This window comes from Bradyrhizobium lablabi, assembly GCF_018131005.1.
In the GTDB taxonomy this organism is placed as follows: domain Bacteria; phylum Pseudomonadota; class Alphaproteobacteria; order Rhizobiales; family Xanthobacteraceae; genus Bradyrhizobium; species Bradyrhizobium lablabi_D.
The window spans coordinates 226332-272770 of record NZ_JAFCJK010000010.1 but is presented as its reverse complement, the minus strand read 5'-3'; the positions used below and the strand labels follow the sequence as shown (position 1 = coordinate 272770).

Annotated in this window: 45 protein-coding genes (1 of these 45 only partly in view); 25 read left to right on the top strand and 20 right to left on the bottom strand. The window is 64.2% G+C overall.

Translation table 11 applies throughout. From position 1 onward, the window contains the following. Positions 1–388: 388 nt before the first annotated feature. Positions 389–796, bottom strand: a complete 408-nt coding sequence (locus tag JQ553_RS34670; protein ID WP_283817296.1) for a DUF2726 domain-containing protein — start codon at positions 794–796, stop codon at positions 389–391. Positions 797–1170: 374 nt separating this feature from the next. Here JQ553_RS34670 and JQ553_RS27750 point away from each other — a divergent pair, with 374 nt between their 5' ends. From JQ553_RS27750 to JQ553_RS27705, 10 genes are all read left to right on the top strand, one after another. Then, on the top strand, positions 1171–1404 hold the full coding sequence (locus JQ553_RS27750) for a hypothetical protein (protein WP_212503218.1): 234 nt from the start codon (positions 1171–1173) through the stop codon (positions 1402–1404). Between the two features lie 532 nt (positions 1405–1936). After that, the gene (locus JQ553_RS27745) at positions 1937–2128 is read left to right on the top strand and encodes a hypothetical protein (RefSeq protein ID WP_212503217.1); all 192 of its coding nucleotides are present in this window, start codon (positions 1937–1939) and stop codon (positions 2126–2128) included. A gap of 3 nt (positions 2129–2131) precedes the next feature. Next, a complete protein-coding gene (locus JQ553_RS27740) occupies positions 2132–2887 on the top strand; it encodes a metal ABC transporter ATP-binding protein (RefSeq protein ID WP_212503216.1) in 756 nt (251 codons plus the stop codon). Positions 2888–2892: 5 nt separating this feature from the next. Continuing rightward, positions 2893–3762, top strand: coding sequence for a metal ABC transporter permease (locus JQ553_RS27735; protein WP_212503215.1), 870 nt, complete (start codon positions 2893–2895; stop codon positions 3760–3762). A 5-nt stretch (positions 3763–3767) separates the two neighbouring features. Continuing rightward, positions 3768–4640 carry a metal ABC transporter substrate-binding protein gene (locus tag JQ553_RS27730; RefSeq protein ID WP_212503214.1) on the top strand — a complete coding sequence of 291 codons (873 nt, stop codon included), beginning with the start codon at positions 3768–3770 and terminating at the stop codon, positions 4638–4640. 149 nt (positions 4641–4789) lie between these two features. After that, a complete protein-coding gene (locus JQ553_RS27725) occupies positions 4790–5839 on the top strand; it encodes a GTP-binding protein (protein ID WP_212503213.1) in 1050 nt (349 codons plus the stop codon). After that, a complete protein-coding gene (locus tag JQ553_RS27720; protein ID WP_212503212.1) occupies positions 5839–6855 on the top strand; it encodes a WD40 repeat domain-containing protein in 1017 nt (338 codons plus the stop codon). The genes JQ553_RS27725 and JQ553_RS27720 overlap by 1 nt, the downstream gene beginning before the upstream one ends. Positions 6856–6885: 30 nt before the next feature. Next, positions 6886–7602 (top strand): MgtC/SapB family protein, encoded by a 717-nt coding sequence (locus JQ553_RS27715; protein ID WP_212503211.1) that lies wholly within the window; start codon positions 6886–6888, stop codon positions 7600–7602. Positions 7603–7694: 92 nt separating this feature from the next. After that, on the top strand, positions 7695–8030 hold the full coding sequence (locus JQ553_RS27710) for a hypothetical protein (protein WP_212503210.1): 336 nt from the start codon (positions 7695–7697) through the stop codon (positions 8028–8030). Between the two features lie 117 nt (positions 8031–8147). Beyond that, positions 8148–8888: an acetoacetate decarboxylase gene (locus JQ553_RS27705; protein ID WP_212503209.1), complete on the top strand. Its 741-nt coding sequence runs from the start codon at positions 8148–8150 to the stop codon at positions 8886–8888. Between the two features lie 74 nt (positions 8889–8962). On the opposite strand, the gene JQ553_RS27700 is transcribed toward JQ553_RS27705, so the two are convergent. From JQ553_RS27700 to JQ553_RS27675, 6 genes are all read right to left on the bottom strand, one after another. Then, a complete protein-coding gene (locus JQ553_RS27700) occupies positions 8963–10393 on the bottom strand; it encodes a homospermidine synthase (RefSeq protein WP_212503208.1) in 1431 nt (476 codons plus the stop codon). Between the two features lie 44 nt (positions 10394–10437). Continuing rightward, a complete protein-coding gene (locus JQ553_RS27695) occupies positions 10438–10827 on the bottom strand; it encodes a RidA family protein (protein ID WP_212503207.1) in 390 nt (129 codons plus the stop codon). Between the two features lie 76 nt (positions 10828–10903). Continuing rightward, entirely contained in the window at positions 10904–11071 is a 168-nt protein-coding gene (locus tag JQ553_RS27690) for a hypothetical protein (RefSeq protein WP_212503206.1), read from the bottom strand. Between the two features lie 10 nt (positions 11072–11081). Continuing rightward, positions 11082–11693 (bottom strand): GNAT family N-acetyltransferase, encoded by a 612-nt coding sequence (locus JQ553_RS27685; protein ID WP_212503205.1) that lies wholly within the window; start codon positions 11691–11693, stop codon positions 11082–11084. 129 nt (positions 11694–11822) lie between these two features. Next, on the bottom strand, positions 11823–12965 hold the full coding sequence (locus JQ553_RS27680; RefSeq protein ID WP_212503204.1) for a type III PLP-dependent enzyme: 1143 nt from the start codon (positions 12963–12965) through the stop codon (positions 11823–11825). 669 nt (positions 12966–13634) lie between these two features. Continuing rightward, positions 13635–13895: a hypothetical protein gene (locus JQ553_RS27675; RefSeq protein WP_409363095.1), complete on the bottom strand. Its 261-nt coding sequence runs from the start codon at positions 13893–13895 to the stop codon at positions 13635–13637. 130 nt (positions 13896–14025) lie between these two features. Between JQ553_RS27675 and JQ553_RS27670 the strand changes: the two genes are divergently transcribed. The 3 genes from JQ553_RS27670 to JQ553_RS27660 are packed head-to-tail and all read left to right on the top strand — an operon-like array spanning position 14026 to position 17944. Further along, the gene (locus JQ553_RS27670; RefSeq protein WP_212503203.1) at positions 14026–16101 is read left to right on the top strand and encodes a M3 family metallopeptidase; all 2076 of its coding nucleotides are present in this window, start codon (positions 14026–14028) and stop codon (positions 16099–16101) included. 2 nt (positions 16102–16103) lie between these two features. Beyond that, positions 16104–16751 carry a DUF1007 family protein gene (locus tag JQ553_RS27665; RefSeq protein ID WP_312015205.1) on the top strand — a complete coding sequence of 216 codons (648 nt, stop codon included), beginning with the start codon at positions 16104–16106 and terminating at the stop codon, positions 16749–16751. Then, positions 16742–17944: a nickel/cobalt transporter gene (locus tag JQ553_RS27660; RefSeq protein WP_212503202.1), complete on the top strand. Its 1203-nt coding sequence runs from the start codon at positions 16742–16744 to the stop codon at positions 17942–17944. Before JQ553_RS27665 ends, JQ553_RS27660 begins: the two co-directional genes overlap by 10 nt. A 36-nt stretch (positions 17945–17980) precedes the next feature. On the opposite strand, the gene JQ553_RS27655 is transcribed toward JQ553_RS27660, so the two are convergent. Further along, a complete protein-coding gene (locus tag JQ553_RS27655; protein ID WP_212503201.1) occupies positions 17981–18379 on the bottom strand; it encodes an MAPEG family protein in 399 nt (132 codons plus the stop codon). Between the two features lie 84 nt (positions 18380–18463). Here JQ553_RS27655 and hemH point away from each other — a divergent pair, with 84 nt between their 5' ends. From hemH to JQ553_RS27635, 4 genes are all read left to right on the top strand, one after another. Further along, on the top strand, positions 18464–19501 hold the full coding sequence (gene hemH, locus JQ553_RS27650) for a ferrochelatase (RefSeq protein ID WP_212503200.1): 1038 nt from the start codon (positions 18464–18466) through the stop codon (positions 19499–19501). A 209-nt stretch (positions 19502–19710) separates the two neighbouring features. Continuing rightward, positions 19711–20712: an SPFH domain-containing protein gene (locus JQ553_RS27645; RefSeq protein ID WP_212503199.1), complete on the top strand. Its 1002-nt coding sequence runs from the start codon at positions 19711–19713 to the stop codon at positions 20710–20712. Between the two features lie 90 nt (positions 20713–20802). After that, the gene (locus JQ553_RS27640) at positions 20803–21249 is read left to right on the top strand and encodes an NfeD family protein (RefSeq protein ID WP_212503198.1); all 447 of its coding nucleotides are present in this window, start codon (positions 20803–20805) and stop codon (positions 21247–21249) included. Between the two features lie 52 nt (positions 21250–21301). After that, the gene (locus JQ553_RS27635) at positions 21302–22009 is read left to right on the top strand and encodes a hypothetical protein (protein WP_212503197.1); all 708 of its coding nucleotides are present in this window, start codon (positions 21302–21304) and stop codon (positions 22007–22009) included. On the opposite strand, the gene JQ553_RS27630 is transcribed toward JQ553_RS27635, so the two are convergent. Continuing rightward, entirely contained in the window at positions 21991–22338 is a 348-nt protein-coding gene (locus JQ553_RS27630) for a helix-turn-helix domain-containing protein (RefSeq protein ID WP_212503196.1), read from the bottom strand. The genes JQ553_RS27635 and JQ553_RS27630 overlap by 19 nt on opposite strands. A gap of 77 nt (positions 22339–22415) precedes the next feature. Here JQ553_RS27630 and JQ553_RS27625 point away from each other — a divergent pair, with 77 nt between their 5' ends. Further along, entirely contained in the window at positions 22416–22955 is a 540-nt protein-coding gene (locus JQ553_RS27625) for a carboxymuconolactone decarboxylase family protein (protein WP_212503195.1), read from the top strand. 187 nt (positions 22956–23142) lie between these two features. Here the strand turns inward: JQ553_RS27625 and JQ553_RS27620 are convergent, their stop codons facing one another. Beyond that, the gene (locus tag JQ553_RS27620; protein ID WP_212503194.1) at positions 23143–23931 is read right to left on the bottom strand and encodes a class I SAM-dependent methyltransferase; all 789 of its coding nucleotides are present in this window, start codon (positions 23929–23931) and stop codon (positions 23143–23145) included. 87 nt (positions 23932–24018) lie between these two features. Next, the gene (locus tag JQ553_RS27615; protein ID WP_212503193.1) at positions 24019–25023 is read right to left on the bottom strand and encodes an SIS domain-containing protein; all 1005 of its coding nucleotides are present in this window, start codon (positions 25021–25023) and stop codon (positions 24019–24021) included. Between the two features lie 305 nt (positions 25024–25328). Here JQ553_RS27615 and JQ553_RS27610 point away from each other — a divergent pair, with 305 nt between their 5' ends. Further along, on the top strand, positions 25329–26990 hold the full coding sequence (locus tag JQ553_RS27610) for an outer membrane beta-barrel protein (RefSeq protein WP_212503192.1): 1662 nt from the start codon (positions 25329–25331) through the stop codon (positions 26988–26990). A 303-nt stretch (positions 26991–27293) separates the two neighbouring features. On the opposite strand, the gene JQ553_RS27605 is transcribed toward JQ553_RS27610, so the two are convergent. Beyond that, a complete protein-coding gene (locus JQ553_RS27605; RefSeq protein ID WP_212503191.1) occupies positions 27294–28217 on the bottom strand; it encodes a transcriptional regulator GcvA in 924 nt (307 codons plus the stop codon). A gap of 119 nt (positions 28218–28336) precedes the next feature. Between JQ553_RS27605 and JQ553_RS27600 the strand changes: the two genes are divergently transcribed. Then, complete coding sequence (locus JQ553_RS27600; protein WP_212503234.1) at positions 28337–28585, top strand: DUF1127 domain-containing protein; 249 nt, start codon at positions 28337–28339, stop codon at positions 28583–28585. Between the two features lie 21 nt (positions 28586–28606). Beyond that, positions 28607–29296 (top strand): glutathione S-transferase family protein, encoded by a 690-nt coding sequence (locus JQ553_RS27595; RefSeq protein ID WP_212503190.1) that lies wholly within the window; start codon positions 28607–28609, stop codon positions 29294–29296. A gap of 824 nt (positions 29297–30120) precedes the next feature. Here the strand turns inward: JQ553_RS27595 and JQ553_RS27590 are convergent. Continuing rightward, entirely contained in the window at positions 30121–31590 is a 1470-nt protein-coding gene (locus JQ553_RS27590) for a glutamate synthase subunit beta (protein ID WP_212503189.1), read from the bottom strand. A 185-nt stretch (positions 31591–31775) separates the two neighbouring features. Continuing rightward, positions 31776–36512, bottom strand: a complete 4737-nt coding sequence (gltB, locus tag JQ553_RS27585; RefSeq protein WP_212503188.1) for a glutamate synthase large subunit — start codon at positions 36510–36512, stop codon at positions 31776–31778. Between the two features lie 477 nt (positions 36513–36989). Between gltB and JQ553_RS27580 the strand changes: the two genes are divergently transcribed. Then, the gene (locus tag JQ553_RS27580; RefSeq protein ID WP_212503187.1) at positions 36990–37712 is read left to right on the top strand and encodes a hypothetical protein; all 723 of its coding nucleotides are present in this window, start codon (positions 36990–36992) and stop codon (positions 37710–37712) included. A gap of 95 nt (positions 37713–37807) precedes the next feature. Here JQ553_RS27580 and JQ553_RS27575 read toward each other — a convergent pair whose 3' ends face one another. Next, a complete protein-coding gene (locus JQ553_RS27575; RefSeq protein ID WP_212503186.1) occupies positions 37808–38284 on the bottom strand; it encodes an Hsp20 family protein in 477 nt (158 codons plus the stop codon). Between the two features lie 220 nt (positions 38285–38504). Between JQ553_RS27575 and JQ553_RS27570 the strand changes: the two genes are divergently transcribed. Next, the gene (locus JQ553_RS27570) at positions 38505–39452 is read left to right on the top strand and encodes an alpha/beta hydrolase (protein WP_212503185.1); all 948 of its coding nucleotides are present in this window, start codon (positions 38505–38507) and stop codon (positions 39450–39452) included. 7 nt (positions 39453–39459) lie between these two features. Here the strand turns inward: JQ553_RS27570 and JQ553_RS27565 are convergent, their stop codons facing one another. After that, complete coding sequence (locus tag JQ553_RS27565; RefSeq protein WP_212503184.1) at positions 39460–40119, bottom strand: hypothetical protein; 660 nt, start codon at positions 40117–40119, stop codon at positions 39460–39462. Positions 40120–40172: 53 nt separating this feature from the next. Further along, positions 40173–41978, bottom strand: coding sequence for an adenylate/guanylate cyclase domain-containing protein (locus tag JQ553_RS27560; RefSeq protein WP_212503183.1), 1806 nt, complete (start codon positions 41976–41978; stop codon positions 40173–40175). Positions 41979–42218: 240 nt separating this feature from the next. On the opposite strand from JQ553_RS27560, the gene JQ553_RS27555 reads away from it, so the two are divergent. Continuing rightward, the gene (locus JQ553_RS27555) at positions 42219–42854 is read left to right on the top strand and encodes a LysE family translocator (protein ID WP_212503182.1); all 636 of its coding nucleotides are present in this window, start codon (positions 42219–42221) and stop codon (positions 42852–42854) included. Between the two features lie 5 nt (positions 42855–42859). On the opposite strand, the gene JQ553_RS27550 is transcribed toward JQ553_RS27555, so the two are convergent. Further along, a complete protein-coding gene (locus JQ553_RS27550) occupies positions 42860–43612 on the bottom strand; it encodes a sulfite exporter TauE/SafE family protein (protein ID WP_212503181.1) in 753 nt (250 codons plus the stop codon). 89 nt (positions 43613–43701) lie between these two features. Here JQ553_RS27550 and JQ553_RS27545 point away from each other — a divergent pair, with 89 nt between their 5' ends. Then, positions 43702–44592: a LysR family transcriptional regulator gene (locus JQ553_RS27545; RefSeq protein ID WP_212503180.1), complete on the top strand. Its 891-nt coding sequence runs from the start codon at positions 43702–43704 to the stop codon at positions 44590–44592. A gap of 2 nt (positions 44593–44594) precedes the next feature. Here the strand turns inward: JQ553_RS27545 and hisN are convergent, their stop codons facing one another. Both hisN and JQ553_RS27535 read right to left on the bottom strand, forming a co-directional pair. Continuing rightward, positions 44595–45374, bottom strand: coding sequence for a histidinol-phosphatase (gene hisN / locus JQ553_RS27540; RefSeq protein ID WP_212503179.1), 780 nt, complete (start codon positions 45372–45374; stop codon positions 44595–44597). Positions 45375–46050: 676 nt separating this feature from the next. Further along, positions 46051–46439, bottom strand: the 3' portion of a protein-coding gene (locus JQ553_RS27535; RefSeq protein ID WP_212503178.1) for an N-formylglutamate amidohydrolase. Its footprint extends 499 nt past the window's final position; only the last 389 of its 888 coding nucleotides appear in the window; its start codon lies beyond the right edge, outside the window — the gene reads right to left on this strand; it ends in the stop codon at positions 46051–46053.

The window sequence follows — 46439 nt, the reverse complement described above, 5'->3', positions numbered from 1 at the left end:
AACAGGCCGAACACATGGCTGCTCCGACCAACGCCGCAAGTGAAGATTCTCCTTGCCAACCCGGAGCCGTCCACACACAGCGGACATTGAGTAGGACGCGCTGCTTCCCTGTAACTGCAACCACGGATTTTCTCGCAGCAGATATCCGCAATACGTGCGGTCGCGCGGTCCCCGCGTTTTCTTTTCTCTCCACAGGACCCTGACGACTATCGCGGGAGGGTCGCCATGCCGCTCACACCGCCGTCGTGAGCGCCACCACCATCGCCAGTGTCGCGCGCATCGCGGACACGTTCAGGCTTGATGTGGTGCAGGCGTGACGCCGTGATCGGTCTCATCCACCACGCAGGTCACGGACCACGATCATCGTGCTGGTGTCACGACGCGGCCTTCAGGGTACTGGCTTCAGCCTTTCCACTTGCGCTATCCGCGAAATCACCCGGACCATTTCCTCAGTGCCGCCGTCGGGTGTTACCTCGATGTACCGGACCCCAGCCTTGCGCAGCGCCTCTTTCTTTACAGCATCTCGCGCTGCGGCAGTTCCTTGGTAGTGGCCATGTCCTTGGTATTCAATCGCCGCAATCGGATCGCCACTGCGGGAGACTATGAGGAGGTCAACACGCTTGCTGTTGATCGCGCTGTAGGCCCGCGCATCGCCGCAGGCGAGAACCTCACCCAAGCTCACTTGCGCCATCACCCGCCAGTTGAGGTCCGCAGTGTTGACCGCCCTTTCGGCGGCGTACAAGACCTGAGCCTCCGACCGTGAGAGAAGGGGACGCTTTTCAAACTCTGCACCCATGACGAGGCGAAGCTGCTCTGCTGCGTCAGTGACAGGAGCTGCTTCCCTCTTGAAGGGAACCACTCCGTCAGCTCTTCTCCAACCCGCCTTGAAGGGAACTCCTTCACCTCTTCTCCAACGCGCCTTTCGCTTATGCCATGCTTGACGTGCCAGCCTTGCGCGAAGGCGTTCGCTGCAACGGCCAGCTAGAAATGCGGCCACGGCGATAATGACCACGAGCGAGCCTTGCATGGCGTGGCTTCCCGTGAGGGTCTCGAAAAGGCGCTGAAGTGCCTGTGGCAGATCGCCTTGCAAGGTGGCTTCTCGTAATGGTTTGGAAAAGGCGCAGAGCGCTCGCGTACTGTGTAAGGCCTGAAGGCTCAAAACGTCTTGTTATGATCAGCCAATGTTTTGCGATCTTCGGCCACGACCACCATGCGTGGGCAGCGTCACGACAATGGCAGGCGGTCGTCACGGACAGTGGCCACGCCAGCGTCGAGCACGCCACCATCACCACGGACAGGGACCAGGCGACAGGCAGGCGTCAGAGCCCGCAGGAAGGCCCCACAGCGCGCCAGAGCGCAGGGCTACAGGACACCGGGCAGGCCGCGCCAGCGCACACGATGTGAAACTAGGGCCTATTAGGGCCCAGCGGGTTCGGGCGGGCCTACCGTTCGTCCGGCAGAAATCAAAGAAAACCTTTATTTTCAGGCATTTCTTCCATTTTCAACAGGCCGAAAAAACGGCTAGACATCAAGTCGTGTGGTCCTGACGCCCCAATGGCTGGCGTTAAGTTTGCGGGAAACGATCTCGCAAGCGACAGTGACAAAAAGGCCCGGTCTCGCTGGGGAGAGCACGAAGTAAGTCGTAAAACCATCGCGCAGGGAAAGCCGGGTTGTTTCCGGTTACACCTGTGGTCCTACCCCCGTGCTTTTTGTTGCACGGGGCCCATGGGTGCGATCGGCACCCGGCTTTCCCTGCGCCCTCATTTCTCATGGGGGTGGAAAGTGACGCAAGCCTCGGGCGCATCGTGTCGCGAGAATGCGGGTGCATGACCCGCAGCCCCACATCTCACAGCGGTCCAGAATTCAAGGTCGGTCTGGATGGACTCGCGTTATGTTATAATATAACACTGATTGTTGTAATGTAACACTGTTCCCCATGGCGCATACCCATTCCCACGTTCACCACGACGGCCACGCCCACCACGGGCACAGCCACGGCCCGGCCGCGCCGCATCCGGCGCAGGTCGCGCACTGGTCGATCCTGCGCATGACCGTGCCGGCCCGGCTCGCGGCGGCGCTGGCGGTCAGCGCCTGTCTGTGGGGCGCGGTCTGGCTGGCGATGAGGTGAACCATGGCTGCGCTCGTCACATTCCGCGACGTTACGCTCGGCTATGACCGACACCCGGCGGTGCATCACCTCAATGGCGAGGTCGACGCCGGCACGCTGCTCGCCGTCATCGGCCCGAACGGCGCCGGCAAGTCGACCTTGCTGCGCGGCATCGCCGGCGTGCTCAAGCCGCTCTCGGGCGTGATCGATCTCGACGGGCTCGATCACAGGGACATCGCCTACCTGCCGCAGACCGCGGATATCGACCGCAGTTTCCCGATCTCGGTGTTCGACCTCGTCGGCACCGGTCTGTGGCGCGCCACCGGTTTCTTCGGCGGCATCGACAAGGCCGCACGCGAAAAAATCCTGGCTTCGATCGCCGCGGTCGGCCTCAACGGCTTCGAGAACCGCCCGATCGGCTCGCTCTCCGGCGGCCAGATGCAGCGCATGTTGTTCGCGCGCGTGCTGTTGCAGGACGCGCGGCTGATCGTGCTCGACGAGCCCTTCAACGCGATCGATGCCAAGACCACGGCCGACCTGCTTGCGCTGGTCCGCCATTGGCACGGCGAGGGGCGCACCGTGCTCGCGGCGCTGCATGATCTCGACATGGTGCGAAACAACTTCCCGCACACGCTGCTGCTGGCACGCGGGCCCGTCGAGTGGGGACCGACCGCGCAGGCGCTGACGCCCGAGAACCTCATGGTGGCGATGCGGATGTGCGAGGCGTTCGACGACAGCGCCGCCGCCTGCGCCGCCGATCCGCGATCGCGAGCCGCCTGACGCCGATGCTATCAGACGCGCTGATCACGCCGTTCATCGAATTCGAGTTCATGCGCCGCGCGCTCGCCGCCGTGATTGCTCTCTCGCTCGGTGGCGCGCCGATCGGCGTGTTCCTGATGCTGCGCCGGATGAGCCTCGTCGGCGATGCCATGGCGCATGCGATCCTGCCGGGGGCCGCAATCGGCTTCCTGGTCTCCGGGCTCAATCTGTTCGCGATGACGACCGGCGGCCTGATCGCAGGCTTCACGGTGGCGCTGCTTGCCGGCCTGGTCGCCCGCACCACGGAATTGAAGGAGGATGCCTCGCTCGCGACGTTCTATCTGGTCTCGCTCGCGCTTGGCGTCACCATCGTCTCCATCAAGGGCACCAATATCGACCTCCTGCACGTGCTGTTCGGCAACATCCTGGCGATGGACGACCAGACGCTGCTGATGATCGCCTTCAACGCCACCGTCACCATGCTGGTCCTGGCGGTGATCTATCGTCCCCTGGTGATCGAATGCGTCGATCCGGTGTTTCTGCGCACCGTCAGCAGGGCCGGGGCGCCGGCGCATCTCGCGTTTCTCGCGCTGGTCGTGATCAATCTCGTCAACGGCTTCCATGCGCTCGGCACCCTGCTCGGCGTCGGGCTGATGATCCTGCCCGCAGGCATTGCGCGGTTCTGGTCGCGCGACATCACGGCCATGATCTGCATCGCGGTGACGAGCGCCATGCTGTCCGGCTATGCGGGCCTGGTGCTGTCGTACCAGACGCGGATTCCCTCGGGGCCCGCGATCATCCTGGTCGCGGCGGGCTTCTATCTGGTGTCGCTTCTGTTCGGCAATGTCAGCGGTCTCGTGCGGCAGCTGTTCCCCGGCCGCCATCTCGAGGCGTGACGGCGATGCGGCGCTTGTTCTGGATCGTCTGTCTCGCGCTCGTCGAGGCCACCGGCGCGGCGCGGGCGGAAAGCCGGGTGAGTGTCGTTGCGAGCTTCTCGATTCTTGCCGACATGGTCCGCAATGTCGGCGGGGACCGCGTGGACGTGGTCGCCCTTGTGGGGCCCGACAGCGACGTGCATGTCTACGCGCCGACGCCGGCCGATGCGAAGAAGGTCGTCGACGCGAAACTTCTCGTGATCAACGGCCTCGGGCTCGAGGGCTGGCTGCCGCGGTTGTTGCAGGCCTCCGGCGGCAAGGCGGCGATCACGGTCGCAACCGCGGGCATCGCCCCCTTGAAGATCGGCAGCGCGGCCGATCCGCATGCTTGGCAATCCGTGGTCAATGCGAAGCTCTATGTCGCCAACATCCGCGACGCGTTGATCGCGGTCGGCCAGGCGGATGCCGACACCTTCAGCGCCAATGCTGAGGCCTATCTGGCGAAGCTGGAGGCGCTCGACCGCGAGGTGCGGGAAGCGGTGGCGAACATTCCGCAGGCGCGGCGCAAGGTGATCTCAACCCATGGCGCCTTCGGCTATTTCGCGGCCGCCTACGGCATCCAGTTCGTCGCGCCGCTCGGCGTGTCCACGGAATCGGAGGCCAGCGCACGCGATATCGCCGCCATCATCACCCAGGTCAAACAAGCGAAAATTCCGGCAGTTTTTCTCGAAAATATCAGCGATCCGCGCCTGATCGAACGGATAGCCGCCGAGACCGGCGCCCGGATCGGGGGCACCCTTTATTCGGACAGTTTGACGGGCGAAAAGGGCAAAGCACCCACTTACATTGACATGGTGAGGCACAATATAAAGACCCTGACCAGCGCGCTCGCCAACTAGGGGCAGGGGCCTCCCTGCCGGGTTGAGCGCTCCCCAAGCATGATCCGGAAAAGTGGGAACCGGTTTTCCGAAAAGATCGTGCTCAAACAAAGAGATGAGGTCATGATGCGATTTCGCATCATGGCCTCGAAATCCCTTTCGGAGTTGTTATGGCTGAAGCTTCGCAAAAGATTCCTGTGACCGTGCTGACGGGGTATCTCGGCGCCGGCAAGACCACGCTGCTCAACCGCATCCTGTCGGAGAACCACGGCAAGAAATACGCCGTTATCGTCAACGAATTCGGCGAAATCGGCATCGACAATGATCTGATCATCGGCGCCGATGAAGAAGTGTTCGAGATGAACAACGGGTGCGTCTGCTGCACGGTGCGCGGCGATCTCGTCCGCATCATGGACGGCTTGATGAAGCGCAAGGGCAAGTTCGACGCCATCATCGTCGAGACCACCGGCCTCGCCGATCCCGCGCCGGTGGCGCAGACCTTCTTCGTCGACGAGGACGTGCAGAGGAACGCGCGCCTCGACGCCGTCGTCACCGTCGCCGACGCCAAGTGGCTGAGCGATCGTCTGAAGGACGCGCCCGAGGCGAAGAACCAGATCGCCTTTGCCGATGTCATCGTGCTGAACAAGACCGACCTCGTGTCGAAGCCCGAGCTTGCCGAGGTCGAGGCCCGCATCCGCGGCATCAACCCCTACGCCAAGCTGCACCGCACCGAACGCTGCAAGGTGGCGTTGGCCGATGTGCTGGAGCGCGGCGCGTTCGATCTCGATCGCATCCTCGAGATCGAGCCGGACTTCCTGGAGACCGGCGACGACCACGATCACGATCATCACGACCACGACCATGCTCATCACCATCATGATCACGGCCATGACCATGGCGGGCTGAAGCACTATCACGACGAGGACATGCAATCGCTGTCGCTGCGCTCGGACAAGCCGCTTGATCCGACCATGTTCATGCCGTGGCTGCAGCAGCTCGTTGCGAACGAAGGTCAGAAGATCCTGCGCTCGAAGGGCATCCTCGCCTTCGCCGGCGACGACGACCGCTACGTCTTCCAGGGCGTCCACATGATGCTCGAGGGCGATCACCAGCGGAAATGGAAGGATGGCGAGCGGCGCGAGAGCCGGGTCGTCTTCATCGGTCGCGATCTGCCGGAGCAGGCGATCCGCGACGGCTTCGAGAAGTGCATCACCACGTGATGAGCGAGTTCGATCCGGGCGAAGGGCCCTCCATCGTTTCGATCACCGACCGCGTCAAGCCGCTCGCGCTCGGCGTGGCCGTGAGTTCGGTGCATTTCCTTGGCGACCGCGCCTGCTTCGTCGGTGCCGAGGAGACGATCGCGATCGCGACCGGCGAGGGCGAGGTTACGCAGACGCCCGTGCATGGCGGCGCCATCCTTTGTTCGGTGTCCGATGGGAAGCGGCTTGTCACCGGCGGTGACGACGGCAAGCTGGTCGCGCTCGACGCCAAGGGCGAGACGAGCACGATCGCGACTGATGCCAGGCGGCGCTGGATCGACAATGTCGCGCTGCATGGCGATGGCGCAGTGGCGTGGTCGGCCGGCAAGACGGCCTTCGTCCGGAGTGCGAAGGGCGAGGACAAGAGCTTCGAGGTGCCGTCCACTGTCGGCGGGCTCGCCTTTGCGCCAAAGGGGCTGCGGCTTGCGATCGCGCATTATGGCGGCGTGACGCTGTGGTTTCCCAACATGGCGGCCAATCCGGAGTTTCTGGAATGGGCCGGTTCGCACCTCGCCGTCACCTTCAGCCCCGACAACAGATTTCTGGTAACCGCGATGCACGAGCCGGCGATGCATGGCTGGCGGCTCGCCGACAACCGCCATATGCGGATGAGCGGCTATCCCGGGCGCGTGCGCTCGATGTCATGGAGCGCGGGCGGCAAGGGGCTTGCGACCTCCGGCGCCGACACCGTGATCGTCTGGCCGTTCGCCAGCAAAGACGGCCCGATGGGCAAGGAGCCGGCGATGCTGGCGCCGTTGCCGGCGCGTGTCTCGGTGGTCGCCTGTCATCCGAAAAACGACATCATGGCGGCGGGCTATGGCGACGGCACCGTGCTGATGATCCGCCTCGAGGACGGCGCGGAAATCCTGGTGCGCCGGAACGGCGGCGCCGCCGTGTCGGCACTGGCGTGGAATGCCAAGGGCACGCTGCTCGCCTTCGGCGCGGAAGATGGTGACGCGGGCCTCCTGGAAATGTAAGAGATCGGCGCGTCGAGCCGGGGCAGCGCCATGCAATTTCTTGCGACATTCCAGAGCGCCGATTTCGTCGATACGGTGGTTAGCCTGGTTTCCGCCTTCGTGCTCGGCACCTTGATCGGGGCGGAGCGGCAGTACCGGCAGCGCACCGCGGGGTTGCGCACCAATGTGCTGGTCGCGGTCGGCGCGGCCGCCTTCGTCGACCTGGCGATGCATTTGTCGGGGCCGGACGGCGGAGTGCGGGTGATCGCCTATGTCGTGTCGGGGATCGGCTTCCTCGGCGCCGGCGTCATCATGAAGCAAGGCATGGACGTGCGCGGCCTCAACACCGCGGCGACCCTGTGGGCGTCCGCCGCGGTCGGCTCCTGCGCCGGCGCCGACATGGTCGCGCAGGCGGTGGTGCTGACGGTCTTTATCATCGCCGGCAACACGCTGTTGCGCCCGCTGGTCAACGCCATCAACCGCATCCCGCTCGACGAGAAGGCTTCGGAGGCGACCTACTATTTCAAGCTCGCGGTCACCACGGAAGCCCTGCCCGCCATGCGCGACCGTTTGGTCGAGAAGCTGGAAGCCGCGAACTACCCGGTCGCCGATGTGAATGTCGTCGAGACGGGTGACGACCTCCTCGAGATCGTTGCGACGCTGGTTGCGACCGCCGTCGATCCTAACGAGTTGAATGCCGTGGTCGTTGACCTGCAGCGCCAGCCTGGCGTCCGTCACGCCACCTGGGAGGTCAGTACCACGGATTGAGGTGCCGTGGCGCACGGTTCCTGCGATCTGACACGTCGGAACCATGCGTTGGCAGGATCGTTGACCTCGCGAACCAGGCGCGGGTGAACGAGATGGCTGCGGACCAAACCGAACGAACGCTGCGGAAAGATATGCTGATCGCCGCCGGACTGGTGGTCGCGGGATTTGTGATCGTGGGGCTGTCGCTCAGCGCGATCAACGCAGCCCCGCCGGAGCAGGTGGCGCAGGCGACGCAGCCGCTGCAAGGTGCTCCGGCGGCGCCGCAGACCAATCCGCCGCCGGCCGAATCGAAGCCCGGCGGCGAGCGTCCGACGACGCCGGCACCGGAGCCCGCGCGTCCCGATGCCGAGGCGCAAAAGGCTGGAGCGGCGCCGGTGCTGCCGCCGGCGCCCGCGGAAAAGACCGCGCCGCCGATCAAGCAGAAGTAGCGCAAGGCGCGGTCAATGTGACGCGGGTTTGACGATCGATGCCGATTTTACGGTCTCGCCTCCGGCCGCGGCCCGCCCCATAATCGGTCGTCACGCAAACGACCAACGGGGCCTTCCATGAAGATCGAGGATATCAGGCGCACCGCCTATTCGATGCCGCTCACCAACCCGTCGTTTCCACCAGGGCCGTATCGTTTCTTCAACCGCGAATATTTTGTCATCACCTACCGGACCGACGCGGAAGCGCTCGCGGCCGTGGTGCCGGAGCCGCTCGAGGTCGCGGAGCCCGTAGTGAAATACGAATTCATCCGCATGCCCGACTCGACCGGTTTCGGCGACTACACCGAGACCGGGCAGGTGATCCCGGTCCGCTTGAAGGGCGAGGACGGCGTCTATGTGCACTCGATGTATCTCGACGACGAAGGCCCGATTGCCGGCGGCCGCGAGCTCTGGGGCTTTCCGAAGAAGCTCGCGAGACCGAAGATCGAGGTCGAGAGCGACGTGCTCGTCGGCACGCTCCATTACGGCTCGGTGCTCTGCGTCTCGGCGACCATGGGCTACAAGCACCGCAAGGTCGACCATGACGCCGTGCTGAAATCGATGAAAGCGCCGAACTTCATGATCAAGATCATCCCGCATGTCGACGGCAGCCCGCGAATCTGTGAGCTGGTGCGCTACTATCTCGAGGACATCACGCTGAAGGAGGCCTGGACCGGGCCCGCCGCGCTCGGCCTGTTCCCCCATGCGCTCGCCGACGTCGCGCGGCTGCCGGTGCGCGAAGTCATGTCGGCAACGCACTTCAAGGCCGATCTGACGCTCGGACTTGGGACCGTGGCATTCGACTACATGGCGAAGTGATCCGTGCCAAACTGTCATGCCCCGCAGAGGCGGCATGACAGTTCGTTGACGGCGGGTAACGACGGCTCTTGGGCTCAGCGAACAAGAACGTTCCTGAACTGCCAGGGATCAGAGGTGTCGACATCCTCGGGGAAGAACCCCGGCCGATCATGCAGCGGGGTCCAGTCGGTGTAGATTCCCTTTACCGGGCCGAGATACGGCATCTGGATTTCGAGGCAGCGGCGGAAATCCAACTCGTCGGCTTCGACGATGCCGGCTTGCGGATTTTCCAGCGCCCACACCATGCCGGCGAGCACGGCGGACGATACCTGCAGGCCGGTCGCATTCTGGTAGGGCGCGAGGCGGCGGGTCTCCTCGATCGTCAGCTGCGAGCCGTACCAATAGGCATTCTTGGCGTGGCCGTAGAGCAGCACGCCGAGCTCGTCCATGCCATCCTCGATCTCGTTCTCGCCGAGAATGTGCCATTTCGGCTGCATCTTGCCGGCCGCGCCGAACATCTCGTGCAGCGACAGCACCGCGTCGTCGGTCGGATGATAGGCATAGTGGCAGGTCGGACGGTAGATCACCTTGGAGCCGTCGCGCACGGTGAAATAGTCCGCGATCGAGATCGACTCGTTGTGGGTGACGAGGAAGCCGTATTGCGAACCGGGCGTCGGGCACCACGAACGCACGCGGGTATTGGCCCCGGCCTGCTCCAGATAGATCGCGGCCTGGCAGCCATGCGAATGCTCGCGGCCGTTCTCCGGCATCCATTTCTCATGGGTGCCCCAGCCGAGCTCGGCGGGCTGCATACCCTCGGAGACGAAGCCTTCGACCGACCAGGTGTTGACGAACACGCTCATCGGCTTCGGCCGCTTGGCGCGCTGGGTATCGCGCTCGGCCACGTGGATGCCCTTGACGCCGAGCTTGCGAGCGAGCTGGGCCCAACCCTCGCGGCTGTTGGGCTCGTTGAACTCGGTTCCGGTATCGCGTGCGATGTCGAGCAGCGCCCGCTTGACGAACCAGGACACCATGCCGGGGTTAGCCCCGCAGGTCGAGACCGCCGTCGGTCCCCCCGGGCGCTTGCGCTTGGCGGCGAGAAGTGACTCGCGCAGCACGTAGTTGGTGCGACCCTCCAGCCCGACGCTTTTGTCGAAATAGAAGCCGGTCCAGGGCTCGACGACGGTGTCGATGTAGAGCGCACCGATCTCCTGGCACAGCGTCATGATATCGACCGAAGAGGTGTCGACCGAGAGGTTGACGCAAAAGCCCTGGCCGCCGCCGGCGGTGAGCAGCGGCGTCAGAACCTCTCGGTAATTGTCGCGCGTGACGCCCTGCTTGATGAAGCGCACGCCGTGCTCCTTCGCGAGCGCGCCATCTTCATGCGGATCGATGATCACGAAGCGCGACTTGTCATAGTCGAAATGACGCTCGATCAGGGGCAGGGTGCCTTTGCCGATTGAGCCGAAGCCGATCATGACAATGGGACCGGAAATCTTGGCGTGGATCTGCGAGGAGGGGCTCATCAATTTTCTCCAGGAGAGTGCCTAGCGGCAATGATTGGAATGGATCAGGCGGTACGTCGCTTCGCGGTGACTTCGACCTCGACCTTCATCTCGGGCTTCAGGAGCCCGACGACGATGAGCAGTGTCGCGGCCGGGCGGATGTCGCCAAAAACCTCGCCGCAGACTGCGAAATGCGCGTCAGCGTCCTTGACGTCGGTGAGGTAGTAGGTCGCGCGGACGATGTCGGCCATCGCGAAGCCGCCCTCCTTGAGGGCAGCCTCGATGGTCTTGAAGCAGTTACGTGACTGGCTCGTGACATCGGCGGGCATGGTCATCGTCGTGTAGTCGTAGCCCGTGGTTCCGGCGACGAAGGCAAAGTCGCCGTCGATCACGGCGCGACTGAAGCCGGCGGTCTTTTCAAAGGGCGAACCAGTGGAAATCAGGCGACGGGACATGTTCGGACCTCGACTGAAAAGGGAGCTTGAAGCGGGTTTACGGGCTTTCCGCCCGATTGTGCAACCACCGATGATCTCAACGGGACTGTTGGGTCGTGTCCGACGGGGTCGGCGGCGCGCCGCTCCAACGCCGGACCAGGATGTCCCTGACGATCATGACCGAGATCAGGACCAGCATGACCGAGGTGACGAGGCTGCACGGTCGTGGGCGCACGGAATTGGTTGCGAAAAGCTTCTCCGACATGGCGGCCGCCTCAAGCCGCCTGCGGCAGGACGAAGGGTGCCTTCCTGGCGCGGACGCGGGGCGTCGTTGCTTTCGAGAGTGGCGCGCCGGTCGGTGTGATCATGCCCCAGGCGCCGTCGAGTGCTCCTTCAGTGAGTTCGAGACCGAGCAACCGCTCGCGCTCGAACGTGCCGGGCAGCGACAATTCGCCGGTCTTGGCCGTTGAGAAGCCGAAGCGCGCGTAATAGGGGGCGTCGCCGAGCAGGATCACCGCGTCGTGGCCGCGCGCCTTGGCGGCCGCCAGCGCACGCTTCATCAGCGCGGCGCCGACGCCGAGGCCGCGGGCGGCAGCGTCCACCGCCAGCGGCCCCAGCATCAGCGCGCTGCGGTCCCCCGCGCTGACGTGCCACAACCGCACGGTTCCAACCAGCCGGCCGTCTGGGCGCACCGCCGACAGGCAAAGGCCTTCGGCGGGCGCGCGTCCGTCGCGCAGGCGCTGGCAGCTGCGCGTATGGCGGTTGTCGCCAAAGCAGGCATCCAGCAGCGCTTCGCGCGCGACGGCGTCCGAAGCTCGTTCCGCACGGATCGCGAACGGAGCGGCATTCCGGATGAGGGCAACGGGGGTGTTCCGTCTTGCAGTCATGGCACGTCAGTCCCCGCTTGCGACGGCTGCTCGTGCGCCGCGGCAAGCGTCGTTCAGAAATTCGAAAATGGTCAGGGGAGGAGCCGGCTGGCCGGCTCCCGGTTCGTCAGGCCTCGAAAAGGAGGCGGGTCAGATGTGGTAGGTTCTCAGCGGCGGAATGCCGTTGAAAGCGACCGACGAGTAGGTCGACGTATAGGCGCCGGTACCTTCGATCAGCAGCTTGTCGCCGATCTCGAGCGTCACCGGGAGCGGATACGGCAGCTTCTCGTACAGCACATCGGCGCTGTCGCAGGTCGGACCCGCGATCACGCACGGCGTCATGTCCGCTCCGTCATGCGGAGTGCGGATGGCGTAGCGGATCGACTCGTCCATGGTCTCGGCGAGGCCACCGAACTTGCCGATGTCCAGGTACACCCAGCGCACCTCGTCCTCGTCGCTCTTCTTGGAGATCAGAACGACTTCGGTCTCGATGATGCCGGCATTGCCGACCATGCCGCGGCCCGGCTCGATGATCGTCTCCGGGATCTGGTTGCCGAAATGCTTGCGCAGCGCACGGAAGATCGAGCGGCCGTACTGTACGACCGGAGGAACGTCCTTGAGGTACTTGGTCGGGAAACCGCCACCCATGTTGACCATGGAGAGATTGATCCCGCGCTCGGCGCAGTCGCGGAACACGGTCGAAGCCATCGCCAGCGCGCGGTCCCACGCCTTCACCTTGCGCTGCTGCGAGCCGACATGGAAGGAGATGCCGACCGGCTCGAGCCCCAGGCGCTTGGCGAGATCGAGCACGTCGACCGCCATCTCGGGATCGCAGCCGAACTTGCGCGACAGCGGCCACTCGGCGCCGGCGCAGTCATAGAGGATGCGGCAGAACACCTTCGCGCCGGGCGCGGCGCGCGCGATCTTCTCGACCTCGGCCGCGCAATCGACCGCGAACAGGCGAATGCCGAGCGCGAAGGCACGCGCGATGTCGCGCTCCTTCTTGATCGTGTTGCCAAAGGAGATGCGATCCGGCGTCGCACCCGCGGCCAGCGCCATCTCGATCTCCGCCACCGTCGCCGTGTCGAAGCAGGAGCCGAGCGAGGCCAGCAGCGACAGCACTTCCGCCGCCGGGTTGGCCTTCACCGCGTAGAACACGCGGCTGTCCGGCAACGCCTTCGCGAAGGTCTGGTAGTTGTCGCGCACGACTTCGAGGTCGACGACGAGGCACGGCTCGGTGTCGCGGCCCTCGTTGCGGCGGTGGCGCAGGAATTCCTGGATACGTTCGGTCATGGCACTCTCCAACGGCCCCAGCGACGGGATCCGCTCAAACGTGACGCCGGATAAGAGCGCTCTGGCCACGCTGCGCGATGGAGGCGCAGGGAAGCCACAAGACTCAAACCAGACTGTGCTGCCGTGGATTGGTTGGGAGAGTTTCCCGCCCGCTCACCTGGCAATGAAGGACAAGCCTTTTCAGTAGCCCGGGCCGGCGTTGGACCGCCGGTAGAGACCAAAAAAGCCCGCTCCGTCGTTGCTTTAAGTCGCGTCCCCCGCTGAGAGCGGGGTGCGCCGGTTCGCCTCCGGCTGCCAGTCACGGTTGCAAGGAGTGGTGAGACCTTCAACGGCATCCCTGGAGAGAGATGCTGGCCGCCTTTGTTGTCCTGGTGGACGTGAGCGACCCTCGGTTCTTCCATCCCTTGGCGGCTGTCCGGCCTCTTGTCCGGATACCTACCGACTGACACACGACCACAGGCACGTGCGAAATTGGGCAAGCGAGGAAATAAGTCTTTTGACTCTGCTGCGCAAGATTTTTTTTGCAATCGCGACAAATTTCCCTAACGCGAGCTTGCGATGTCGCTCGCGTCGTGCGCCAGGCGACGCTGGCGATGAACGGCCGTTAAGATTGACTAACGAAGCGTGTGCGTTTGAGCCCTGTGCCGCAGCGCTTTCTTGAATCGCGCGTCAGGCGCGGCGCGTGAACGGCTCGACGCGCTGCGCCGCGCGGATGAAGGCGATCATGATCAGCACGCCGACGCCGAACAGCACGGCCTGCAGGATGTGGGCGCCGGTGTCGTTGAGCCCGAACAGAATTGCCAGCGCCCAGCCGCCGGCAAACGCCGCGCCGAACACTTCCGCGCCGATCAGGATCGCCGCGCTGATCACGGTGATGACGCTCGGCCAGACGATCTCGCTCTTGCTTGAGGCGGAAGGCTGCATGCTCATGGGACAGGTCCTGTTCAGGGGGCGCAATCTCTCCGAAAAGGGTCCATCTATCAAGCGCAAAAGGCCCAAAAATGCCGCATCGCGTGATATAGATTGGGGTTTCATTTTGAGGCGAAAAACGGGACATCTGATGTCGGAAACCAGCGCACAGGTTCAGGCAAACCCACTCCTGAAGGCATGGCAGACGCCGTTCGAGACGCCACCCTTCGCCGAGATCAAGCCGGAGCATTTCCTCCCGGCCTTCGAGCAGGCCTTTGCCGATCATTCGGCCGAAATCGCCGCCATCACCCATGACCCGACGTTGCCCGACTTCGCAAACACCATCACCGCGCTGGAGCGCTCCGGCAAGCTGCTGTCCAAGGTCGCCGCCGTGTTCTACGACCTGGTTTCGGCGCATTCGAACCCGGCGATCCTCGAGATCGACAAGGAGGTGTCGCTCAGGATGGCGCGGCACTGGAATCCGATCATGATGAACGCGGTGCTGTTTGGCCGCATCGCCATGCTGCACGAGAAGCGCTCCTCGGTTGGCCTGACCGGCGAGCAGAAGCGGCTGCTGGAGCGTACCTACACCCGCTTCCACCGCGCCGGTGCGGGGCTCGACGATGCCGCCAAAGCCCGTATGGCCGAGATCAACGAGCGTCTCGCCAATCTCGGCACCTCGTTCAGCCACCATCTGCTCGGCGACGAGCAGGAGTGGTTCATGGAGCTTGGCGAGGATGACCGCGCCGGTCTCTCCGACACATATGTGGCGGCGGCGAAGGCTGCGGCGGAAGAGCGCGGCATGGCCGGCAAGGCGATCGTGACGCTGTCGCGCTCCTCGGTCGAGCCGTTCCTGCAGAGCTCGGACCGCCGCGAGCTGCGCGAGAAGGTCTACAAGGCCTTCACCGCACGCGGCGACAATGGCAATGCCAACGACAACAACGCGGCCATCGTGGAGATCCTTCAGCTCCGCGAGGAGAGCGCCAGGATCCTGGGCTACCCGACCTACGCCGCCTACCGTCTGGAAGACTCCATGGCCAAGACGCCCGAGGCGGTGCGTGGTCTTTTGGAGCGGGTCTGGAAGCCGGCACGGGAGCGGGCTCTGGCCGACCGCGACGCGCTGCAGGCGCTGATCGCCGAGGAGGGTGGCAACTTCGCGCTGGCGCCCTGGGACTGGCGCTACTACGCCGAAAAGCTGCGGCAGGCCAAAGCCAATTTCGACGACGCCGCGATCAAGCCCTATCTGGTGCTCGACCACATGATCGAGGCTGCCTTCGACTGTGCCACCCGCCTGTTCGGCATCACCTTCGAGGAGCGCAAGGATATCCCGGTCTGGCACCCGGACGTGCGGGTCTGGGAGGTCAGGGACCGTGACGGCAAGCACAAGGCGCTGTTCTACGGCGACTACTTCGCCAGGCCCTCCAAGCGCTCCGGCGCCTGGATGACTTCGCTGCGCGACCAGCAAAAGCTCGACGGCGCCGTAGCGCCGCTCGTCATCAATGTCTGCAACTTCGCCAAGGGGGCCGATGGCGCGCCATCGCTGCTGTCGCCCGACGACGCGCGAACCCTGTTCCACGAGTTCGGCCACGGCCTGCACGGCATGCTGTCCGATGTGACCTATCCGTCGCTGGCGGGGACCTCCGTCTTCACCGACTTCGTCGAACTGCCCTCGCAGCTCTACGAACACTGGCAGGAGCAGCCGCAAGTGCTGCAGCGCTTCGCCCGGCACTACCGGAGCGGCGAGCCGCTGCCGGACGATCTGCTCAAGCGCTTCCTCGCCGCGCGCAAGTTCAACCAGAGCTTTGCGACGGTCGAATTCGTCTCCTCGGCGCTGGTCGACCTCGAATTCCACACCCAGCCGGCGTCAGCCAGCCGCGACGTCCGGGCGTTCGAACAGAAGGAATTGGAGAAGATCGGGATGCCGGCGGAAATCTCCCTGCGGCACCGGCCAACCCAGTTCGGGCACATCTTCTCAGGCGACCACTATGCCTCGGGCTATTACAGCTACATGTGGTCCGAGGTGATGGACGCCGACGCCTTCGGCGCCTTCGAGGAAGCCGGCGACATCTTCGACCCCGCGACCGCCAGGCGGCTGCATGACGACATCTACTCATCGGGCGGCTCGCGCGATCCGGAGGAGGCCTATGTCGCCTTCCGCGGCCGCGAGCCGGAGCCGGATGCGCTGTTGCGCCGCCGCGGCCTGCTCACGGCGCCAGAGGCGGCCTGAAGGTGAGGCGCGCGCTGCGCAAGCTGATCGGGATCTTGTGCCTTGCCGATGCCGTCGCGCTCGGCGCGGGCGCAGCGGACGCCCATCCCCATGTCTGGATCACCGCCAGGAGCGAGCTGATCTACGCGCCCGACGGCACCGTCACCGGCGTTCGCCATGCCTGGACCTTCGACGACATGTTCTCGACCTATGCGCTGCAGGGCATCGAGGCCAAGACCAAGGGGGCCTACAGCCGCGAGGAGCTCGGGCCGCTTGCGCAGACCAATGTCGAGTCGCTCAAGGAGTTCGCCTACTTCTCCTTCGCCAAGGCCGACGGCAAGAAGCAGAAATTCCTGGAGCCGGTCGACTACTACCTCGAATACAAGGATACGGCGCTGACGCTGCATTTCACCCTGCCGATGAAGGCGCCGTTCAAGGCGAAGCAGCTCTCCCTCGAGGTGTTCGATCCCTCCTTCTTCATCGACTTCAAATATGCCGACAAGGATCCGGTCAAGCTGGTCGGCGCGCCGGCCGACTGCAAGATGCAGTTCATGCGGCCGAACGACGGCACCGCCAGCGCGCAGAAGCTCGGCGAGCAGAACTTCATGAATGGCGACGGCGGCGGATTCGGCGCCATGTTCGCCAACAAGATCGTGGTGGAATGCCCATGACGGTAACGTCATCCCGCCTGCTGCATGGCGTTGCCGCCGCCATCGCCGTGCTGACGGCGGCGGTTGCGTTCGATGCGGCGACCCATGCCCTGTTGGCGCAGAGCCCGTTCGGGGCGCCGCGCGCGGCGGCCGAGCCGCAGGCCGGCGGCGTTGTCGGATGGCTGTTGGCAAAACAGTCGGAATTCTATCGAGAGATGTCGGCGACGATCCGTGCCGCCAAATCCGACGGCTCGGCGGTGTGGACGCTGCTTGCGATTTCCTTTGCATACGGGATTTTCCACGCCGCCGGCCCCGGCCACGGCAAGGCGGTGATCTCGTCCTATCTGGTCGCCAACCGTGAGACCGCGCGCCGCGGCATCGTGCTGTCGTTTGCATCGGCGCTGCTCCAGTCGCTGGTCGCGGTCGTGGTCGTCGGGATCTTCGCCTGGCTGCTCAATGCGACCGCCAAGACCATGTGCGGGGCCGAGAAGGCGATCGAGATCGCGAGCTACGGGCTGATTGCCGCGTTCGGCGTGCGCCTGGTCTGGGTCAAGGGCGGCGGTTTTGTTCGCGCGCTGCAGGCGCCACGGCCGGCGCTGGCAGTGGCGGGGGCACATCACCACCACGATCATGGCCACGGCGTCCAGGACCACCACCATCACGCGCATGAACATCATGACCCCGGTCACCACCGTGATCCCGGTCACCACCGTGATCCCGGTCATCACCATGACCCCGGTCATCACCATGACCCCGGTCATCACCATGACCACGGTCATCACCATGACCACGCGCACGGCCACGACCCCCTCCACGTCCACGACGAGCATTGCGGCCATTCGCACGGGCCGACGCCTGCCGAGCTCGCCGGCCCAGGCGGCTGGCAACGCGGCCTGAGCGCGATTGTCGCGGTCGGCATCCGGCCCTGCTCAGGTGCGATCCTGGTCCTGGTGTTCGCGCTGGCGCAGGGTCTGTTCTGGGCCGGAATTGCCGCGACCTTCGTGATGGGGCTCGGCACCGCCATTACCGTCGCGGCGATCGCCATCGTCGCGGTGTCGGCGCGCGGGATGGCCGAACGCCTGAGCGCGGCGCGCGACGGCGGCGGTGTGCTGATCATGCGCGGCCTGGAATTCGCCGCCGCCGGGCTCGTGCTGCTGTTCGGGCTTGGGCTATTGTTCGGCTATGTCGCGGCCGAGCGGGTCACGTGCTTCTGAGCTCTCGATCCCAGATATGGCTCTCAGGATGACGGATCACGCCGGCAAATACCCCTTGATCGCCGGCAGGAAGAAGATCGCGATATTGATCGCAAAACCGATGCTCCAGAGGATCGAGCGCAGTGTCGGACGGTTGCCGACATAGGTGAAGACGTAGGCGATGCGCACGATCAGGAACAGCACGGCGAGTTCATCGATCAGCCGCAGCGGGCCGAGGCGGAATTCGGCGAGCAGCACGGCGACGGCGAAGAACGGGAAGGCCTCGATGCCGTTCTGGTGGGCGCCGAGGGCGCGTGAGCGGATCGGATCGTCGTAGAAGACGGGGTCGCGTGGCCGGGAATTGTCGAACCGGCGGAAGCCAATCCATTTGACCGATGCGATCGTCAGGAGCGAGAGCATCAGCGTCCCGAAGACGCACAATTCGGCGACCGTCATGGTTCCTCTCATGTTGGGACGGAAGGTAGCGAACCGGCACTCGGCTTGACAAGGATCGGGCGACGCGCGAAGCCCAACGCCGTCATGAGCACGGTCATGCCCTTCGAGAACGCAAAGCCGGCCGCGGAAGCGGCGCCTGAGCGCGTCGGCGTTCTGCTGGTCAATCTCGGCACGCCCGATACCGCCGACGCCGCGGGTGTGCGGGTTTATTTGAGGGAGTTCCTGTCCGATCCGCGCGTGATCGAGGATCAGGGCCTGCTGTGGAAGCTGATCCTCAACGGCATCATCCTGCGCGTCCGCCCGCGTGCCAAGGCGCGCGACTACCAGAAGATCTGGAACGCGGCGCGGAACGAGTCCCCGCTCAAGACGATCACGCGCTCGCAGGCCGAAAAGCTCGCCGCCGATATCGCCGATCACGATCACGTCGTGGTCGACTGGGCGATGCGCTATGGCAATCCTTCGATACAGTCGCGCATCGCGGCGCTCGCGGCGCAAGGCTGCAGCCGCCTGCTCGTTGTGCCTCTCTATCCGCAATATTCGGCCGCGACGTCGGCAACCGTCTGCGACGAGGTGTTTCGCGTGCTGGCCGGCATGCGCGCGCAGCCGGTCCTGCGGGTGACGCCGCCCTATTACGACAATCCCGACTACATCGAGGCGCTGGCAGCCTCGATCAATATGCATCTTGCCGCGCTACCGTTCCGCCCCGAGATCGTCGTCGCGTCGTTTCACGGCATGCCGAAGGCATACGTCGAGAAGGGTGATCCCTATTTGGCGCACTGCATGGCGACGACGGACGCATTGCGCAAGCGGCTTGGCCTTGACGCATCGAAGCTGATCCTGACCTTCCAGTCCCGCTTCGGCAACGACGAGTGGCTGCAGCCCTACACCGACAAGACGGTTGAAAGGTTGGCGAAGGATGGTGTGCGGCGCATCGCGGTGGTCACGCCGGGCTTCGCGGCCGATTGCCTGGAGACGCTGGAAGAGATCGCGCAGGAAAATGCCGAGATTTTCAAGCACGCCGGTGGCGAGCAGTTCGCGGCGATCCCCTGCCTCAACGACAGCGTCGGCGGCATGGATGTGATCCGCCGCCTCGTCCTGCGGGAGCTGCAAGGCTGGATTTGAAAGCCTGGATTTGAGAAGGCTGGATCCGGTTGTTAACGTTCCGTGAAGCACGCCCGGACAGCGTCCATTCACCTTTCAAGCATCTGGCGGCCGGCAAAAGCCTCCCTACGTAATAGTCATAACGACAGCCGGGCTGAACCGGCGTAACGGTGGTGCAGACCAATGCACGGCCGTGCCCGGCAACGGTTTTGCCGGCTTTGGAGGACTTCATGACTGGTTTCGATATTTTCGCGATCGCGCTGGTACTTCTCGTCATTGTCACGCTGTTCGCCGGGATCAAGACCGTTCCACAAGGCTATGACTGGACCATCGAGCGATTCGGCAAATACACCCGCACGCTGGCGCCGGGGCTCAACCTGATCGTGCCCTATTTCGATCGCGTCGGGCGCAAGATCAACATGATGGAGCAGGTGATCAACATTCCCGAACAGGAAGTGATCACCAAGGACAACGCCACCGTGACAGTGGACGGCGTTGCGTTCTTCCAGGTGTTCGATGCGGCAAAGGCGAGCTATGAGGTCGCCAACCTCGAGCAGGCGATCATCGTGTTGACCATGACCAACATCCGTTCGGTGATGGGCTCGATGGACCTCGATCAGGTGCTGTCGCATCGTGACGAGATCAACGAACGGCTGCTGCGCGTTGTCGATGCCGCGGTCTCGCCCTGGGGCCTGAAGGTCAACCGCATAGAGATCAAGGACATCGTGCCGCCCGCAGACCTCGTCGAGGCGATGGGCCGGCAGATGAAGGCCGAGCGAGTCAAGCGCGCCGACATTTTGCAAGCGGAAGGGCAGCGGCAGTCGGAGATCCTGCGCGCGGAGGGCGCCAAGCAGGGCCAGATCCTGCAGGCCGAAGGCCGCCGCGAAGCCGCCTTCCGCGACGCGGAGGCGCGCGAGCGTCTCGCCGAAGCCGAGGCCAGGGCGACGCAGATGGTTTCCGATGCGATCGCCAAGGGCGATGTCGCCGCGCTGAACTATTTCATCGCCGACAAATACATCAAGGCGTTCGGACAGCTTGCGGAGTCGCCGAACCAGAAGGTGCTGATGCTGCCGATCGAGACGTCGAGCGTGCTCGGCTCGCTTGCCGGCATCGGCGAGATCGCCCGTGCGACGTTCGGCGAGAGCGCGGTGTCCGCGGCCGCGGCCGCGCGGCGCGGCTCCGTGCCGCCGTCGGGCCCGACGCCGCCTCCGGCGCCGACGCAGCAGCGATAGGGTGGTTTCGCGGCTCTCTGGTAAGCGGAGAAGGGGGCATGCGGAGCAGGGGTGCATCACCGCTGTGGGGGCATTTGTAGAGGTCGCATCATGGCCGAGATGTTTACAACATTAGGTACCTGGAACTGGCTGATCTTCGGCTTTGTGCTGATGGCGCTGGAGGTCGCTGCGCCCGGCGTATTTCTGTTCTGGCTCGGGCTCGCGGCGCTGCTGGTCGGGTTGCTGTCGTTTGCGATCAATCCGTCCTGGCAGGCGCAGCTCCTGATGTTCGCGGTTTTCGCTGCCGCCGCCGTGCCGGTCTGGCGGCATTTCGCCCGGAGCGCAAGGGAGGCCAGCAAGAGCAACCCGTTCCTCAATCGTCGCACCCAGGCCTTGATCGGCCGCGAATTCACGCTGGAGAAACCGATCGTGGACGGATCAGGCACCGTGCGGATCGACGACACGATCTGGCGCGTCGCCGGCCCTGATGCACCGGCCGGCAGCCGGGTGAAGATCATCAGCGCCGACGGCGCGAGCCTGACGGTGGCTGCGGCTTAGTTTGACTGGAAGCTGTAACCAACTCATCAGATTTGGGCGCTAACGTCAGGGAATGAAACCCTGGCTTGCACTCTTTATCCTGTTCATAACGGTCGGCACCGCTACTTCCGAACCGTTTTCCATCCAATGCGAGGCCGGTAATCCGCCGAAGGTCTACTATTCGACTTTCGATCCCGATTCGAAGCGAGTGGTGTTCGAGAGCGCTTCGCCGGCCAATCTGTACTCGGGAGAAATCGTCGAGGTCGGCGATCACGGTCTCGAGGTCGCGCTGAGAGTTCACCCGGGCCGTCTTCATTTCATCTGGGATTCTGCTGCGAAGCGAGTGGTCTGGCCCGGGATTTCAGATGACCCCTTCAGACCATGGCTTAGCCATCCGTGTCGGGCCGTAGAGGCAAGGAGCATCCTCAGCTTCCGGGAGGCGACGGAAATCCTGAACCCTGCCTCCATTCGCTGCGATACGCCTCCGGCTGAGTCGCGCTACACGTTCGATACCGCTTCAGCAAAGGTCCTCCTTCAGCGACAGCACGGGCCGTCTTATGATGGAAAGATCGACAAGGTCGAGGGCGATCGCGTTCGATTCCGCCTATCGGATAGTCGTCTATCCGAGGAGCAGCAGAAGCGCGAAATGGTTTGGGACAGGAGCGGTCGAACGCTCTCGATTGAAGGCGTTCCCGGCGATCCATCGCGGCCTGCGGGAGTGTGGCAGTGCGAGCAGATCAAGTCTCAAACGATGTTGGAGTACTACGACACCCGGTGGTAGCTCGCTTTGCCCCAACGCTCCGCAAAGCGATGGAGCGGCGCGAAGGTCTGGAACAGCTCCCGGCCGAATGCAGTGAGGCGATAGCCATCGCCGGTCAGCTCGACAAACCCGGCTTCGCGCAGTTCGGTCAGCCGTGTCTGCACGATCGCCGGCGAGGCCTCGTCGCAGGCGGTGCGCAGCGCGCGCGAAGTCAGCGTCGCCTCGCGCAATTCCCAGATGATCCTCAGGGTCCAGCGCCGGCCGAGCAGGTCCAACAGCACCATGATCGGCCGGCCGGTCCGTGAGCCGCGCACCGACCGTTGTTTCGACCCCCGTGCTTGCGTCGCCATTCGGGCAAATCTCCCTTGCGTTGCGCTACGGATATTGTAGCGTGTTGCTACAGTAAATGTAGCGAGGACATCGGGCCATGTCACGCATCGCGCCGCTCGAGCCGCCTTACGCGGTCGACATTCAGCAGCAATTCGATCGCATCATGCGCGGCGCGCCGCCGCTCCTGCTGTTCCGCGTCATCGCTGCACATCCGCGCGCCTGGGAGAAGTTTCGCGGCGGCAGCCTGCTCGATCGCGGCCCGCTGTCGCTCAGGGAGCGCGAGATCGTGATCGACCGCACCTGCGCGCTCAACGGATGCGAATATGAATGGGGCGCGCATGTCACGGCATTTGCCGAGGCCGCGCGGCTGACTGGTGAGCAAATCAATGCCACGGTGCGCGGCGCGGCCGGCGCCGCCTGCTGGTCGATGGCCGAGCAGGCGGTGATCGCGGCGGTCGACGCGCTGCATGCGCGCGCAACCTTGAGCGATGGCGAATTCGCGGCGCTGTCGGCGCATCACGACGACGACAAAATCCTGGAGATCATCCTGCTGTGCGGCTTCTATCGCACGGTGTCGTATCTCGCCAACGCGCTGGCGTTGCCGCTGGAAGCGAACGCGGCACGGTTTCCAAGCTAGTCACGCATGCTCACAAACGGCCGGTTGGAAGGTCCTCGGCGATGCCATCGCCTCCGAAATGGCACGGCAGATTCTGCGCAGTGTCGGCGGCTATCCGCTCGTCTGGACTTGGCCGCTTCGAGATGTGCGGGACGGTCGCCGAGAAAACGGCGTTTTTGACGCTGAGCGGACTTCAAGCTACTTCAAGCTACTTGGGCCGGCGCCCCCTAACTGCATGCGCGCGCGCACCACAGGTGATGCGACCATCGGCATCCTCCGGCAGGCGCGCACGTACCCGTGAGATGAGCGTCTCAACGTCTCCGGCTTTCATCGCTGCAACTGTAGGCCGAAGCGCAGGAGATTTCAGGCTTGTCATCCAGAAATCGTCGAAATTTGCAAACGTCCGGTGCACTGTAATCTCTCGCGTTTGCACATCCTCAAGGCCTGCCCCGATCCACAGGTCCCGTAACGCTTCCATTCGAGACGCATCCATCCGTGGTGGGCGGGTTGGCACAATGCCCATTGCCTGTATCTCGTAGTAGATTGGATCAAGCGGAAAGCCGCCACCCAACATGTCCCACATGTAGGTCACGACTGCACCGCCGGGGACAACCACTCGAACCATTTCGCTGACCCCCTTGGCGGGATCCGGAACGAACACAAGAACCAATGCCATCACAGCCGCATCGAAGCTGCTGTCGGCGAAAGGAAGGGCCATGGCATCGCCTTGGTGAAACTTTGCCAGGCGCGACGCAGGTCGTGTACGTGCAAAGGCAAGCTGCCCTTCGGATGGATCAATGCCTTGGACCTCCACGGGGCGACATCGCTCGACCAATAGTTCGGTGAAGGCCCCGTTGCCGCACCCGACGTCGATCCACCGCAAACCCGAGGGTAGCGCCAGCCAATCAAGGAATATCTCGCCAGCGAACCGGCTCCAAATTCCCATCATCTGCTCGTAGCCGGCACCGTCGTCGAAGCGAATTTGCTGTTCTGCCATTTCGATATCCGTCCCAATGACGATCCTAGGCTCACGCCATTTTGCACACAAAGGATGGGATGGGGAGTGTCTCGTATGCGTCCTAGCTTACGCCACGCCCGCCCGTAACAGGTCATGCAGATGGATGATGCCGACCGGCTTCTTCGCATCGGTCACGATCAGCGCGGTGATCTTGGCTGCGTTGAGCAGCTCCAGCGCCTCGCCGGCCAGCGTGTCGCGGCTGACGGTCTTGGGATTCCTGGTCATGATGTCGTCGACGTCGGCGGTCATCAGGTCGGGGCGCATGTGACGGCGGAGGTCGCCGTCGGTCACGATGCCGATGAGGTGGCCGTGCCCATCGAGTATGCCAACGCAGCCGAAGCCCTTCGAGGTCATCTCGACCAGCGCCTCCGACATCTTGGTGCCCTGCGGCTTCAGCGGCACCGCGTCGCCGCCATGCATGAGGTCGCGGGTGTATTTCAGCAACGCGCCGAGCTTGCCGCCCGGATGCAGCACGCTGAAATCGGTCGAGGTGAAGCCGCGGCCTTCGAGCAGCGCGATCGCCAGCGCATCGCCGAGCGCGAGCATCATCAGCGAGGACGTGGTCGGCGCGAGGTTGTGCGGGCAGGCCTCGCGCGCCTTCGGCAGCGTCAACTGCACGTCGGCGGCCTTGCTGAGCGTCGAGTCCTTGTCCGCGGTCATCGCGATCAGGGGGATGCTGAAGCGCGCGGCGTAGCTGATCAGGTTCTTCATCTCCGGCTGCTCGCCGGACCATGACAGCGCGAGGATCACGTCGTCGGCGGTGATCATGCCGAGGTCGCCATGGCTGGCCTCGGCGGCGTGCACGAAGAAGGCAGGCGTGCCCGTCGATGCAAAGGTCGCGGCGATCTTGCGGCCGATGTGCCCTGACTTGCCGAGCCCGGTGACGATCAGGCGTCCCTTGGCGTTGCGGACCAGCTCGGCCGCCGCGGCAAAGGGAACGCCGAGATCGGATTGGAGTGCCGCTGATATCGCAGCGACGCCGCTGGCTTCCGCATCGAGCGTGCGGAGCGCCGACTGAACGGAGTGATCGGTGCCGGATGAATTGGCCATCGGCGCTTTCGGTCTTGCCATCGTGGATTCCAGGAGAGGGCGCTGCGCCCGGAGATTTCCCCTTAGAGCATGATCCGGAAAAGTGCGCAGCGGTTTTCCGAAAAGATCATGCTCTATCAAGAGCTAGCACGGCCGTTGCCGCGGGGCGACACGGCGCGGCGGCCCTCAACGGCTCATTAACCATAATTGTTTTAACTCCATTAACGACGTTTCCGCAGCCGTACGCAGCGCGCCGCGCAAACGATTGAATTGGTTGGGGTTTTTTCACTGTGAAGCCAGGTCCAGCAAGGGGCCGAGACGGGCGCGCGCGCCTCGTTCGCGTCGTCTTGCCATGCCTTGCGCTGACCGCGGCCGCGGGTGTGGTCCACGCCCAGACGGTGACGCCCGACCTGTTCAGTCCGACCCGCCAGAGCCAGATCGTCAATCCGGATTCACCGTTGCGCCGGACCGCGGCCGAGGCCGCCGATCCGCTCAACGACAACCGCCTGCGCGATCCGGACCGCGACAGTCGCGCGCCGCAGCCCCCGGGGCAGGTCCCGAGCTACGGCCTGCCGGCCGCGAGCGGCGCCTCGACCTCCGGCTACGACTCGCTCAATCGCAAGCGCCAGAAGCCGAAATATTATCCCGCGCAGGCGAAGCCGAAGCCCGCGCCGGGTCCCGGCACGCTGCCCCCCGTGCCTCCGCAGCGCAACGCGGCCGGCGCGCTTCGCCTCTCGATCCCGCCGTCGGAGAGCGCCAACAAATCGCCGATCCCGCCCGCGATGGCCGGCACCATTCCCGGCCAGCCGGCGCGCAGGCGGCTCAGGATCGATGACGATCCGTTCGGCGCGGTCGGCGATTACGCCGGCTCCTTCCTGGTCAAGTCGGCGGTGGAAGTAAGCGCCGGCTACGACACCAATCCTGGCCGCCTCAACACACCGCAGGGATCGCCGGCCTACCTGATCGCGCCGGAATTCCTGGCGGTCTCCGACTGGGAGCGCCACGCGCTGGTTGCGGATCTGCGCGGCTCCTTCCTTGGCTATACAAGCAACCTGACGCCGAACGCCGACGGCACGCCGCTGTCGGCGCCGATCGACGTCGACCGTCCGAACGTCATCGGTCATGTCGATGGCCGCATCGACGTCACGCGCGACACGCGCATCGGCGCGCAGGCGCGTTTGCTCGTCTCAACCGACTATCCCACCAGCCCGAACGTGCAGGCCGGCCTCGCCAGATATCCGCTCTATGCCGATGTGGGCGGCACCCTCGGCATCGACCAGAGCTTCAACCGCCTGCAGGTCTCTGCCGGCGCTACCGTCGATCGCGTCGCCTACCAGTGGTCGAAGCTCACCGACGGCACCATGGATTCCAACGACGACCGCAATTTCAACCAGTATGGCGGCGTCGGCCGCATCAGCTACGAGCTGACGCCGGCGGTGAAGCCGTTCGTGGAGGTGGAGGGCGACAGCCGCGTGCATGATCTGCGGCTCGACCGCAGCGGCTATGCGCGCGATTCATCGGGCGGCTACGCCAAGGCTGGCACGTCGTTCGAATTCACCCGGATCCTGTTCGGCGAAGTCTCGATCGGCTACGCCGCGCGCAACTACGTGGACCCGCGGCTGAGCCAGCTGAACGGCCTGCTCACGACGGCCTCGCTGACCTGGAATGCGACGCCGCTGACCACGGCGAGGTTTTATTCCGACACCCAGCTCGGCGAGACCACGCTGCCCGGCACCTCGGGCGTGCTGTCGCGCACCTACACATTCGAGGTCGACCACGACTTTCGCCGCTGGCTGACCGGAATCGGCCGCTTCACCTACGGCACGCTGGACTACCAGGGCGACAACCGCACCGATCTGATCTACGGGTTGTCCGCCGATCTCCTCTACAAGATGACGCGCAACTTCTGGCTCAAGGGCACGGTGGTCAGGAGCTGGCTCGACTCGAGCTCGCCGGGATCGAACTCGAGTTCGACGGTGGTGATGCTGGGCGTGCGGGTGCAGAACTAGCTGGCGCTCAGCTCGCGCTACACAAGGTGTCGTGCCCCGCGGCAGGCTATCTCTATATCGTCGCCACGGAGCACATGGGACTGACCGATCGCGAACGACTAGCAAGCGTAGTCATGCTGACGAACTTTGAGAAGCAAGGATAGCGCTGCAATTGGTGTGAGATACGACGCGGGACATCTGTAATACTGTCCAGCAGGAAGGTGACGCTTCCAATCTTGAGCCTTCCGGCGATGTGAAAGCACACTTGGGGGCGGTCGTTGGAACGCTCGCAACGAAGCCGGAAAACAATAGGCGGCACCCGCACTAACCGGTGGCCCGGCTCTTCCTCTGAAGCTGACGCAGGTCGCCTGCTGCTTCCGACAATAGCCAGTCTCGAAAGGTCACGATCTTCGGCAGGCTCGCGGTCGCCTTGGGGCAGATGATCCAGTAGGTCTTGGCCAGCGGCAGCGATTGCGCGAAGGGCCGCACCAGATGACCCTTGATGAGATCCCATGCCGCGAGCGTGGTGCGCGCGATCGCAATGCCCTGACCGTTGATGGCGGCGTCGATCACCATGCTGGCGCGATTGAGCACCGGCCCGTGGGTGGCGGCGGCATCGTCGAGACCTGCCTCCTGCAGCCAGTTCTTCCAGTCGGCGCGGCTGTCCATGTGGATCAGCGGAAATTTCAGGACGTCGGCGGGTCTGGCGATGCGCCGCTTGCCGGACAATAGCTTTGGGCTGCACACGGCAAACAGCCGCTCCGAGCTCAGCCGCACCGTGTCGAGCCCCGGCCAATTGCCATCGCCATGGCGCACCGCGAGGTCGACCTCCTCGCGCGCAAAGTCCACATGGTGAAGCGTGGCGGAGATGCGCAGGTCGATACCGGGATGCGCCTCGGCAAAATGGCCGAGCCGATGCACCAGCCACTTGGCGGCAAAGTCCGGCGAGGTCGAGACGGTCAGCACGCCGGCATTCTGGCGCTGCAACAGCCGCTCGGTACCGATGGCGATGCGGTCGAGCGCGTCGCGCACGATGGCGAGATAATCGCGCCCGGCCTCGGTGATGATCAGGCGCTGGCGCTCGCGGTTGAAAAGTTTTATCGCGAGCTCCGCTTCCAGCGCTTTCACCTGATGACTCACCGCGCCCTGCGTCACGCAAAGTTCTTCCGCCGCGCGCGTAAAGCTCTCGTGCCGCGCAGCGGCTTCGAAGGCTTTCAGGGCATTGAGCGGCGGCAGGCGCGGGCGCATCGTACCGACTTTATGAGAAAAACTAGGGCAGGTACGAGAAACGATGCTTTGCGGGCAAACATCCCGCACCGTTATTGAACAACTCCGGCAACGAATTTCAAGCTATTTGGAGCACGTTCATGCCCATCCTGTTGACCGACATATTGCCGATCTCGCCAGCACAGGCCGCCGATCCGGCCACCCCACTTCATAAAATCAACTCCGGAATGTCAGCGGTCCTTCGATGGCCCGGATGGTGGAGCTGGCTCGACCGGCCGCTTCAGCGCATTGCGCTGCGCGAGATCGCCGATGACCCGCATCTACTCAGCGACCTTGGGCTAACGCGCGAAGAAGCGCTACGCGAGGCCGCAAGATCGTTCTGGCGTTGACAAATCAAAGGGGAGAAACCTATGTCCGATCCGATCGTCCATGGATTTCCGCGCAGCACTTTCGTCAACATCATCAGGCTGATCCTGACGCACAAGGACGTGACATACATTTTTCACGACCTCGAGTCCGTCATGGGCAGACCCGAACATCTGGCGCTGCATCCGTTCAACCGCGTCCCGATTCTCCAGCATGGCGATCTCACCGTCTATGAGACCAGCGCGATTGCCGCTTATGTCGACGAGACGTTTGGAGGCGCGCGCCTGACGCCTGATGACGCCAAGGCGCGGGCGCGCATGAATCAGTGGATCAGCGCGGTCAATTCCTACTACTACCCCTACATGATCTATCACGTGACGCATGAACGGCTGGTTTTTCCCGAACTCGGCATCGCCTCCGACGAGAAAGTCGTCGCGCATGCGCTGCCCAAGGTCGAGACAGGGCTTGCGGTTGCCGAGCGCCAGCTTGCGCACGGCAAGAATTTTCTGCTTGGCGACGAACTCTCGATCGCGGATTTCTATCTGCTGCCGAGCACATTTGCCTTCAGCCTGACCGCCGAGGGACAGGCAATGTATCCGAAATTCCCGGCGTTCTGCCGCTGGCGGGAACGCATGGACAATCTGCCGGCAACAAAAACGGTGCGCGCAGCCGTGCCGCGCGTTCCGATTGCGCACGCCCGCGAATGGGCAACCTCGCATCGACCGAAGTACTGATCGCGAGCAACCTTGCCGCGAGGGCAAATGCGTCGTCTGCGACAACTCAACCCGACGGGCAAATCACGCGAGAACCTGTCCAGCCCTTCGCGTAAAAATATTTCGCTTTCGTTGTCGGGCAAATCAGTTGTTCAATCCCGCCCGTCTCACCCGAATGAGGGGCGGCTCGCGATCGTCACGAACGTGGTGTGAGATGCGGTGGACGCCGAGCGCGTGAAAGACGAACACGTGCAAGGCGGACGGTGAAGTCGTGTGGTCCTGACGCCCCAGTGGCAGGCGTTAAGTCCTAAAGAAGCTAACGCTTCTCAGGGATGACGGTGACAACCAAGCCTGGTCTCGCCGAGGAGAGCGCGAAGTAAGCCGAAAACCATCGCGCAGGGAAAGCCGGGTTGTTTCCGGTTACACCTGTGGTCCTACCCCGGTGCTTTTTGTTGCACCGGGCCCATGGGTGCAATCGGCGCCCGGCTTTCCCTGCGCCCTCGCTGAGCGAGGGGGCGAAGCGAGACGCAAAACTCGGACGATTCACGTCGCGAGAATGCGGACTCGTATCCTCATCGCTGTTTGACAGTTGAGTCCGAAATCCCACCGCGTCATTGCGAGCGAAGCGACTTGTCCGCCTTCGCCAAGGCTACGGCGGACAAGTCGTCGCTTCATCGCAAAATTGCTTTGCAATTTTGTCGCGAGCTCCTCGCATGACGCGCAGAGTACGCATGCGCAAATTCGCCGGTGTCGCTCTGACGGAGCACGACGCGACCCTTTCGAAGCGCGAAGGCCCGTCCGTGGCCATGCGTCCTTCGGGACGCTTGGCTCAGCAAGTTGGAATCTTACCGCGGCAGGTCCGTCTTCCCCATCAGGAACGTGTCGATCGACCGTGCGCAGAGCCGGCCTTCGCGGATCGCCCACACGACCAGCGACTGTCCGCGGCGCATGTCGCCGGCGGAGAAGATGTTGGGGCGCGAGGTCCGGTAGTCCTGCAGATTGGCGCGCACATTGCCGCGCTGGTCGAGATCGACGCCGAGCGTCTTCAACAGGCCCTCGTGCACCGGATGGACGAAGCCCATCGCGAGCAGCACGAGCTCGGCCTTGAGCTCGAACTCGGTGCCGGGCAGCGGCTTGAACTTGTCGTCGACCTTGACGCAATGCAGCTTCTTGACCTGGCCATCGACGCCTTCGAACTTCGTCGTCAGCACGGCGAATTCGCGCGCCGCGCCTTCGGCCTGGCTGGAGGACGTGCGCATCTTCAACGGCCAGTTCGGCCAGGTCACGCCCTTGTTCTCGCGCTCGGGCGGGGACGGCATGATCTCGAGCTGGGTCACCGTCACAGCGCCCTGCCGGAACGAGGTGCCGATGCAGTCCGAGCCGGTGTCGCCGCCACCGATCACGACGACATGCTTGCCGCCTGCGAGGATGTCGGCCGCGCCGTCGAGCGACTCGCCGGAGACGCGGCGGTTCTGCTGCGGCAGGAAATCCATCGCGAAGTGGATGCCGGCGAGGTCGCGGCCGGGGATCGGCAGGTCGCGCGGGGCTTCGGCGCCGCCGGTCAGCGCCACGGCGTCATATTGCTTGACCAGTTCCTGCGGATCGATCGCGGCTTGACCGTTTCCTTGCGCGGCGCCGCCGACCGGCTTGCCGTAGTGGAACGTCACGCCCTCGGCTTCCATCTGCGCCACGCGGCGATCGATGATGCCCTTTTCCATCTTGAAGTCGGGGATGCCGTAGCGCAGCAGCCCGCCGGCCTTGGCGAACTTCTCGTAGACATGCACGTCGTGGCCGGCGCGCGCAAGCTGCTGGGCGCAAGCCATGCCGGCCGGGCCCGAGCCGATGACGGCGACTTTCTTGCCCGTTTTCTGCGGCGCAATTTCCGGCTTCAGCCAGCCATTGTCCCAGGCGCGATCGACGATCGCGCACTCGATGGTCTTGATGGTGACCGGGTTGTCGTCGATGTTGAGCGTGCAGGAGGCTTCGCACGGCGCCGGGCAGATGCGCCCGGTGAACTCCGGGAAGTTGTTGGTCGAGTGCAGATTGCGCGCAGCCTCCTCCCAGTTGCCCTGATAGACGAGGTCGTTGAAGTCGGGGATCTGGTTGTTGACCGGGCAGCCGGGCGTACCGGGCTGCGCCGAGCCGGTGCCGTGGCAATAGGGAATGCCGCAATTCATGCAGCGCGCGGCCTGGTCGCGCGTGTCCTTCTCGCTCAAGGGAACGACGAATTCGCGGAAGTGCTTCAACCGCTCGGCGACCGTGGTGTACTTGCGCTCATTGCGGTCGATCTCGAGAAAACCCGTAATCTTTCCCATTTAAACCCGATGCCCCTGCATCCTGCGTTCGTCTTCGTTTCTTTCCGCCAACTCCGTGTCATTGCGAGGAGCTCGCGACAAAATTGCAAAGCAATTTTGCGCTGGAGTGACGAAGCAATCCATCGGTCCGCGGATGGATTTGCGGATTGCTTCGCTGCGCTCGCAATGACGGTCCTGCCTCACCCTCATGCGCCGATCGCGATTTTCGGCTCGGCGTCGGCGTTTGCCTTCATCTCCTTCAACGCGCGGCGGTATTCCACCGGCATCACTTTCCGGAATTTCGGCAGCCAGGCCGTCCAGTTCGCGAGGATCTCGGCGGCCTTCCTCGAGCCGGTCAGCTTGGCGTGACGCGTGATCAGCACATGCAACCGTTCGACGTCGGAGTCGAGCAGGTTCTGAAACACGTCGACGCGGCCATGCGCCTCGAGATCGCCGGAGTGATGATAGGTGCCGGCGTTGATCATCTCTTCCGACAGCACCGGTTCGAGCTCGACCATCGAGAGATTGCAGAGCTTGGCGAAGTCGCCGGCTTCGTCCAGCACATAGGCGATGCCGCCCGACATGCCGGCCGCGAAGTTGCGCCCGGTCTTGCCCAGAACGACGACGATGCCACCGGTCATGTATTCGCAGCAATGGTCGCCAGCGCCCTCGACGACCGCGACCGCGCCGGAGTTGCGCACGGCAAAGCGTTCGCCGGCGATGCCGCGGAAGTAGCACTCGCCCTCGATCGCGCCGTACATCACGGTGTTGCCGACGATGATCGACTCCTCCGGCACGATGCCGGAAACCTTCGGCGGCTTGACGATGATGCGGCCGCCCGAGAGACCCTTGCCGACATAGTCGTTGCCTTCACCCTCGAGCTCGAAGGTGACGCCGCTGGCGAGCCATGCGCCAAACGCCTGGCCCGCCGTGCCCTTCAGGCCGACATGGATGGTGTCGAGCGGCAGGCCGGCATGGCCGTAGATCTTGGCCACCGCGCCCGACAGCATCGCGCCCGCGGAACGATCGGTGTTGTTGATCTCCTCCTCGATACGAACCGGCGCACCGCGATCGAGTGCGGCTCGCGCCTTCTCGATCAGGCGGCGGTCGAGCACGGCCTCCAGATGATGGTTCTGCGGCTCCGAGTGATAGATCTTCTGGCCCTTCTCTTCCTTCTGCCGCACGAACAGCTTCGAGAAGTCGAGACCCTTGGCTTTCCAGTGCGAGACCAGCGCGGTCTGGTCCAGCATCTGGACCTGGCCGATCATGTCGTCGAACTTCCTGAAGCCGAGCTGCGCCATGATCTGGCGCACCTCCTCGGCGACGAAGAAGAAGTAGTTGATGACGTGCTCGGGCTGGCCGGTGAAGCGCTTGCGCAGCACCGGATCCTGGGTCGCGACCCCCACCGGGCAGGTGTTGAGGTGACACTTGCGCATCATGATGCAGCCCGCCGCGATCAACGGCGCGGTGGCGAAGCCGAACTCGTCGGCGCCGAGCAGCGCGCCGATCACGACGTCGCGCCCGGTGCGGAAGCCGCCGTCGACCTGGACCACGATGCGGCTGCGCAGCCGCTCGCGCACCAGCGTCTGGTGGGTTTCGGCGAGTCCGATCTCCCATGGCGAGCCGGCGTGCTTGATCGAGGTCAGCGGCGACGCGCCGGTGCCGCCCTCGAATCCCGCGATCGTCACATGGTCGGCGCGCGCCTTGGCGACGCCGGCGGCGACCGTGCCGACGCCGACCTCGGAGACGAGCTTGACCGAGACCTGGCCGTCCGGATTGACGTTCTTGAGGTCGTAGATGAGCTGCGCGAGGTCTTCGATCGAGTAGATGTCGTGGTGCGGCGGCGGCGAGATCAGGCCGACGCCCGGCGTCGAATGCCGGACCTTCGCGATAACAGCGTCGACCTTGTGGCCGGGCAACTGGCCGCCTTCGCCGGGCTTGGCGCCCTGCGCCATCTTGATCTGCATCATGTCGGAGTTGACGAGGTATTCCGTGGTCACGCCGAAGCGGCCCGAGGCGACCTGCTTGATCGCCGAGCGCATGCTGTCGCCGTTCGGCATCGGCTTGAAGCGATCGGCTTCCTCGCCGCCTTCGCCGGTGTTCGACTTGCCGCCGATCCGGTTCATCGCGATTGCGAGGGTGGTGTGCGCCTCCCGCGAGATCGAGCCGAACGACATCGCGCCGGTGGCGAAGCGCTTGACGATCTCCTTGGCCGGTTCGACGTCGTCGAGCTTGATCGGCTTGCGCTTGTCGTCCTCGGCGGTCTTGATCCGGAACAGGCCGCGCAGCGTCAGCAGCCGCTCCGACTGCTCGTTGAGGATCCTTGCAAACGCGCGGTAGCGCTCGAGCGAATTGCCGCGCACGGCATGCTGCAGCGTCGAGACCGACTCCGCCGTCCAGGCATGGTCCTCGCCGCGGGTGCGGTAGGCATATTCGCCGCCGACGTCGAGCGCGCTCTTGTAGACCTGCGCGTCACCGAACGCGTCGGTGTGGCGCCGCACGGTCTCCTCGGCGATTTCGGCAAGGCCGACGCCCTCGATGCGGGTGTGGGTGCCGACGAAATACTTGGCGACGAAATCCGCTTTCAGGCCGACCGCGTCGAAGATCTGCGCGCCACAATAGGACTGGTAGGTCGAGATGCCCATCTTGGACATCACCTTGAGCAGGCCCTTGCCGATCGACTTGATGTAGCGCTTGACGATCTCGTAGTCGTCGAGGGCGCCGGGCAGCCTGTCCTTCATCGCGAGGATGGTCTCGAACGCGAGATAGGGATTGATCGCTTCCGCGCCGTAGCCGGCGAGGCAGGCGAAATGGTGCACCTCGCGCGGCTCGCCGGATTCGATCACGAGGCCGACGGAGGTGCGCAGGCCCGTGCGGATCAGATGATGATGCACGGCGGCGCAGGCGAGCAGGGACGGAATCGGGATTCGGTCCGTGCCGGTCATGCGGTCGGACAGGATGATGATATTGATGCCCTCGCGAACCGCGCCTTCGGCGCGCGCGCAAAGTTCGTCGAGCACCTGCTCCATGCCCGCCGCGCCGAAGCCCGCGTGGAAGGTGGTGTCGAGCGTGCGCGACTTGAAATGCGCCTCGGCGACGTCGGAGATCGAGCGGATCTTTTCGAGGTCGGCATCGGTGAGGATCGGCTGGCGCACTTCGAGGCGCTTGGTCGAAGCGAGCCCCTGCAGGTCGAACAGGTTCGGCCGCGGCCCGATGATCGAGACGAGGCTCATCACGAGCTCCTCGCGGATCGGGTCGATCGGCGGATTCGTGACCTGCGCGAAGTTCTGCTTGAAGTAGGTAAAGAGCTGCTTCGGCTTGTCCGACAGCGCGGAGATCGGCGTGTCGTTACCCATCGAGCCCGCGGCTTCCTCGCCGGTCGCCGCCATCGGCGTCATCAGGATGTTGATGTCTTCCTGGCTGTAGCCGAAGGCCTGCTGCCGGTCGAGCAGCGGCAGGTTGGAGCGGACGCCCTTGGCCGGCGCATCGCGCAGCTCTTCGAGCTGGATCTGGGTGCGATGCAGCCAGTCGCTGTAGGGATGGCTCTTGGCGAGCTCGGCCTTGATCTCGTCGTCGGGAATGAGGCGGCCCTGCTCGAGGTCGACGAGCAGCATCTTGCCCGGCTGCAGCCGCCACTTGGTGACGATCTGCTCCTCCGGAATCTTCAGCACGCCCATCTCGGACGCCATCACGATGCGGTCGTCCCTGGTGACGAGATAGCGCGCGGGACGCAGGCCGTTGCGATCGAGCGTCGCGCCGATCTGGCGGCCATCGGTGAACGCGATCGCGGCAGGGCCATCCCACGGCTCCATCAGCGCCGCGTGGTATTCGTAGAAGGCGCGGCGCTGTTCATCCATCAGCGGATTGCCGGCCCACGCTTCCGGAATCATCATCATCACTGCGTGCGGCAGCGAGTAGCCGCCCTGCACCAGGAATTCGAGCGCGTTGTCGAAGCAGGCGGTGTCGCTCTGGCCTTCATAGGAGATCGGCCACAGGCGGCTGATGTCCTTGCCATAGCGTTCCGAATGCACCGAGGCCTGCCGTGCCGCCATCCAGTTGACGTTGCCGCGCAGCGTGTTGATCTCGCCGTTATGGGCGATCATCCGGTAGGGATGCGCCAGCGACCAGGTCGGGAAGGTGTTGGTCGAGAAGCGCTGATGGACGAGCGCCAGCGCGCTCTCGAAATCCGCCTCGTGCAGGTCGGGATAGTACTTGCCGAGCTGATCGGCGAGGAACATGCCCTTGTAGATCACGGTGCGGCACGAGAACGAACACGGGTAATAGCCGGCCATGCCGCGGTCGCGGCGCTGGTAGATCGCCTGCGAGATCGACTTGCGCAGGATGTAGAGCCGGCGCTCGAATTCGTCCTCGGTCTTGGCGGCGCCGTTGCGGCCGATGAAGACCTGCATGTGATAGGGCTCGGTCGGCTTCACGGTGACGCCGAGCGAGGAGTTGTCGCTCGGCACATCGCGCCAGCCGAGCAGCTTGAAGCCCTCGTTCCTGATTTCGTCGGCGATGATGCTCTTGATCACGTTCCGCCACGCCGCGTCACGCGGCATGAACAGCGCGCCGATCGCGTATTCGCCCGGCTTCGGCAGCTGGAAGCCGAGCTCGGCGCCCTTGCGCGCGAAGAAGGCGTGCGGGATCTGCACCAGGATGCCCGCGCCGTCGCCGGCGCGTGGATCGGCGCCGACGGCGCCGCGATGCTCGAGGTTGCAGAGGATGTTCAGCGCATCGGAGATGATCTGATGCGACTTTCTGCCCTTGATGTTGGCGATGAAGCCGACGCCGCAGGAATCCTTTTCCAGGGTCGGATCGTAGAGGCCCTCGGCTTTCGGCCGCCAGGTGTGCAGCTCACGGGCGGGTTCGCCGGTTTTCGAGTCCGCGCTCGCCGACAGCGTCTCTGTCACGATGGTCTCGCGCTCGAATTCCGACCCGCTCATGTGTCCTCTCCCCCTGGTAAGGGTCCCACCGTCATTGGCGCACTTTGGGCGTTGCGGCACCCACCGGGCCACCGCTCGTCCGCCGCGAGCCGCAATTTCCTTAATTCAGGCGAGGAGCGTTCAACGTCCCTGAGGAACGGACCTGCCTGCAGCATTCTCGGAGCCCGGAGCGCCGAGTTTCGTTGCAATCCCCGTGCCGGGATGGCCCCGAAATTGAGACAGTCTTGCTGTCCTAACTCCGACCTTGCCAAATTTTTCTCTATCATACAAGCGCGTGAAAGTCCCCGGCGACATGCTTGGATCGCGCGGCCTGACGGCCATACTCCCCCTGATGTGAACCAGCTGCCCCTGATTTGAAGCAAACGTGCCGCGATCCGGCCCAAGGAGTGCCGGAATTCAAAATGAAGTTTTGTCGCAGGGTGAGCCGACAAGAGAGCGGGAACGCTCCAGGCATGGGGCCGACAGGAGTCATCGGCGATGAAGTTGTTCACAGCATGGGTTGCGGCGGCCGGCTTCGCGCTTGCGGCCGCCTCTGCGCAGGCGCAGGAACCGGCGCCCCCGCAGACCGACAGTCCGGCTTCCACCAAGGCATCCGACGTGGACGGGCCTTACGCGGCCGTACCGCCGGAGGTCCCATCGCCGCCGCGGCCGGAGATCGCGTCGCCGCCCCGCAACGCCCGTGGGCCGAGCCTGCTGCCGCCGACGGAGGTCTACACTGTGCTCCGCGAGAACGGGTTTCTGCCGCTAGGCATCCCGCGGCAGCGCGGGCTGGTCTACACGATTGCAGTCATGGACCGCGGCGGCGGGGACGGGCGGCTCGTGATCGATGCCCGGAACGGGCGAATCGTCCGCTTCGAGCCTGCCTACCGGATGCGCGACTATTTCGCTCGCGGCCCGATGCTGCCGCCGTTCGCAGCCCGCGTGCCGCGTCCGCCAGCGCCGGTGCCGCATGTCGCAAGCCGCACGCCAGTACCGAAACCGAGCCCGCTCGCCGCAAAGCCCACGCCGGCCGCTGCGCCCGCGCAGGCGGCGGCGCCGGCACCGGCACAACAGGCCGCCGTGGTCGGGGCGAAACCCGCGGAGACGCAGGCGGCTCCCCAGGCAGCAGCGCCGGCCGTCAGCCAAACCGCTCCGCCGGCACCGGCGGCGCCTGCGGTCCTGCCGACCCAGGAGATGCCGAAGGTGCAGGGACTGGAGTAGCCACCGGTCATTACGACCCGTTGGCGGCTGAATACGGGAACAAAAAACGCCCCGGTCTCCCGGGGCGTTTTCGCATCCAGTTGACGCTGCCCAACTTAGGCGGCGACCTTGTGGGCCGAACCGTCAACGACCTGCGGGGCCTTCTCGGCGCCACCGATCGGAATGTTGCGGGGTTTCTTGGCCTCGGGGATCTCGCGGACGAGATCGACATGCAGCAGGCCGTTCTCAAGCGAGGCCGCCTTCACCTGCACGAAGTCGGCAAGCTGGAACACGCGCTCGAACGCGCGCGAGGCGATGCCGCGATAGAGTACCTCGGCCTTGTCGCCGCTGGACTCGTTGGCAACCTTCTCGCCCTTGATCGTCAGCGTGTTTTCCTTCGCGACGATCGACAGTTCGCCGTGCGAAAAGCCGGAAACCGCAACGCTGATGCGGTAGGCGTTCTCGCCGGTGCGCTCGATGTTGTAGGGGGGATAGCCGGGGGTGCCGTCCGAGGTCACCTGGTCGAGCAGGTTGAACAGGCGGTCGAAGCCGACGGTGGAACGATAAAACGGGGTGAGATCGTAGCTACGCATAGGGTAGTCCTCCAATGAGCGACTGTTTCAATTACCCGCCCGCCATCGGGCCGGGCTTAGTGCTGTGTGCAGCCTAATGTTTCGGTTCCGAAACACTGGTAGCGGCCTGCACTGAGGTGATATGGGAGGACCTGCGTCGCGTTCAAGGGGCGGAAACAGCTTCGCTTTTTGGCACTGGCGCGCTTGATTTTCATTCCGTCCCCGGCAGCCGGTTCCGCGCATGACGCTTGTCTCCATTCCAGCCAACCCGGTTCCGGAGGACGTTGTCAGCGGCACCATCAAGACTCCCGATGGGGCGGAACTGCGCTTCGCACGCTGGGCGCCGCCGCCGGGCCGCAAGGGCACGGTCTGCGTTTTTAGCGGGCGCGGCGAGATGATCGAAAAATACTTCGAGACCGTGCGCGACCTGCGCGACCGTGGCTTTGCCGTCGCGATGATCGATTGGCGCGGGCAGGGCCACTCGTCGCGACGCCTGCGCGATCCCCGCAAGGGCTATGTGCGCGACTTCGCCGACTACGAGGTCGACGTCGAAACCTTCGTGCGGCAGGTGGTGTTGCCCGACTGTCCGCCACCCTTCTTCGCGTTGGCGCATTCGATGGGTGGCGCGGTGATGCTGCGCCTGGCGCATGCGGGCAAGCGCTGGTTCGATCGCATGGTGCTGGCGGCGCCGATGATCGACCTCCCTCGTCGCCGCACTTCCTTTACGTCGACTGCGCTGCTGCGGATCATGCGTTTCGCCGGGCAGGGCGGCCGCTATATTCCCGGTGGCACCGATGAACTGGTTGGGACGTCTCCCTTTATCAACAATCCTGTGACCAGCGATCCCGTGCGCCACGCCCGCAATGCCGCGATCCTGGAAGAAGACCCGACACTCGGCATCGCCGCGCCGACGGTCGCCTGGGCCGACACGGCTTTCACCGCGATGCGCACCTTCCGTGGCATGTCCTACCCGTCCGAAATCCGCCAACCGATCCTGATGTTGGCCGCGAGCAACGACGAGGTGGTGTCGACGGCCGCGATCGAGGAGTTCGCCTATCATTTGCGCGCCGGCTCGCACCTCGTGATTGCCGGCGCAAAGCATGAGATCCTGCAGGAGCAGGACCGCTACCGTGCGCAATTCTGGGCCGCCTTTGACGCTTTCGTGCCGGGCACGCCGCTGTTCAAGTGAAGCGATTTCAGCGCTTCAGCAGCGCGATGATCCGGTCGGGAAAGCGGCGCTCGACAAACAGCGTCCTGATTTCGGCAACGCTGAGATAGCGGTCCTTGCCTTGGCCTTTGCCCATGATGTCCAGCAGCACCGGCCATTCGCCGAGCATCAGCAGCGGGTAATAGCAGCGCAGGATCGCGTAGTACCGGGGATGCTCGTCCTTGGCGCGCTGAAAGTTGGCGGCCATGAAGGTCTTGATGTCGGACGCCGACAGTCCGCGTTCGGTGCCGCCGTCGGGATTGTTATAGGTCTGGCCGTAGGTGGCGAGACGCGCAATCTCCTCCTCATGCACCACCGCATGCTCGTCGAGGATGCGCGAGCCCGCGCCGTGCTTGTCGAGAGGACCATTGCGCAACTCGTCGAGGACCGCGCCCTTGGTCAGGGAGCGCAACTGGCTGAGCGGACCGAGGCCGTTTGCGATCTGCGCGACCATGAAGATCTTGATGCCGGCATTGATCGCAGCCAGGCCCGTCTTGCCGGTCGCGCGATCGATCGTCCCGCTCAGTTCGGCCAGCGGCACAACATGGCCGCCAACATAGCCGCCGGCTACCAATGCGCGCAGGAACGGGCAGGGATTATTCGGCGAAACCGGCGGGGCAGGCGTCTCGCCTGAAGCAATGTCCGACATGAAACCACATCCTGAAAGCTTTCGGACTGAATAGTGCCCGTTACCGAACTCGCTCACGAATCAACGGCGAGTTTGGGTGCTGATGCAACCAGAGCGAGTTTGCCGAAAGGGATGTGGGCTTTCAAGAGGCCGTCGCGATAGTGGGCGATGTCGGCCGGATTCTTCCAATAGAAATTGCGCAGGTGACGTTCGACGGTCAGGTCCGGATAATTGCTCAGCAGCGCCTTCGCCGCTTCTGCTGCTTCTTCCGCGCGTCCGAGCTGCGCAAGCGCCGCCGCGCGCACCGCAAGCCCCTGCAAATGATTGGGATTCAGATAGAGCGCCTCGCGCGACCATGAGAGCGACGCGTCATATTGACCGAGCAGATAATGGCTGAACGCGCTCAACGCCGCCCATTGATAACGGGGATCGCTGTTGCCGCGCTGCTGGACCGCCATCGAGAACAGCTCGATCGCCCGGCGGTGATCGCCGATCACCATGTGGCAGATCCCGAGCACGCCGCGCGCCCCCATGTCGTAGGGATTGAGCTCGATTGCCCGCTTGATGGCGTCCATGGCGGCTTCGTGATGTCCCTGCATCGCGTGCAGATAGGCGAGCAGGGAGAAAGCGAAAGACGATCGAGGATCGAGCCTTACGCTGCTTTCGGCAAGGTTCACCGACGATGCCCACAGTTCGCGCGTGCTCGGGATCCAGCCGAACTGGGCACCCTGGATTTGCATGGTGGCGAGATAGGCGCGCGCGATCGAGAGTGACGGATCGAGCTCGATCGCCTCCTTGAACAGTGCGATCGCGGTCTCGAAATCGGCCTTGGTCTGGAGATAGTAGTGTGACAGGCCCTTCAGGAAGCGGTCCCATGCGGTCAGTTCGGAGTCGGGCGCGCGCGCCGGCGCGGAGGCCTCGGCGCGATAGATCTCCTGGGCGATCGCGGCGGAGAGATTGGCGGTGATCTCGTCCTGCATCGCGAACAGGTCGCCCATGTCGCGGTCATAGCGGCCGGTCCACAGTTGCTCGCCCTTTTCCGGCGCGATCAGCTCGGCGGTGACGCGGACCTTGCTGCCAGCGCGCCGCACCGAACCCTGGATCAAGTAGGTCGCGTCGATCTCGCGCGCGATCAGGCGCGTGCTGACGTTCTTGCCCTTATAGGCGAAGGTCGAGTTCCGGCTCAGCACGCGATAGAAGGATTGCAGCGACAGCGCGTGGATCAAATCCTCGGTCAGGCCGTCGGAGAAATACTCGTCGGCGCTGCCGCTGAGATTGTCGAACGGCAGCACGCCGACGATTGCCGTCCGGTATTGCGCCGGCAGGTGCGGCCCGTCCTGCGCGGCCTTCTCCTGGACATCGGATGATCCCGCCGGTACCCAGGTCCAGACGTTGACCGGTTCGGCGATGTTCTTGAAGCGATGCGGACCCGCGTCGCCCAGAGTGATGGCAAGCCGCCGGCCGGCCTCGGTGCGGGCTTTATCCGACACCGCGATGCCGCCGGGCGCGGCCACCGTCTCGAGTCGAACGGCAATATTGACGTCATCGCCGAACACCTCGTCCTCATCGGCCATCACGTCGCCCATGTGGACGCCCATGCGGAAGTGCATGGCACGATCGGCGGGCAGATGCTCGTTGCGTTCAGCCATCAATGTCTGCATTGCGACCGCGGCCTCGATTGCGCCGATGATGCTCGGGAACTCGAGCAGGAAGCCGTCGCCGGTATTTTTGACGATTCGGCCGCCGTGGTTGAGAATGATCGGATAGATCGCGCTGCGGTGGGCCTTGAAAGAGGCATGCGTTCCCGCCTCGTCGGCACCCATCATGCGGGAATACCCGGCGATGTCAGCGCACAGGATGGCGGCCAGCCGTCTTTCCATATCCCCCTCTGCCCTGGAAAGGCCCTTCAGCCGTTTCCAATCTTACAAGATACGCCGTGTCTCGGAAGCCCGGTCTACACCCAATAACAGTGTATTGTAACAGGAATTGGCATGCGACGGACGGTCTTCACAGCGTGCTTCACTAACGAATTCGTATGCGGTTTGTCTGTCGCCGGAATCGCACGTTTCTGGCCGATCAGCCTTTCAGGTTCGTTACTCACATAGGTTAGTTTTGCTGTGATGCTCGGTATCCACGAGCTTTGGCTGTTTGTCGCGTCCGGTTTGCTGCTCAACGTCACCCCGGGGCCGGACACCGCCTACATCATCGGCCGCAGCATCCAGTCGGGCTGGCGCGGCGGGGCCGCCGCAGCAATCGGCATCAGCTGCGGTTGCCTGGTCCACGTACTGGGCGCGGCGATCGGGCTGTCGGCGTTGTTGATGGCGTCGTCGTCGGCGTTCCTGGCGCTCAAGCTGGTCGGCGCGGCCTATCTGCTCTTCACCGGGCTGAAGATGCTGTTGTCGCGCGCGCAACCGATCGCGGACGTGGCGGGACAGGGCGGCGAGAGTTCGATCCGGCGCATCTTCTGGCAGGGGGCGCTGACCAATATCCTCAATCCGAAAGTGGCGCTGTTTTTCCTGGCCTTCCTGCCGCAATTCGTGGCGGCGGATTCGCCGCACAAGGCGCTCGCCTTCCTCGTGCTCGGACTGATCTTCATCGTCAACGGCACGGTTTGGTGCCTCGGCGTCGCGGCATTCGCAACTCGTGCCGCGGGCCGCATCAGGCAATCGGCCGGCGTGATCGCCTGGATCAACCGCGCGCTCGGCGGGCTGTTCGTCTACCTCGGCGTTCGCATCGCGATGCTGGAAGCGCGCTGAACCAATCAGCCGTGTAGCTTTATCAGCGCACTGCCAGCGAGATAGACGCCAAGCAGGATCATCGAAATCAGGAACCAGCGTCGGAATACCTCCGGTTGCATTCGCGAGCGCACCGACTGGCCGATGAACATGCCGGTGAAGGACGCCCCCATTGCCACCGCACCCGGCAGGGCGGTCGCGGCAGTCAGCAGACCCGACGCCGTGAGGTTGAAGGCAAGGGCTACGGTCGCGGTGGTGAAGAAGACGCCGAGCGCCTGCACCAGTTCGTCCTTCTCCATCCCGATCGCCTGCATGAACGGCATCGAGGGAATTACCTGCACGCCGGTTGCCGCCGAGATCACGCCGGTGATCAGGCCAACGATGCCGCCGATCCATTTCTCGTCGCGCCGGGCGACCTTGAAGCTGAACCTGCTCAGGCCCACGATCGCGTAGATCACCAGCAGCAGGCCGAGCACCACGGTGCCATAGGGTGCGTAGGGCCCTGTCAGCAGCCCGGCATTGAGCCAGATGCCGACGACGGTGCCGACCATCAGCGGCCATAACCGCTTGATGATGTCGCGCAGATACGACCCTACGAAGGTCTGCCAGATGTTGGTGACAATGGCCGGCACGATCACGATCGCGATCGCTTGGCCTGGCGGCATCGTCACCGCCAACAGCCCCATCGCCACCGTCGGCAGGCCGAGGCCGAGGGTGCCCTTGACGAAGCCGGCGAGCAGGAACGCGAACGCGATCAGGATGAGGACATGGTCGAACATTGCGGCACATTGACCGATCGCATGGATCGGCACAATCTGGAGGTTACGGAGCCAGCCTTCGGCATGTCCGAAGACCTGTTGGAGACACGATGCGGTTCGATCTGGTCGACTTGCAGCTGTTCATCGCGGTGGCCGACGCGCGCAGCATCACGCAGGGCGCGGCGCGCGCGAATCTCGCACTTGCTTCCGCCAGCGAGCGGATCAAGGGACTGGAGGATGCGCTGGGTGTCGCGCTGCTCAAGCGCGGCCGCCGCGGCGTGGAACTCACCGCGGCGGGCGAGAGCCTGCTCGACCATGCCCGTATCGTGATCCACAATGTCGAGGCCCTGCAGGGCGATCTTGCGGCCTATGCCAGCGGCGTCCGGGCGAGCGTGCTGCTGCTCGCCAACACGTCGGGACTGTCGGAACATCTGCCGCGGGCACTGGCCGCCTTCCTGCGCGAGCACCCTGACATTAATGTCGATGTCGAGGAGCGTGAGAGCGCCGACATCGCCGCCGCGATTGCGAGCGGCGCGGCCGACCTCGGCTTTGCCGCCGAGCACGCGCTACCCGACAGCATCGAGCGCTTCGTCTTCAGCGAGGACCGCCTGACGCTGGTGGCGGCCAAGCGGAGCGATCTCGGCAGCCGCCGCCAGATCGACTTCCAGGAGGTGGTCGATCGCGATTTCGTCGGGCTCACCGCATCGACGGCGCTGCAGGTCCATATCTCGCGGCATGCGGCGAAACTCGGCGCCCGCTTGCGCTTCCGCGCCCGCCTGCGCGATTTCGACGCCATCTGCCAGATGGTTGCGGCCGACGTCGGCGTCGCCGTGGTGCCTGAGACCGCCGCCCGGCGGAGCGCACGAGCGATGCCGATCGTCGCGATCCGGATCCGCGACGCCTGGGCCAACCGCAGGTTGACGATCTGCGCCCGCAGCTTCAAGGGCCTGCCGCGGCCGGCCAAGCAACTCGTGGATCACCTGCGCGCCGCTGCGCCCTGAACTCAGGCGTTGAGCAGTTCCATCGCCGCTGCGTGCACCCGGGGGTCGCCGGCGGCGATGATGCGGCCGCCGCCTTGCGCCGGCCTGCCGTCCCAGGTGGTGACAATGCCGCCGGCGCCGGTGACGATCGGGATCAGGCCGGCGATGTCGTAAGGTTTCAGCTCAGTCTCGACCACGAGGTCGAGATGGCCGGCGGCCAGCATGCAGTAGGAATAGCAGTCGCCGCCATAGCGCGTCAGCCGCGCGATGTTTTCGATGCGGCTGAAGCAGGCGCGGTCGTCCTGGTTCATCAACAGCGGGCTCGTGGTGTAGGCGGTCGCCTCCTTCAACGAGGCGCAGCGCCGTACCGTAAGCCGTCGCTCGCCGGATGGACCGGAATAATTCGCAGAGCCGTTGTCGCCGGAGAAGCGCTCGCCGATATAGGGCTGGTGCATCATGCCGAACACCGGCATGCCTTTGTGCAGCAGCGCGATGAGGGTGCCCCAGATCGGGAAACCGGCGATGAAGGATTTGGTGCCGTCGATCGGATCGAGCACCCAGACATAGTCGGCGTCCTCACGCTCATTGCCGAATTCCTCGCCGACGATACCGTGCTGGGGGAAACTGGCCTTGATCAGTCGCCGCATCACGGCTTCTGCGGCGCGGTCGGCCTCGGTCACGGGATCGAAATCGCTGGCGCTCTTGTTGTCGACGGAAAGCGAGGTCCGGAAGAACGGCAGGATGGTTTCGCCGGATACGGTCGCAAGGCGGCCGATGAAGGCGGTAAAGTCGATGACCGTCACGGCAGATCCTTCGATAGCGCAGGGCAAGATGGAAATCGGAAGCGCACTTGCCTATAGCGTTTTCGGGCGAAGGGGACGCCGGTTCGCGCAAGGAAAACGCGTCAAAACAAGAATCTAGAGCTTCGGTTCTGATTCAATCAGAACCGATAATGCTCTAGCTCAATCTGTGGAGACGCGCATCGCTAACCGAGCATTATCCCGCCCTGATGACGAATTTCCCGGCTTTCGAATCGGCTCGACTTCCGCTCGCCTCGGCCACTCCCGTGCGATCACGAAGTTGCCAGTTCCTGGTATACAAGCTATGCATTGGACGGCACTTGCAGCGCGAATGATCTGTTAAATGATTGATTTTACACGATAAAGATTGAATTTGACGAGCTGTTGCTGATCCGCCTGCCGAGCGAATTTTGCGCGGGCAATGTTTCGAAAACTCTTGCGTTTTGTGCGTCGCGGTCGCATATTGTTGCGGTGCGGTAGCGCCTCGCGCTATCGCTGCCCTCCTTGGGCGTTTCCTCCCTAGACTTGGGCCGCTTGTTCATTCAAGCGGCCCTTTTTTCTTTCGGGTAGGATGAATCCACTCTTCACATCGGCAGCGTCGGAGTGAACCAGGAATCATTCGCTGCGCGCCAAGCGCAGATAGGGCGGTCGATCTGAAGAGCCGGCTCTCGTTCGTCGCTTATTCCGCCGCGGCCTGGAACGGTCCGAGATCGCCGAGCGGCATCTTGGCGAGCGCCTCGGCCAGTGTTGTGAAATCGGCGGTCACTTGCGCAAAGCGGGGCCCGCGCACGCGCCGCCGCTCGTCCATGTAGACCGCGCGGTTGAGCTCGATCTGGACGGTATGCAGACCGCTCGCCGGGTTGCCGTAGTGCTCGGTGATGAAGCCGCCGGCATAGGGCTTGTTGCGGCCGATCGAATAGCCGAGCGAGCCCATGATCTCCTCGACGAGATCGGGAAGGCGCGGCGCGCAGCTCGTGCCGTAGCGGTCGCCAATCACGACGTCGGGGCGGCGCGGCTCGTCGCGCGAGACGCCGACCGAGGGCATCGAATGGCAGTCGACCACGATCA

Bases quoted from the DNA above. Each gene is read 5' to 3' on its own strand.
- JQ553_RS34670 (WP_283817296.1), bottom strand. From the start codon at position 796: ATGGGTGCAGAGTTTGAAAAGCGTCCCCTTCTCTCACGGTCGGAGGCT.
- JQ553_RS27750 (WP_212503218.1), top strand. From the start codon at position 1,171: ATGATCAGCCAATGTTTTGCGATCTTCGGCCACGACCACCATGCGTGG.
- JQ553_RS27745 (WP_212503217.1), top strand. From the start codon at position 1,937: ATGGCGCATACCCATTCCCACGTTCACCACGACGGCCACGCCCACCAC.
- JQ553_RS27740 (WP_212503216.1), top strand. From the start codon at position 2,132: ATGGCTGCGCTCGTCACATTCCGCGACGTTACGCTCGGCTATGACCGA.
- JQ553_RS27735 (WP_212503215.1), top strand. From the start codon at position 2,893: ATGCTATCAGACGCGCTGATCACGCCGTTCATCGAATTCGAGTTCATG.
- JQ553_RS27730 (WP_212503214.1), top strand. From the start codon at position 3,768: ATGCGGCGCTTGTTCTGGATCGTCTGTCTCGCGCTCGTCGAGGCCACC.
- JQ553_RS27725 (WP_212503213.1), top strand. From the start codon at position 4,790: ATGGCTGAAGCTTCGCAAAAGATTCCTGTGACCGTGCTGACGGGGTAT.
- JQ553_RS27720 (WP_212503212.1), top strand. From the start codon at position 5,839: ATGAGCGAGTTCGATCCGGGCGAAGGGCCCTCCATCGTTTCGATCACC.
- JQ553_RS27715 (WP_212503211.1), top strand. From the start codon at position 6,886: ATGCAATTTCTTGCGACATTCCAGAGCGCCGATTTCGTCGATACGGTG.
- JQ553_RS27710 (WP_212503210.1), top strand. From the start codon at position 7,695: ATGGCTGCGGACCAAACCGAACGAACGCTGCGGAAAGATATGCTGATC.
- JQ553_RS27705 (WP_212503209.1), top strand. From the start codon at position 8,148: ATGAAGATCGAGGATATCAGGCGCACCGCCTATTCGATGCCGCTCACC.
- JQ553_RS27700 (WP_212503208.1), bottom strand. From the start codon at position 10,393: ATGAGCCCCTCCTCGCAGATCCACGCCAAGATTTCCGGTCCCATTGTC.
- JQ553_RS27695 (WP_212503207.1), bottom strand. From the start codon at position 10,827: ATGTCCCGTCGCCTGATTTCCACTGGTTCGCCCTTTGAAAAGACCGCC.
- JQ553_RS27690 (WP_212503206.1), bottom strand. From the start codon at position 11,071: ATGTCGGAGAAGCTTTTCGCAACCAATTCCGTGCGCCCACGACCGTGC.
- JQ553_RS27685 (WP_212503205.1), bottom strand. From the start codon at position 11,693: ATGACTGCAAGACGGAACACCCCCGTTGCCCTCATCCGGAATGCCGCT.
- JQ553_RS27680 (WP_212503204.1), bottom strand. From the start codon at position 12,965: ATGACCGAACGTATCCAGGAATTCCTGCGCCACCGCCGCAACGAGGGC.
- JQ553_RS27675 (WP_409363095.1), bottom strand. From the start codon at position 13,895: ATGAGCATGCAGCCTTCCGCCTCAAGCAAGAGCGAGATCGTCTGGCCG.
- JQ553_RS27670 (WP_212503203.1), top strand. From the start codon at position 14,026: ATGTCGGAAACCAGCGCACAGGTTCAGGCAAACCCACTCCTGAAGGCA.
- JQ553_RS27660 (WP_212503202.1), top strand. From the start codon at position 16,742: ATGCCCATGACGGTAACGTCATCCCGCCTGCTGCATGGCGTTGCCGCC.
- JQ553_RS27655 (WP_212503201.1), bottom strand. From the start codon at position 18,379: ATGACGGTCGCCGAATTGTGCGTCTTCGGGACGCTGATGCTCTCGCTC.
- hemH (WP_212503200.1), top strand. From the start codon at position 18,464: ATGAGCACGGTCATGCCCTTCGAGAACGCAAAGCCGGCCGCGGAAGCG.
- JQ553_RS27645 (WP_212503199.1), top strand. From the start codon at position 19,711: ATGACTGGTTTCGATATTTTCGCGATCGCGCTGGTACTTCTCGTCATT.
- JQ553_RS27640 (WP_212503198.1), top strand. From the start codon at position 20,803: ATGGCCGAGATGTTTACAACATTAGGTACCTGGAACTGGCTGATCTTC.
- JQ553_RS27635 (WP_212503197.1), top strand. From the start codon at position 21,302: ATGAAACCCTGGCTTGCACTCTTTATCCTGTTCATAACGGTCGGCACC.
- JQ553_RS27630 (WP_212503196.1), bottom strand. From the start codon at position 22,338: ATGGCGACGCAAGCACGGGGGTCGAAACAACGGTCGGTGCGCGGCTCA.
- JQ553_RS27625 (WP_212503195.1), top strand. From the start codon at position 22,416: ATGTCACGCATCGCGCCGCTCGAGCCGCCTTACGCGGTCGACATTCAG.
- JQ553_RS27620 (WP_212503194.1), bottom strand. From the start codon at position 23,931: ATGGCAGAACAGCAAATTCGCTTCGACGACGGTGCCGGCTACGAGCAG.
- JQ553_RS27615 (WP_212503193.1), bottom strand. From the start codon at position 25,023: ATGGCAAGACCGAAAGCGCCGATGGCCAATTCATCCGGCACCGATCAC.
- JQ553_RS27605 (WP_212503191.1), bottom strand. From the start codon at position 28,217: ATGCGCCCGCGCCTGCCGCCGCTCAATGCCCTGAAAGCCTTCGAAGCC.
- JQ553_RS27600 (WP_212503234.1), top strand. From the start codon at position 28,337: ATGCCCATCCTGTTGACCGACATATTGCCGATCTCGCCAGCACAGGCC.
- JQ553_RS27595 (WP_212503190.1), top strand. From the start codon at position 28,607: ATGTCCGATCCGATCGTCCATGGATTTCCGCGCAGCACTTTCGTCAAC.
- JQ553_RS27590 (WP_212503189.1), bottom strand. From the start codon at position 31,590: ATGGGAAAGATTACGGGTTTTCTCGAGATCGACCGCAATGAGCGCAAG.
- gltB (WP_212503188.1), bottom strand. From the start codon at position 36,512: ATGAGCGGGTCGGAATTCGAGCGCGAGACCATCGTGACAGAGACGCTG.
- JQ553_RS27580 (WP_212503187.1), top strand. From the start codon at position 36,990: ATGAAGTTGTTCACAGCATGGGTTGCGGCGGCCGGCTTCGCGCTTGCG.
- JQ553_RS27575 (WP_212503186.1), bottom strand. From the start codon at position 38,284: ATGCGTAGCTACGATCTCACCCCGTTTTATCGTTCCACCGTCGGCTTC.
- JQ553_RS27570 (WP_212503185.1), top strand. From the start codon at position 38,505: ATGACGCTTGTCTCCATTCCAGCCAACCCGGTTCCGGAGGACGTTGTC.
- JQ553_RS27565 (WP_212503184.1), bottom strand. From the start codon at position 40,119: ATGTCGGACATTGCTTCAGGCGAGACGCCTGCCCCGCCGGTTTCGCCG.
- JQ553_RS27560 (WP_212503183.1), bottom strand. From the start codon at position 41,978: ATGGAAAGACGGCTGGCCGCCATCCTGTGCGCTGACATCGCCGGGTAT.
- JQ553_RS27555 (WP_212503182.1), top strand. From the start codon at position 42,219: ATGCTCGGTATCCACGAGCTTTGGCTGTTTGTCGCGTCCGGTTTGCTG.
- JQ553_RS27550 (WP_212503181.1), bottom strand. From the start codon at position 43,612: ATGTTCGACCATGTCCTCATCCTGATCGCGTTCGCGTTCCTGCTCGCC.
- JQ553_RS27545 (WP_212503180.1), top strand. From the start codon at position 43,702: ATGCGGTTCGATCTGGTCGACTTGCAGCTGTTCATCGCGGTGGCCGAC.